Raw genomic sequence first — 51,061 nt, 5'->3', positions numbered from 1 at the left:
ATCGATCGACGGGCTGCAAGCGGACGACGTGAGCATCGTCTGCATTCTTTATCTGCAGATCGATGGGATACCGTCGCATCTGCGCTATCTGGTCAGGCGAATTCGCGCGCGGTTGCCGAACGTGTCGGTGGTCGTCGGCTTATGGACGCCCGACGATGCGCAGCAATGGAGCTCGGACCTGCAAGGCACGATGGAAGCCGAATGCTATGCGACTTCATTGCAGGAGATGCTGGCCGCGTGCCGGCGCATCGATGCGGCGAAAGCCGCGCTCGACGAACCGGCGCTGACGGGTAGCTGACGGGTAGCTCATAGCCGGGCTAATGCAAGTGTGGGCGGCGCGCCGGCGAGATCGGCAGCTAGTGTGTAGCGCTATCCACAGGTCCGGCCGCCGCGTCCGTATCGCTCTGCCAACCGCCGCCGAGCGCCTTGTATAACGACACCAGATCGGTGCTGACCTGCATCGTGCCTTGCGCGTATTGCTCGCGCGCTTGCGCCAGTTGCCGCTGCGCATCGAGCACGGTGATGAAGCTCGTCAGCCCTTTGATATAGCTATCGCGCGCGAGATCGAACGCCGTCTGCTGCGCGGCGACACTGTCGCGAAGCGCATCGCGCCGCGCCTGATCAGTGCGATAGACGACCAGTGCGTTGTCGACATCTTTGAGCGCGCTCAGCACGGTTTTGCGGTAATCGAGCGCGGCTTCTGCCTGCTGTGCCTTCGACATGCGCAGATTCGCGACCAGCGCGCCCCCCTCGAAAACCGGCAGCGAAATGCTCGGGCCGAACGAGTAGAACAGATGCGACCAGCGCGTCAGCTCGTTGGGACTGGTCGCGCGGGTGCCCACCTGGCCGGTCAGCGACACGTCCGGATAAAACTGCGCGACCGCGACGCCGACATCCGCGGTCGCCGCATGCAGGTTCGCTTCGGCGCGACGGATGTCGGGGCGCCGCCGCGCGAGCGTCGACGGCAAGCCCACCGGCACCGCGGGCGGCACCGGCGGTACCGCGCGCGGCGTGGACAGCTCGGCCTCGAGCGCGCCGGGTGCCTCGCCGACCAGGTACGCGAGCGCGTTCAGCGCCTGCGCGATCTGCTGCTCGTATTGCGGCAACTGGGTGCGCGTTTGCGCGAGCTGCGCAGTCGCGGTTTGCACGTCGACCTCGCTGGCAAGCCCGACCTTCGCCTGGTTCTTCGTCAGATCGACGGTCTGGCGCTGCTGCTCGACGAGGTTCGTGGCGATTTCGTACAACGTCTGCGCGCCGCGCAACTGCATATAGGTCTGCGCGACTTCCGCTTCGAGCGACAGCAACGCATCGTTGCGGCTTTCCATCGCCGCCTCGGTTTGCGCGTTCGCGGCCTCGACGGAACGGCGCACGCGGCCGAACAGATCGAGTTCCCACGACGCGTCGAAGCCTGCCTGCCACAGATTGATCGGCTCACTCAGCTGGTTCAGCAGATTGTTCGCGCCGCTTTGCAACGCGGCGCCGGCGCCCGGTGCAATCGCGTTGGCGGGCGAGTTCGGCGCGCCGAGCTGATCTACCCTGTCATACACGCCGTTCGATTCGAGAAAGCCCTTCACGCCAAGCTGTTCGCGCTGATAGCTGCCGGTCGCGCGCACGTTGGGCAGCCCCTGCGCGGCCGCGCTTTGCACCTGGGTGCGCGCTTCGACGATACGCAGCACCGCCTGCTGCAAGTCGAGGTTGTCGCGCGCGGCGCGGGCGATCAACGCGTCGAGCGTCGGGTCGTTGAAGCTGCGCCACCAGCGCGGGTCGGGATCGGTGTCGAGGGTCGGCACCGACGCGACATGCGTGGCGGCGGGCGCGGACGCGCCGCTGGCCGCGTCGGCCGCGCTGGCGGGGATTGCCGCGCTGCCCGGGGTTGCCGCGCTCGGCGCGCTCGGCGCGCTCGCCGGGTTTGCCGCGCCGGCCGGGTTGGCCCCGCCTGGCGCGGTGCGTGCCAGATCGTGCCATTGCGCGGGCACGTCGGCGTGCGGCGCGTGGAAGTCGGGGCCGACCGTGCAGGCCGCGAGCAGCAGCACGAGCGGACAGGCGATCAGGCTGCGTGGCGCGCGGGGACGCAACCGCGCGAGCTTTACATCGATGTTCACGTCAATGTCCTCCTCCCCCGCCGGACGCCTTCGCTGGTGAAAAGAACAGCGTCACCGGGATGCAGAGCGTGCAGAAAATCGCGAGGATCGCGAACACGTCGACATACGCGAGGATCGTCGACTGCGAGATGTAGGTGGTGTACAGGTGGCCGGTCGCGGTTTGCGTCGCCTGGGCGAACGGCACGCCGGTCATATCGGCGATCGTCTGCGCGCTGCGTTGCACCGCGTCGTGGTAGTTCTGCGATAGCGGCGACATATATCCGGACAGATGCGCCATGCGCGCCTGGGTGCGCTCGCGCACCAGCGCGGTCGACAACGAAATGCCAATCGAGCCCGCCACGTTGCGGAACATCGTAAACAGCGCGGATGCATCGTCGTTCAGCCGTGGCGGCACGGTCAGATACGCGAGCGTCGTGATCGGCACGAACAGAAAGCCGATCGCGAGCGACTGCGCGCTGCGCATCTTCACGAGCGTCAGGTAGTCGATATCGGGCACGAGCAGGTGCGAATACGCGAGCGCGCACGCGAGCAGCGCGAAGCCGGTGGCAACGAGAAACCGCGTCTGCACGTACGGCATCATCTTGCTGATGAGCGGAATCTCCATCGTGATCAGCACCGCGCCTGGCGACAGCACGAGCCCGGCGAGCGTCGCGGTATAGCCGAGCTGCTGTTGCGCGAGTTGCGGCACGAGCACCGCGCTGCCGTACAGGATCGTCGCGAACGTGCTGATCGTCACGCAGCCGAGCGCGAAGTTGCGGTCCTTCAGGCAGCGCAGATCGACCACCGGCTTCTTCGCGTGCAGCAGCCAGACGATCGCGCCGGCGATCCCGGCCGCCGCGAGCGCGGCGAATATGCGGATGAAGGTCGACGAAAACCAGTCCTCGTCCTCGCCGCGATCGAGCATCACCTGCAGGCACCCGAGCCCGATCGCGATCAGCGCGATGCCGATGTAATCGACCGACACGCGCCGGTCGCCGGTGCGTTTCCATGGCGGATCTTCCACCAGTTGCAGCACCGCGAGCGAAGTGAGAATGCCGACCGGCACGTTCAGCAAAAACACCCAGCGCCACGAGAAGTTGTCGGTGATCCAGCCGCCGAGCGTTGGCCCCAGCACCGGCGCGACGACGATCGCGACCGCCGAGATCGAAAATGCGCGGCCGCGCTGTTGCGGTGGGAAAGTGTCGAGAATGATCGACTGCTGGTTCGGCTGCAATCCGCCGCCAAAAAAGCCCTGCAAACAGCGAAAGATGATCAGTTGCCACAGATTGGTCGAGAGTCCGCACAGCAACGAGCACACGGTGAACGCGACGATGCACACGAGGAAGTAGCGCTTGCGTCCGAGCAGACGGCCCAGGAAGCCGGAGATCGGCAACACGATGCCGTTGGCGACCAGATACGACGTGAGGGTCCATGTCGCCTCGTCGTAGCTCGCCGACATCGTGCCCGCGATATGCGGCAGCGCGACGTTGACGATGGTCGTGTCGAGCACTTCCATGAATGCCGCGAGCGTGACGACGATCGCGATCAACCACGGGTTCGCGGCGGGTTTCCAAGCGGGCGCATTGCCGCCGGACGAAGCGCCGTTGGACGAGCCGCCGTTCGCGGCGTCGGCGGCGCTCATGGCCACTCCGTTCGCGCACGAGGCCGTCGCGTGCGATGCATCGTCGCCGCCGTCATTTCAGATAGACCTTCGGCGTGACCGAGAGTCCGAGCGCTAACGGCCGGTCGTGCGGCAAGCCCTGGTCGATGATGATCTTGACCGGCACGCGCTGGACGATCTTCACGAAGTTGCCGGTCGCGTTCTCGGTCGGAAACGCAGAGAAGCGTGAGCCGCTTCCGAGCTGCACGCTATCCACATGGCCGCGCAGGTCGAGCTGCGGATACGCGTCGACGCCGACCTTGACCTTGTCGCCGGCGCGCATCCGTTCGAGTTGCGACTCCTTGAAGTTCGCGGTGACCCACACTTGCGGCGTGACGATCGAGAATAGCGACGCGCCCGCTTGCAGGAAGCTGCCGAGTTGCACGTTGCGCCGCGTGATCCAGCCGTCCGATGGCGCGCGCACGTCGCAATACGACAGATTCAGCTGCGCCTGTCCGAGTTGCGCTTCGGCCTCACGCACCTGCTGGCGGCGCTCGTCGACAGTGGCCTCGGCCGCGCGCAACTGCTGCGGCACGAGGCTCGCGGTCTGCTGTTGCGCGCGCGCCTGCTGGACGCTCGCGCTCGCCGACTGACGCTGCGCATCGGCGGTGTCCACGTTCTGCTGCGAGGTCGCGCGCGGATCGACCGAGTGCTGGCGCAGGTACGCGGCCTGCGCCTCGCGCAGATTCGCTTCGGCCGACGAGGTCTGCGCCTTTGCCTGGCGGTACTGCGCCGGGTATTGCACGCGCGCGATATCGAGCTGCACCTGCGCGGCGTTCAACTGGGCACGCGCGAGCCCGAGCTGCGCTTGCGCCTGATCGACCTGCGCCTGGTAGTCGCGCTTGTCGATCACCAGCAGTAGGTCGCCCTTGTGCACGAATTCGTTGTCGTCGACCGCAAGTGTCACCACATAGCCGGAGACTTTCGGCGCCATCGTGATCGCGTTGCCGTCCGTGTACGCGTCGTCGGTCGATGCTTCGTTGCGGGTCGCGAACCACCAGACGAACGCGACGATGCCGAGCAGCACGATGACGGCACCGAGAATGATCAATGGCTTCTTACCAGATTTCTTTTTCTGGTTTTTATTGTCGTCGTTGTCTTTGCCATTGCCATTGTCGTTACCTTGCTGGCTGCTTTCACTGCCGCCGTCATTTTTGTTGCCGGCGTCGCGTTTGCCGTTGCCGCCTTCACCTGAATTCGCAGGGTTGCCCTTTTCCGCCGCATCGCGTTCGGGTGCTTCCTGCTCGTCGCTAGCGGAGCGGGTCTCGTCTGACATGGTGATTCGTTTCCTTCGTTGCGCTGGCGCGCGAATGCACGAACAGCGAAAAGCCGCCCGCGGGCATCGCAGCGGACGCCCGCGGGCGACGGACGGCGCGGCGCGCTCGCGATGCGCGCCGCGTGGTTAGCGCTGTGCCGGTTTGTCGTGGCCACGCTGGTGGCCGCCGCTCGCGTCGTCCTTGTCGTTGCCGTTGTCGGTGACGATCTTCGTGGTGCCTCCGGTGGACGGCGGATCGCTCGCCGGAAAGCTGTCTTCGACCTGCTTGTCGATCTGCTTTTCGCTCTTTTCAGAGTGCGGATGTTTTTCCTTGTTGGTCGTCATGGTGGCGATTCCTCCAGGTTGACAGTGAAGCAACGCGCCCGCGCGGCGGGAAGCCGCGCGGATTGCCTGCGCGGCGCGGGGTGTGGCCCGTGTTCAGGATCCCGGGCTGGCTGGCTCGGGGGCGATGCGCGCGGCGCTGCCGATGATCTGCAATGCGTGCGTGCGCGACAGCCCGTCGCGCATCGCGTCGATCAGGCGTGCTGTCACCGCTTCACGTTCGCAGGCGAGCACCGCGTCGACGTTGCCATCGCGCACGTACAGCGCGATGAACTGCTGCTCGTCGAGATTGCCGTCGACGACGATCTCGTCCCACTCGCTCGCATAGCCGAGGTATTCGAATTTCTTGCCGAAGTGATAGGTCCAGAAAAACGGCACACCCGTGTAGCGATTACGCGCGCCGCACATGTTTTGCGCGGCGATGCGCGCATGCTGCTGCGCGACGCGCCAATGCTCGATGCGCACCGGCTCCTGGTTCTCGCGCAACGAGAACACCGCGATGTCGCCCGCCGCATACAGACCGCACGCGGCGTGCATGCCCGCATTGACGACGATACCGCCGTCCTTCTGCAACGGCAGGCCTTCGACAAACCCAGTAGCAGGTGCAACCCCCGTGCCCAGTAGCACCACGTCGGCCGCGATGTGCTCGCCGCTTTCGAGCATCACCGCATGCACGCTGCCTTCGTCGCCTTCGAGCGATGCGACCTTCGACTCCAAATAGAACTTCACGCCGTTGCTTTCGTGCAGCGCACGGAACATCTGGCCCGCGCGCTCGCCGAACTGCTTCACGAACGGCACCTTGGCCGGTGAAATCACGGTGACCGGCACGCCGTGCTTGCGCAACGCCGAGGCGACTTCGAGACCGATAAAGCTGCTGCCGAGAATCGCGACCCGGGTTTGCGATGGGTCGTCGCCGAGTGCGTCGACGAGCGCGGCGGCGTCGTCGAGGTGGCGCAGCACGTGCACGCCGCCGAGCTCGCGGCCGGGGATGTCGGGCACTTTCGGCACGCTGCCCGTGGCGAGCAGCGCGGTGTCGTATTTCAGCGCGTCCATACCTCGCTCGTTGCGCGGAGCGCTGCCTGCGGCACCGGCCTCGAAATGAATCGTCCGCGCCGGCACGTCGAGCCGCGCCACTTTCGCGACGATGCGCTCGATGCGGTGCGTGCGCATCCAGTCGGCGTCGACTAGCGATGGCACGTCGGCGGGCGGCATGTCGAACGACGGCACGAATTTGCTGAGCGCGGTGCGGTCGTACGGCGCGTGCGCTTCGTCGCCGACCAGTGTGATACGGCCATCGAAGCCCGCTTCGCGTAATGCGACGCAGGCGGCGCCGCCCGCCGCGCCCGCGCCGATTACCACATAGTGCGGTGGGGGCGCAGCAGCGACAGCGGCGTCAGCGGGCTCGGCGCGGGTCTCGGGCTCGCGCGGCGGCATCTTCTGCGGTGTGACCAGCACGTCGTCGCCGTCGATCGTGACCGGGTAACGATCGAGCGGCATCAGCGGCGGCGGTTCGAGCACGCAGCCGGTCGCGGCGTCGAAGGTGCCCTTGTGCCATGGACAGATGATGCGGCCGCGACACAGCGCGCCCTGTTCGAGCGGGCCGCCCGCGTGCGGACAATCGGCGGAGTACGCGTGGACCGTGTCGCCGTCGCGCACCAGCAGGATCGGCGTGTCGTCCACGCTCACGCGCACCGCGCGGTCCGCGTGCAATTGCGATAGCCGGGCGACGCGGTGGGCAGTCGTGGACATGGGGATTCCTCGCGAAAGGATCGGTTCTGCCGATGGACGGCACGGGGCAGGACACGGGTCAGGAGCCGCGACGGAAGTCGCAAGCGCAACGCGGCGCCTGCGCTGTCGGCGCTGAAGCAGAAAAGTGGCGAGCAATGAGTGTGCCCGCCGGCTTTAGGATCGACCGTGCTATTGGCGCTGTTGGGAACATGGCAGAAGTGGGGTAAATTTCTAACATAAGGGCTTGGCACGCGAACCACCGCGCTGCGTTCACCTGCGCACGTGCGCGGGCGTGCAATGCGTTTCCGGATCCAATGCAAATTTCATGGAGTGTGCGGACCGTGCATCGTGCGGAACGTGTGGCCGTCGACTTGCCGATGCCGTCTCGCAATTTCGCGGCGACGCGGCGCATGTTGCGGATCGTGCTCGTCGTGTCGATCCTGTTTCCGCTGGCTTGCCTCGCCGGCTACGGCTATTTCGACTATCAGCGCCGCATCGCCGATGTCGACGACATGAATGACCGGCTTGCGCGCGTCGCGGACGAGCAGGCCGTGAAGGTGCTCGATCTGAACCGGCAGATGGCCTCGCGCATCATCGAGTTGCTCGGCGATTCGGACGATGCGCAGATCCGTGCGCGCCAGGCCGAGCTGTATCAGCGGCTGCGCGAGATCGACAGCGATTTCCCGCAGGTGTCATCGATCGCGCTGATCGGCGCGAACGGCGACCTGCTGGTATCGACTCTCGCGTATCCGGCACCCGCGATGTCGCTCGCGGAGCGCGAGGACTTTCGCGAGGCGAAAGTAATGCGCCCGCAAGCCTATTTCTCGGTGCCGATGGTGGGCACGCTATCGAAGACCGATGTGTTTACGACCGCGATAGGGCGCTCGGGCGACGAGGGTCAGTTTCTCGGCGTCGTCACCGTCGCGCTGCGCACCGACTACTTTTCGCGCTTCTATCGCGAGCTGACAAGCGGCGACCCGGCCGTCGCGCTCGCGCTGTATCGCCAGGACGGCGTGATGCTGGTGCGCTATCCGCCGTGGCCCGACGGCAAGCGGCCGATGACGCACAGTGCGTTCGGCGCGGCGTTGCGCGACAAGCAACTGTTCGGCCACGTGCGCCAGCGTTCGGTCATCGACGGTGCCGAGCGGCTGCTCGCGTTTCGCCGGGTCGGCGACTATCCGCTGTATGTGATGAGCGGATACGAGACGTCGTCGATCATGGCCGCGTGGCGCAGCCATTTTCTGATGATCACGCTGCTCACCGCAGTGCCGTGCGTGGCGATCTGGCTGCTGGTGTTCTATTCGCTGCGGCGGCTCGAGGCCGAGCGGCGCGCGTGGGAGCGCTGGCAAGGCGAGGTGGCGATGCGGCTGTCGGCCGAGGCGTCGAGCCGGCAATTGCAACGCATGGGCGCGCTCGGCAATCTGGTCGCGAACGTCGCGCACGATTTCAACAACCTGCTGATGGTCGTCTCGGCCAACGTCGAACTCGCGCGGCTCAAGCGCTGCGACGGACTCGAGAAGGAACTGCTCGCGGTCGAGCGCGCAACGGCCAGCGCCGAGGCGTTGACGCGGCGTCTGCTGAGCGTCGCGCGCAAGCAGCCGCTCAAGCAGGAGCCGATCGATCTGGTGCGCTGGCTGCCCGACGCCGCGCCGCTGATCGACGCGGGGCTCGGCGACACGGTGGAGCTGTCGCTGAACGTGCCCGACGACCTGTGGGAAGTGCTCGCCGATCCGACCGACCTCGAATTCGCGATCATGAACCTCGCGATGAACGCTCGCGATGCGATGCCGCACGGCGGCCGCTTCGTGATCCGTTGCCAGAACAATCGGCTGATCGGCAGCGAGACGCTGTTGCCGGACGGCGAATACGTGCTGATCGCCTGTTCGGACGATGGCGAGGGGATGCCCGACGCGGTCGCGCGGCGCGCGTTCGAGCCGCTATTCACGACCAAGCTGCGCGGCTCGGGCACCGGGCTCGGACTCGCGCAGGTGCTGTCGATGTGCGAGCAGGCCGGCGGGACCGCGAAAATCGACAGCGTGCCCGGCAGCGGCACGACGGTGCGCCTCTATCTGCCGCGCTATCGCGCGCGCGGCGAGCAGCCGCAGACTACCGATGCATCGCCGGTCGCCCGAATGCAGGCCGGCGCCGTGCTGCTCGTCGAGGATAACGAGGACGTCGCGGCGGGCGTGGCCGCGGTGCTCGAAACCTTCGGCTGCGAGGTGCGGCACGAGCCCACCGCCGACCAGGCGCTCGACGTGCTCACCGGTGGTGCACGCTTCGAGCTCGTGCTGTCGGACATCCAGATGCCGGGCAAGCTGAATGGCATCGACCTTGCGGAAAAAATCCGCACTGTGTGGCCGTCGCAGAGAATCGCGCTGATGACCGGCTATGCCGACGAACTCGAACGCGCGCGCCGTCTCGGCATTGCGATTCTTGCAAAGCCGTTCAATATCGATGAGTTGCACGCGCTGGTGGCGCCGTGAAGATTTCCAACGGACGCGGCCCGACTCGAGCTTCAGGATCTCCTGCGGCATAGCCCTTGCTGAAGGGAGCGTGAGGTATGCGCATGCGGCCGCGACCGCACGCGTTGGCTTCCTTTCGTTACTTTCGACAGGTTCGACACACAGGAGAATCACCATGAAGATCAGACACGCAGTGCTCGTCTCCACGTTGCTTGCGGCTTCGTCGCTTGCGATGGCCCAAGGTGCCGGTGGTGGCGGCGGTGGCGGCCCGGCCGGCAACGATCCGACGACGGGCACGGGCACCAGCGCTTCGACGCGCGAGGGCGGCGACATGGGCGCGTCCGGCGCGATGGCGCATTCGAAGAAGCACCATATGAAGAAGCATACGAAGGCGACGAAACCCGTGACCGACACCACCAATATGCCCGGTGCCGACGCAAGCAGCGATACGAAGGGGCAGTAACGAAGGCGCTGTAAGCAAAGCGGTGCACGCCAGGCGCTACGAAAGAAGGTGCTACAAAGAAGGTGCTACAAAGAAGGTGCAGTAAGCGCGGCGCGTCGATCATCCCGATCGCGCGCCGTGCGGCCGCCTTTTCAGATCAGTCTTTCTCCATCCCCGCTTCATACTTGCCCAACGCCGCCGCCCCATTGAGCCGCGCGCGCTTGAGCAGTGCCTGTTGCGCATCCTTGACGTTGCCCGCCTGACCCCGCCAGGCCTGCAAGGGCGGCTCCTGCAATGCGCGCCCGTAAGAGAAGCTCAGATTCCAGGGCAGCGCGCCAAGCCGGTTCATCGCGTCGAGATTCGCGGTGGCTTCCTCGGGCGACTGTCCACCCGACAGAAACACGATTCCCGGCACCGCCGCGGGTACGGTCCGCTTCAGCACCCGCACGGTCGCGGCGGCAATCTCCTGGGTGGTCGACTGCTGCTCATGGTCTGAGCCGGCGAGCACCATGCTCGGCTTCAGCAGCATATGTTCGAGCACCACGTGATGCCGATGCAGTGCATCGAACACTTCGTGCAACACGGCCTCGGTGACTTCCGCGCAGCGCCCGATCGTATGATCGCCGTCCATCAGCACCTCGGGTTCGACGATCGGCACGATGCCGGCTTCCTGGCAGATCGCCGCATAGCGCGCGAGCGACTCCGCGTTCGCTTCGATCGCGGCCCGGCCCGGCAAACTCGCCGTGATGTTGTACACCGCGCGCCATTTCGCGAAGCGCGCGCCCAACCGCTTGTAATCGACGAAGCGCTTGGCGAGACCGTCGAGACCTTCGGTGATTTCGTCGCCGGGCGAGAGCGCGAGCGGCACCTTGCCGAGGTCCACCTTGATGCCCGGCACCACGCCGTTTGCAGCGGCAAGTTGCGGAAACGGGGTGCCGTCGTCCGCTTTCTGGCCGAGCGTCTCTTCGTAGAGGATCACGCCGCTCACGAATTCGCCCAGACCAGGCGTCGACAGCAGCAGATTGCGATAGGCGCGGCGGTTTTCCTCGGTCGATTCGAGGCCGATCGTCTTGAAGCGTTTGGCGATGGTCGGGCCGCTCTCGTCGGCGGCGAGAAGGCCCTTGCCGGGTTGAACCATCGCGTTGATGGTGGCTTGCAGCTCGCTACGGGTGTCCATGAGATGTGCTCCCTTCGGTTGCTCCGTGGTTGGCTTCCTGCGATCCGGTGTGCGGAGAAGAGTGGTGACAGATTCCTTACGTGACGTGGTTACGTGGTGGCGCGTTGATGTGTCGACGTGTTCGCGTAGGGCGGAAACGGGGCGCTTCGTTGTTGCTATTGCCGCGGCGCCAATTGCGCGCCGCGATCCGGTGATTGTGAAATTGTGCGTCGGAACGGGACCGTGCGCACGCGATCATTCGCCGAGCAAATGCAGCACGATATCGCGAGGCTGCGTATGCCGGCGATGCTCGAACAGATACAGCCCCTGCCAGGTGCCGAGCACCAGCTGCCCATGTTCGACCGGCACCGACAACTGCACTTGCGTGAGCGCGGTGCGCAGATGCGCGGGCATGTCGTCCGGCCCCTCAGTGTCGTGCTCATAGCGCCCAGCGTGTTCGGGCGCGACGCTCGCGAAGTAGCGCTCCAGGTCGCGGCGCACCGATGGATCGGCGTTCTCCTGAATCAGCAACGACGCCGACGTATGACGGCAAAACAGCGTCAGCAGCCCGGTACGGATGCCCTGATCGGCGATGAAGCGGCGAACTTCGCCGGTAAATTCAACCAGCCCGCGATGGCTAGCCTGGACGCTTAGATGATGGATCGTCTGGCGCATGACAGATGGACCGTGCAGAGGAAGCGGAGGGGGCGGCGTGGAGTGGATTGTAGGGGTGATCGTAAAGGCCCGGCGTGAACGCTGAGCGTGCGGCTCGATCGCGCGATGAAGGCCCGCGCGACGTCACATGAAGGCGCATCACGCACGACGCGAATCAGAGCGACGCGAACGCATCCTCGATATCTTCGGCGCTTCGCGGCCGGACCACGCGCGCGACTTCGACGCCGTCGCGCATCAGCACGAGCGTCGGCCATAGCTTGACCTTGAACGACCGGCCGAGCGGGCGGCCGGGGCCATCTTCGATCTTCAGATGGCGGAGTCCGACGTGCGGCGCGAGCGCTTTCGCAATCGATGCCTGCGCGCCTTGGCAATAGCCGCACCAGTCGGTGCCGAACTCGACCACGGTGGCGCCGGGCAGCGCGTCGAGTTCGGCGCGCGACGGGGCTTGCGGGGAATAGGCGGTGGGGGAGGCCATGCGTGCTCCGGTGCTATACGTGCGGTACCCGCGCCGCGTTTGCTTGCACGGTGTTTCTCGCGCGGGGATTTGGCAAGAGTAGCAGCTATGCTGCGGATCGTCATGGAGGCCGGCCTGTCGCGGCCGGCGTGAGGTTTGTTGTCGCGTGGGCGTGGTACAAAGCGGTTCGCGTGTTGCGGGTGGGTTTTCGCTTGGGCAATGTCTGTCTGGCTCGAAAGGATTGGGTAATGAAAATGGGTGGACATATCTATTTGCGGCGTCCCGGGGATGAGCAAGCCGTGGCGGTTGCAACGGGTTTTAGTTGGGGTGCGTGCTTGCTGGGGTTTATCTGGGCTTTTTCCAGGCGGATGTGGTTTGCCGCGTTCGTGATGCTCGGGGTTAATCTGATTCTGTTCGGTATGGGGCTGTGGGGGGAGACCGCCGATCTGATCGGATTCGTGCTGACTATTGTGTTTGGGATTGCCTGCGGCGCTTATGGGAATCGGTGGCATCGGTGGACGCTGGAGAGGCGGGGGTATCGGGTGATTTGAAAAGCGGCTCCTGGCGGAGCGGTTTTTTTGTCGTTGTTCTTTTGGTGGTGGCATTTTCTTTTTGTTGTCGGTTTATTAGCGTTGCCCCTGTGCGGGGCGGCACCTACTTTCTTTGCGGCTGCAAAGAAAGTAGGCAAAGAAAGCAGCTTCACACCGTAAGCTCTTAAGTGGGCTCCTCTGTTCGCCACCGGTAGTGGTGCATCTGGAATCCGTGCCCCCGCACATTCGGCGGTAGTGACAACGCAGTCATTCTTCCGGCGGCGCTGCGCGCGCCGTAGCCCCGTTTCATAACCATCGGTTGGTTTGGCGCGTCGGTGACGCGAAGGCGATTGCGCAGCTGCGTAATGGCATCGGTTGCCATAAACTGATCATTCCTTCCGCATTGCATTGCCAGATTTGACGTTTTCCGTATTGCGCGAAGGACGGATTTGCCAAATGATCCAACGAGTTGATTGGGCGACAGATAGGGGCGTCGCTGTGGATCAGGAGTCGAAACTTGAGTGCAGTCCTCGCGTCGTCCGTCAACACCCCGATACCGGGAGTCGATACACACCAGTATTACGGTCTGGATGCGCCGTAGGTTAAAAGCGCGGCATTTGCAGACATCTTCTCGTTCGTCGGCACGCGCGGCATGTGCGAGCCGACGAGATACGTGATCCAGTGCACGCATCCCCGGCTCGACCTTTCGCGCAGCGAGTATCTGAACCACATCGCAGCGTTTGTTGCGCAGCCGCCAGCAGCGACGCATTGAGGCTCGCCGGAAACGCCGCGCCGCATACCGGGCGTGATTACTGGCTTTTGCCAACCTGTCCGGCAGTCGCGACGAGGGGACCTACGAGATTGTGCTGGAGTCGCGTCTTGCGCTGCTCAGGAACAACCCCCGCTGCCGCCACTTCCTCGACATGACAATTCCCGAGATCATCGCGCAGATTCTTCGGGAAAACGACTTCAACCAGGTTTTTGCGGACTTCCAGTTCAACGTCGACCGCATCTACCGCAAGCGGAAGTTCGCCATGCAATGGGCTGAAGACGACCTGACGTTCATCAGTATCGACGCTTGATGAATGGTTCGGAGTCGGTCGCTGACTTTCTGCTGCGTGCCGGGGCATGCAAACGCACAACCGGGTCGGACAGAAAACGAGCAAAGACCAAAAACGAAACAGCACCACAAAAATCCCTGACACCCGCTCCGCGGGTTTACGCACCCCACATTCGCAGTCGATAATGCCCCGATCGTTTCGGCCGCGACCCGCCAGCGCACATCGCGCCAGCGACAGCAAACCGGAAACCGTCTTCGCGCACCTGAAAGCGCCCACCTTACCCGCCGCCCCGTGTTGAAAACGTCACGTTTTTTCAGCTTGCTTCACATTCCTGGCTTCAAGCCGCTGGCCGCCGCCACCCTGATGCTCGGTGTGGCGATGTCATTTACCGCTCCCTATCTGTCTCTGTTCGGCATCGAACGCGCCGGCATGACGCCGCTGCGGCTTGGCTTGTTCATGACGTTGATCGCCACCAGCGGGGTGCTCGCGAGCACGCTCGCCGGCCGCTGGAGCGACGCGAGCGGTCGGCATCGTCCGTTGCTGCTCGCGGCGCTCGTCGCAGCGGCGCTCGGCTATCTGTGTTTATGCGTGGTGCGTGATTATCGGCTGTTGCTGGTGGTCGGCATCGTGTTCATCGGCGCGGGCGGCTCGGCGATCTCGATGGTGTTCTCGTTCAGCCGCGCGGCGCTGCCGGCGTCCGACCCGGCCGAGCGTGTATTCGCCAGCGCGACGCTGCGCACGATTCTGTCGGCGGCGTGGGTGTTCGGGCCGTCGGTCGGCGCGCTCGTGCTCGCCGCCACCAGTTTCTATGGGCTGTTCCTGTTCGCTGCCGGGAGTTTCGCGATCTGCGGTTTTATCGTTTGGCGCATGCGCGAGCCGCAGGGCCATCTCGGCGATCACACAGTCGAAGATACGGCCGCCGAGCCGTCCGCGTCGATCACCGTGCCGCCGCTCACCGCGCCCGGCGAGGACGCGCATGAGACGCTGCCGGGCGTCGCGTCGGCCAACGACATCATGCGCGCGGTAGCCGCGCTCACGCTGCTCGGGCTCGCCGCGAACGCGACGATGATCGTGTTGCCGCTGTACATCGTGCACGGGCTGAACGGCTCGCATCTGGACGTCTCGGTGATGCTCGGCCTCGGCGCATTGACCGAAATTCCGATGATGCTCGCGCTCGGCGCGAAGTCGTCGTCGCTGCACAAACCGAACTGGCTCGCCGCGTGCGCGGCCGTGCATGCGGTGTATTTCGTCGCGATGTCGCTGGCGGGCAATGTCAGCGTGCTGATTCCGATGCAGATGCTCAATGCATTTGTCGTCGCGGTCACCTCGTGTCTCGGCATGACCTACGTGCAGGATCTGATGCCGCATTCGCCCGGACGCGCGACCGCGCTGTTCTTCAACGCGGCGCGGGTGGGCTCGATTCTGTCGGGCGTGCTGTCGGGGCTGCTCGTGCAGGCATTCAGCTATCGCGGCACGTTTCTGTTCTGCGGGCTGCTCGCGCTGTGCGCGCTGGTGCTGTTCGCGGTGCCGGGGCATCGCTATCCGCTGATGTGGGCGGCGCTCAAGCGTTTCGCGGCTGCGCAATACGCGAAGCTGCTGGCAACGCGCGGCGCGCGCCTGCCCGAGCGCGGCGAGTGAGACGAGGCTGCGGCGTTCAGGCATCGAATCAGCACGCGGTGCATGACTGCGGTGTAAGACCGGGCCGAGAGAGCAGCAGGTACCGCGATAGCCAGCGCGAGCCGTGTTGCGCCGACATTACGTCGCGCGATCGACCCGACATGCCCACTCGCGCGGAACTTCATGGCCCGCCGCGCCTCTGCAAAAAAGGTGCGGCGTTTTTTGGCGCAGGCGGTGAACACCGCTTCGCAGCGCCTATGCTTAAGGGCAGTTTTGCCGTCGCGGGTCTCGGGGCTGGGTGCGTCGACGCGGCGGCCGTGGCCGGCATCGCTACCGCGCACACCGGCCCCAGCTGTTAGCCACACGAGCGGCCAGCCACACCAGCAACGCAACATCGGCGAGCAACGCGACATCGCGCGCCGCGGCAACGTCGCCGCAACGTCACCGCAACACCACCATTTGAACATCGGGTAGCGCAACGCAGGATCTTTCCGGGAGCGAGTTATGCAGCTAGGCATGATTGGATTGGGACGGATGGGCGCCGACATGGTGCGGCGCCTGACGCGTGGCGGTCAGGAATGCGTCGTGTACGACGTCCAGGCGGCCGCCGTCGACCGGCTCAAGCAGGAAGGCGTGGCGGGCGCCACGTCGCTCGAGGACTTCGTCGCGCAACTCGCCAAACCGCGCGCCGTGTGGCTGATGGTGCCCGCCGCGGTGGTCGACGCGACGCTCGACAAACTCGTGCCGCTGCTCGAACCCGGCGATATCGTGATCGACGGCGGCAACTCCTACTATCACGACGACATCCGCCGCGGCCAGCAACTCGGCGAGCGCCAGATGCACTATGTGGACGTCGGCACGAGTGGCGGCGTCGCGGGCCGCGAGCGCGGCTACTGCCTGATGATCGGCGGCGAGGCCGACGTCGTGAAGCGGCTCGAACCGGTCTTCTCGACGCTCGCGCCGGGCGCCGGCGCGGCACTGCCGACGCCCGGACGTGCCGCCGGCGCAAGCACCGCCGAGCAGGGTTTCCTGCATTGCGGTCCGCAAGGCGCCGGGCACTTCGTGAAGATGGTCCACAACGGCATCGAATACGGCTTGATGGCCGCTTACGCGGAGGGCCTGAACGTGCTGCGCCACGCGGACGCCGGACGGCATGCGCGCGAAGCGGATGCGGAGACGTCGCCGCTACGCCGTCCGGAGCTATACCAATACGATCTGAATCTTGCCGACGTCGCCGAAGTCTGGCGTCGCGGCAGTGTGATCGGCTCGTGGCTGCTCGACCTGATCGCCGGTTCGCTCGCGAGCGATGCGCAACTGGCGAACTACACAGGTCGCGTCTCGGATTCGGGCGAAGGGCGTTGGACCGTCGCCGCCGCGATCGACGAAGGGGTGCCGACGCCGGTGCTGAGCGCGGCGCTATTCGCGCGCTTCAGTTCGCGCGGCGATGCCGATTTCGCGAATCGCGTGCTGTCGGCGATGCGGTACGACTTCGGTGGTCATGCCGAGAAGCCGGCCGCGTCGGATGGCGGTCACAAGGGCTAGGCGGGGCGATACGCACGCGATGCCGCGATCGCGCGGGCGCAACAGGTCGACGCGCCAGCACGATAGCGGCATCGCGCCGCCTGGACCAGCCAGCCACATGCATTCACGACAAGTCACAAGGAGCCACGATGCCAGCCACCCCCGCCACGCCGCACGACGTCGTGTTTCTATTCGATTGCGACAACACGCTGCTGGACAACGATCATGTGTTGCAGGATTTGCGTAAGCATATGACGCACGCGTTTGGCGAACAGAACAGCACGCGCTACTGGGAAATCTTCGAGAATCTGCGCGCCGAACTCGGTTACGCCGACTACCTGGGCGCGCTGCAGCGCTACCGGATCGAGCATCCACGCGACACGGGCTTGCTGCTGATGTCGTCGTTCCTGATCGAGTATCCGTTTGCGAACCGGCTCTATCCGGGCGCGCTCGATGCGTTGCGACACCTGGCCACGCGCGGGCCGACGGTGATCCTCTCCGATGGGGACGTCGTGTTCCAGCCGCGCAAGCTCGCGCGCTCGGGGCTATGGGATGAAGTCGACGGACGCGTGTTGATCTACATCCACAAGGAACTGATGCTCGATCAGGTGATGGACTGCTATCCGGCGCGCCATTACGTGATGGTCGACGACAAGCTGCGGATTCTCAGCGCGATGAAAAAAGCGTGGGGCGGGAACCTGACAACCGTGTTTCCGCGCCAGGGCCACTATGCGTTCGATCCGAAGGAGATCGCAAGCAATCCGCCTGCCGATGTGACGGTCGAGCGAATCGGCGAGCTGGCGGATATCGACATCGATACGCTCGTGCGCGGCGCCAACGGGCAGCAGGCGCTGACCTGAGGTTTGCACACGCGGTTTGCATGCGCGGGCCCGGCAACGGCGCCGCGGCTTTCGTTCAGCATACGCAGTTTGCGCAGCCGGCGCGGGAGGCCACCGCTGTGCGCCCCATCTGCCGCCCCGTTAGCCGTGGCCGAACAGCTTGACCAGCAGCCCGAACACGCCCACCAGCACGGCGACCGCCGCGCAAGGCAAGACGAACGCAAGAATCAGGATCATGAGTGTTTTGAGCGGACTGCGAGATGTCGACATGGCGGCCGTTGACCTGAGGCGAGGAAACAGAAAAAAGGAATACCGGGCGCGGCCGCGAGCAAGGGCCCCGCATGATCAGCAGCGACGCACCCCAGGCTCGACCGACTGATGCACACCCAGCATGAGCAGCTTAATACATTCACGATATGCGTCGCATGGTTCGCACGATTGCACCGAACCATGCGACGCCGCGCCTGTCACACCCGCTGACACGCGTGGGCGTCGAGCGGCGAATTGGCGCGCGCGCTGCCCGAGCCGTCGCCGTCGCCGTCGCGGCTTCAGCGCATGCACGCGTGGGCCGCGTGCGAGTAGGGCGTCGGACAACACCGTCATCCACGCATCCGCGTTACCGCATTACCGAACAGCGCGACCTCGCGCCCGGTTCCGCACCGGTTGCGCCGCGATCATCGACCGCAACGACTGCGGCACGAATCGCCACATCCCCCGCCAACCCGCCTGACAGTCTTTTCGAGGAGTGACGCCATGGCCGAATCAAGCTCGCATCCCGCCCCGCCGCAAATTCTGGACCCCGACACGCTGCGCAACATGGACCGCTACTGGCGCGCTTGCAACTACCTGTCCGTCGGCATGATCTATCTGCGCGACAACCCGCTGTTGCGTGAACCGTTGAAGCCCGAGCACATCAAGAACCGGCTGCTCGGCCACTGGGGATCCGATCCGGGGCAAAGCTTTCTGCTCGTGCATCTGAACCGGCTGATCCGTCAGCTCGATCTCGACATGATCTATGTGGCCGGCCCCGGTCATGGCGCGCCCGCGACTCTCGCGCATTGCTATCTGGAAGGGCATTACTCGGAGATCTATCCGGATCGCAGCCAGGATGAGGCCGGCATGCAGCGCTTTTTTCGGCAATTTTCATTCCCCGGCGGCATCGGCTCGCATTGCACGCCGGAAACGCCGGGCTCGATTCACGAAGGCGGCGAACTCGGCTATAGCCTGTCGCATGGCTACGGCGCCGCGTTCGACAATCCCGATCTGATCGTCACGGTGATGATCGGCGACGGCGAAGCGGAAACCGGTCCGCTCGCCACTTCGTGGCACTCGAACAAATTCCTCAATCCGATCCGCGACGGCGCGGTTCTGCCGGTGCTGCATCTGAACGGCTACAAAATCGCCAATCCGACGCTGCTCGCGCGCATTCCGCGCGAAGAACTCGAAGCGCTGATGGTCGGCTATGGGCACAAGCCGTATTTCGTCGAAGGCGACGATCCTGACACGATGCATCAGCAGATGGCCGCGACGCTCGATCAGTGCATCCACGAAATCCGCGCGATCCAGCAACACGCGCGCCAGAATAACGATACGACGCGCCCGCGCTGGCCGATGATCGTGCTGCGCTCGCCGAAAGGCTGGACCGGGCCGAAGGAGGTCGACGGTCACAAGGTGGAGGGCTCGTGGCGCGCGCATCAGGTGCCGGTGCTAGACCCGGCGACCCATCGCAAGAGCCTGCAGATCGTCGAGGACTGGCTGCGCAGCTACGGGCCCGAGACATTGTTCGACGCGAACGGCCGGCTCGCCGGCGAACTGCGCGCGCTCGCGCCCGAAGGCGCGCGCCGTATCAGCGCGAATCCGCATGCGAACGGCGGGCTGCTGTGCAAGGCGCTCGACATGCCGCCGTTTCGCGACTATGCGGTCGCGGTAAAGAAGCCGGCGTCGTCCTACACGTCGCCGACCGGGGTGCTCGGTACCTTTCTGCGCGACGTGATGCGCAGGAACATGTCGAACTTCCGCCTGTTCGGCCCGGACGAAACCGCGAGCAACAAGCTGCAGGCGGTCTATGAGGCGTCGCCGAAAACCTGGCTCGCGCAGACCGAACCGACCGATGCCGACGGCGGTGATCTGTCGCCCGATGGCCGTGTGATGGAAATGCTCAGCGAACACACGCTCGAAGGCTGGTTCGAAGGCTACGTGCTGACCGGGCGGCACGGTCTGTTCGCGACTTACGAGGCGTTCGTCCACGTGATCGACTCGATGTTCAACCAGCACGCGAAGTGGCTCGAAAAATCCAAGCGCGAACTTGGCTGGCGGCAACCGGTGCCGTCGCTGAATCTGCTGATTTCGTCGCTGGTGTGGCGCCAGGATCACAACGGCTTCACGCATCAGGACCCCGGTTTTCTCGACGTCGTCACCAACAAGAGCCCGGACGTCGTACGCATTTATCTGCCGCCCGACGGCAATTGCCTGCTGAGCGTCGCCGACCACTGCCTGCGCTCGCGCGACTACGTGAACGTGATCGTCTCCGACAAGCAGCCGCACCTGACGTATCTCGACATGGACGCGGCCGTCACGCATTGCACGAAAGGCATCGGCATCTGGGACTGGGCGTCGACCGACCAGGGCGTCGAGCCGGACGTGGTGATCGCATGCGCGGGCGATATCGCGACGATGGAGGCGCTGGCCGCCGTGGAGATCCTGAAGGAGCGCTGCGCAGGCTTGAAGATCCGCTTCGTCAACGTGGTCGATCTGTTCCGGCTGATGCCCGAGCACGCGCATCCGCATGGCTTGTCCGATCGCGATTTCGATTCGCTGTTTACCACCAGCAAACCGGTGATCTTCAACTTCCACTCGTATGCGTCGCTCGTGCACAAGCTCACGTACAACCGCAAGAATCACGAGAACATGCATGTGCATGGCTATCACGAGAAGGGCAACATCAATACGCCGCTCGAACTCGCGATCATCAACGGGGTCGACCGCTTTACGCTGGCGATCGACGTGATCGACCGTGTGCCGGCACTGCGCGGTGTCGGCGACCATACCAAGGAATGGCTGCGAGACCAGATCATCGAGCACCTCGCGTATGCGCACGCGGAAGGGATCGACAAGGAGGAAATCCGCAATTGGACGTGGAAAGGCTAAGCGAGGACGACATGCATACCGACGCTCAGGAGCAGACGATTCTGGTGCTCAACAGCGGCTCGTCATCGCTGAAGTTCGGACTGTTCGCGCAGCGGGGCGATGAAGGAAACGACGACGCCAGCAACGACGCCAGCAACGACGCCAGCAACGACGAGGTGCTGCTGCTCGCCGGCGCGGCCGAGGGGATCGGCCGCGGCGACGGCAGCCTGCGCATCAGAACGCCAGACGGCCGCGTGTTGCTGGAGCAGGCGCACGCGCTCGAATCGCAGACCGATGCGCTGCAAAAGCTCGCGCAGGTCCTCGCGCAGCAACATCGAGCGCGGCCCGCCGCAGTGGGGCATCGCGTCGTACACGGCGGTCCGCATCTGCGCACGCATCAGCGCATCACCGATGAGGTGCGGCGCCAGCTGCATGACGCGCTGCACTTCGCGCCGCTACACATTCCACCCGCACTCGCGCTGATCGACGAAGCCACGCAGATCTTCGGCGACGCCCCGCATTTCGCGTGCTTCGACACCGCGTTTCACGCGACGCTGCCGCCGCGCGCCGCGCAGTTCGCGTTGCCGCACCGGTACGCGCAGGCCGGCGTGATTCGCTATGGTTTTCACGGGCTCTCGTATGAATCGCTCGTCAGGCAACTGGGCGCGGGTTTGCCGCCGCGCGCGGTGTTTGCGCACCTGGGCAACGGCTCGAGTGTGTGCGCGCTGCGCGACGGCCGGTCGGTCGATACGTCGATGGGGCTGACGCCGACCGGCGGCATTCCGATGGGCACGCGCTGCGGCGACCTCGATCCGGGCGTGCTGCTGTATCTGATGCGTGCGGAAGGGCTCGACGCCGATGCGCTCGAAACGCTGCTCAATCGCCATAGCGGCCTGGCCGGGTATACCGATGGCGAAAGCGATATGCAGGCGCTCGAACAACGCGCGGCGGCCGGCGACGCGCAGGCATCGCTCGCGCTTGATGCGTTCGCGACCGCGGTGCGCAAGACCATCGGCGGCTATGCGGCGTTGCTCGGCGGGATCGATCTGTTGGTGTTGACCGGCGGGATTGGTGAACACAGCGAGCGGATACGGCGGCTCGTGTGCGATGGACTCGGGTTTCTCGGACTTCCGGCGCGCAAAGTCAGAGTGCTGCATACCGAGGAGGAAAAGCAGATCGCGCGGCATTGCCGGGCGTTGATGCGAACGGGCGCCGCATGACGCACGCCGGCGTCAGGCCGTTGAGATGACGGTGCGGTCCACGATGCCGGTGACGCCGAACAGCCGCGCGACGTCTTCGAGCATTGCGATGCGTTGCTGCTCGCGCTGCAGTTCCCCCGATAGCGTGATGCGGCCGCGCGCGACTTGCACGTTCACCGCGTGAGGGGGGACGCTGGCATCCCACGCGAGCCGGCGAAGCGCTTCGGCGGCGATATGCGCGTCGCTCAGGCGGGCGGCCGGCCGGGGGGCGGGCGCGCGGCGCGGGGGGTCGAAGCGCATGAATCCTCCAGATAAGCAGACGCTGATGCAGCAAACACTAGCAGATGTGGCGGATTTTGCGCGCCGGCCGCCCAATGCACGATGCGGGTGCCGCGCGTGTCGAGCGGGTGTGATTGGTCGCGGGTCTGCCGCTGGGCGCCGGCGATCGCGGGTATGCTCACGTGTCATTCAGAACAGCCAGGGCCTGAACCATGTCCGACCTTCCCATCGACTACCCGTTTCTCGAATCGCTCGGCGTGCGTCTCACGCAATGGCGCGATGGCTATGCGGAACTGCTGATGCCGATCGACGCGAGCAAACTCAATCGCCAAGGGGTGCTGCAAGGCGGCGCGATCGCGACCTTGCTCGACGCGGCCGCCGGCTACGCAGGTCTGTATGCGTCAGCCGGACAGCCGGCGCGGCACGGCTTTACGTTGTCATTGACCACCAACTATCTCGACAAGGGCCTCGGTGGCTCAGTCACCGCGAAGGGTTTTCTCGAACGCTCGGGCCGCTCGATTTTCTTCTCGCGCGCCGAGGCGTGGGTGGATGGCAAGCTATTGATCGCAAGCGCGCAGGGCACATTCAAGTATGCGAAGAGTGCGTAACACCGGTAATGCGCGGGAAGAGGGCGGCGAGGGCGGCGAGGGCGGTAGGTGGGTTCGACGCATCGATTGACGCACTGCAACGACCCGGGCCGCTTATCATAGTGCCCAGCCAACCACAGCACGCGCCGTCCCACCCGCCGTCCCACCCGCCGTCCCACCCGCCGTCCCACCATTAACGGCGAACGGCGCGCATCATCCACGAGACCTCGCAATCACCGTCCATGAACACCATCTCCGACGCTTCCTCCCGCCCCTCGATCCGCGAGCTGACGCCGCTCGAAGGGCGCGTGCTCGGCGTGCTCGTCGAAAAGCAGCACACCGTGCCGGACAGCTATCCGCTGTCGCTCAATGCGCTGACGCTCGGCTGTAATCAGAAGACCGGCCGCGCGCCGGTGATCAACGCGACCGAGGCCGAAGTGCTGACCGCCATCGATGGATTGAAGCGCCTGAGCCTCGTGATGGAAGGCAGCAGCAGCCGCGTCCCGCGTTTCGAACACAACATGAACCGGGTGCTCGGGCTGCCGGCGCAGTCGGTCGCGCTGCTGACCACGCTGTTGTTGCGCGGCCCGCAGACCGCGGCCGAATTGCGCCTGAATAGCGCGCGTTTGCATGGCTTTGCCGATATCTCGTCAGTCGAGGCGTTTCTCGATGAATTGGCCGCGAACGATCCGCCGCGCGTCGTCAGGCTGCCGCGCATGGCCGGCGAGCGCGAGCATCGCTGGATGCATCTGCTATGCGGCGAGGTGAGCGTCAATGAAACCGCGCAGCCCGCGGCCGCCGACGACGACAGCGTGCCGCTTTCCGCGTTCGAGGCGCTGAAGGCCGAGCAGAAACGTCTTGCCGACGAGGTGAGCCGCTTGCAGACCGTAGTGCGGCGCATGGCGGCGGAGCTGGGTATCAGCGCGGACGATCTGTGATGCGAGTGTCGTGAGCGGGACAGCGACTCGCGCGCCCTCGGCGGTCGAGTAAAAAACCGCCTTCCATCCGCCGCAGCTCACGTTGTCACGCATCGCGCCGACGCGGCTTGTCCGCGAACAACATGCGCTGCGTGCGATAGAAAACGCGCGGCGGCACGTTCGGCGAATCTTCGGCGAGCCGGTCGAGTTCGGTGCGGATCGTGCTCAGGTAGTGCCCGTCGCGGGCGTCCGCGTCGCCGGCAAACACCGCTTCGAGCCGACGGCGTACCGCGCCATAGCGTGCGCCGGCGGCCCGGTGTTTCTCGGCGCGCTCCGCGTAGCGCAGAAATACGTGCAGTGCGGCGGAGAGAGTCGCCGCCACACTGACGAGCCCGACAAAAATGCGCATCTCGATCGATGCCGGCGGCAGGCTCAGCGACGCGAACACCGCGGTGCCGACGAACGCGGTCAACACGGTTGCGAGCCAGCCCATCCGACGCTCGCGCGCCGACAGCAGATCCGCCATGTCGTAATGACTCATCTGCGATTCGCGCGCGCGGCGAAGCCATTTCAGCAGCAGTTCGTTTTCGTCGACAGGGGGCTCATAGGCAGGCAAGGTCGTCATAGCGCTTGCGCGGGCTGTCCGCGTTTGGGTGCATTGGGTCCGTTCGGGTTGCGGGGTGGTTCAGTGCAGCGGCCGCGCGCGGTATGCCGGGCGCGAATCAGTCGTACGAAAACGCGCCGCCGAATTTCTCGATCCGCTCGAGTGCCATGCCCGAGCCGCGCACCACGCAGGTAAGCGGTGCGTCGGCGACGAACACCGGCAGCCCGGTCTCTTCGGCGAGCAGGCGGTCCAGATCGCGCAGCAGCGCGCCACCGCCCGCCAGCATGATGCCGCGCTCCGCGATATCGGCGCCGAGTTCCGGCGGCGTCTGTTCGAGCGCGATCTTCACCGACGACACGATCTGGTTCAGCGGATCGGTCAGCGCCTCGAGCATCTCATTGCTCGACACCGTGAAGCTGCGCGGAATGCCCTCGGACATGTTGCGGCCTTTCACCTCCATCTCCAGTACTTCGGAGCCAGGAAACGCGGAGCCGATTCCCTTCTTGATCGCCTCGGCCGTCTGCTCGCCGATCAGCATCCCGTAGTTGCGGCGGATGTAGTTGACGATCGCGTCGTCGAACTTGTCGCCGCCGACGCGCACCGAGCCTTTATAGACGATGCCGCCAAGCGAGATCACGCCGACCTCGGTCGTGCCGCCGCCGATATCCACCACCATCGAACCGGTCGCTTCCGACACGGGCAATCCCGCGCCGGTCGCGGCGGCCATCGGTTCTTCGATCAGATAGACCTGTGAGGCGCCCGCGCTATGCGCGGCTTCCTTGATCGCGCGGCGCTCAACCTGGGTCGAGCCGCACGGCACGCAGATGATGATGCGCGGCGACGGCGAAAACATCCTCGACTCGTGCGCCATCTGGATAAAGCGCTTGATCATCTGCTGGGTGATGTTGAAGTCGGCGATCACGCCGTCTTTCATCGGGCGGATCGCCTCGATATTGCCCGGCACCTTGCCGAGCATCTGCTTGGCCTCATGGCCGACGGCCAGGATGACCCGTTTGCCGTTCGGGCCGCCTTCCTGGCGGATCGACACGACCGACGGTTCGTCGAGCACGATGCCCTTGCCGCGCATGTAGATCAGCGTGTTCGACGTGCCGAGGTCGATCGCGAGGTCGTTGGAGAAGTAGCCGCGCAAAAAACCGAACATGCGTATTCCTGGGTTGGGGAAGTCGGGCGCGCGAGCGCCGCGGATGCTGTCGCGGTCTGCCGCATGCTCGCGGCGGGCGGGCGGCCGGAGCGGCCGCGCGACAGGAAGAATAGCAGCTTCGGTCCTGTATGTGAGCGGGGATTGGGTAAGGCGACTGGCGCAGGCGCCGTAGCGGATGAACCACCGATAAGCTGCGTGCGATTACCGCGCGCTGCCCGGCCCGAGTCGCGCCGCAATGGTCTTGCATGCGGCGAGCAGCGGCTCGATGTAGCAGACGCGCGCGTCGTCGCGACGGCGAAACGTCGGCATGCTGATGCTCACGCAGCCGACTGCGCGGCCGTCCGGAGCGCGAATCGCCGCGCCGTAGCAACAGATCGACGCTTCGTTTTCTTCGCGGTCTTCCGCGTAGCCGCGTTGCGCGGTCGCGTCGAACTCCTGGCGAACCGCATCGAGATCGGTCAGCGTGTGCTCGGTGAAACGTTCGAGCGGCGCGTTCTTCAGCAGCGCTTCGCGTTCCACCGCCCCGAGCGTCGCCATATACGCCTTGCCGACCGAACTCGACGTCAGCGACACCCGGGTGCCGATGCGCGACGCCATGCGCACCGCGTGCGGACTTTCGAGCTTCTCGATGTACACCATCTCGCCCTGGCTCGGCACCGCGAGATGGATCGTCTCTGATGTGATGTCGCGCAGTGCCATTAATGCATCGCTGGCCGCGACACGCAGATCGGAGCGCTCCCAGCTATGGCTGGCGAGATTGATCAGACGCGGGCCGAGGCCGAAGGTGTTGCCGCTGCCGGTCGCGATGACCAGACCTTCGGCCTGCAACGCGGCCACGATGCGGTGCACGGTCGGGCGCGGATAACCGCTCGCCGCGCTCAGTTTCGCGACGTTGGGCGGGCTCTGCGCATCGGCGATCAGTTGTAGTACCGCGATGAATTTCGAGAATGCGGCAGCGCCGGCGACCGCGCCGGTATCGGGCTTGCTGCCGGTGTGAAGGTGCTTTTTCGCGGCGGGGTCGGCCGCAGCGGGTGCGGTTTCGGCAGCGGTATCGCTGGCCGCGCGCACGCGCAGGCCGGCCGTGGTCGCGGCGTTCGAGGGTGCCTTTGAAACGGACGCGGGAGCGGATTTTGAAGCGGGCATCGAGGCGGACTTTGAAACGGACTCTAAAGCAGGTTGGGAAGCGGAATTGCGCATCGCATACGGACAGCGCATCGGTAGGCGATTATGCGTTCCTCCGCGGCGCGCAATGGCTGCCACACCGCTTCACGCGGTGATGGCCTCACGCGACCAGATAACCGCCATCGACCGGGACGATCGCACCGGTCATGAACGACGCGGCCGGCGTGCATAGAAACACCGCGACCTGCGCGACTTCGTCCGGCATGCCCCAGCGCCGCAGCGGCGTGCGCTCGAGGATCGCCTGCGAACGGTCATCGTCGCTCTGCAATGCCTGCGTGAGCGGCGTGGCGATCCAGCCGGGCGCAATCGCGTTGACACGAATTCCGTCGGCCGCATACGCGAGCGCGAGCGACTTCGTCAGTTGCGCGACCGCGCCCTTGCTCGCGCTGTACGCGGGCACCAGCGCGCCGCCGAAAAAGCTCAGCATCGATGCGGTATTGACGATGCAGCCCGCCGACGCCGAGAGCAATCCGCGCGCGGCGGCGCACACCCGCATCGTGCCATTCAGGTTGATGTCCATCACGCGTTCGAACACGTCCAGCCGATGTTCTTCGCCGCGGCTGATCACGCCCGCGCAGTTGACCACGATGTCCAGACGCTCGAAAGCGTTCACCGCGGCGCTGACGTCGTCGCCCGAACGCACGTCAAGCGTGACGCGGCGGACTTGGGGATTCAGCGTATCCGGCGCGCCTTCGGGCAGCGGCAAACCGGCGGCGACGGTATGCGCGCCCAGTTGCGCGAGCGCATTCGCTATCGCCGCGCCGATGCCTGAAAAACCGCCGGTCACGAGTGCGTTCTTGCCTTCGAGTAGCTGGTTCTGGAATGTCATGTGAGCCGCCGCATCAGGTGGGTTGCGTCAGGATTGCATCAGGGGTTGCGTTCAGGTGGGTTGCGCCTCGGCCGGGCGCGCGAGTGGCGCGGGCGCGACTTCCTTGACGACGAACAGATAAACGAGCGCCGCGGCGAACGCGACCGCTGCGCTGATCAGCAGCGCATCGACGAACGAATGCGTGTGATCGACGACGATGCCGGTGATCACCGGTGCGAACGAGCCGCCCAGATAGCCGCCGAAGTTCTGCATGCTGCCGAGCGATGCCACCAGATGCCGCGGTGCGGCGACACTGACGAGCGCCCACGCGCTGCCGCTCGACAGATTGACGAACAGCATCGCGACCGATACGTACGTGATGGCAAGCGCCGTGCTCGGCGTGTAGGCGGCCGGGACGGTGAACGCGGCGGCGCCGACGAGCCCGACGCAAAGCGGCCACTTGCGGCTACGAATCGGCGCCATTCCGCGCTTGAGCAGATAGTCGGCGATAACGCCACTGCTCAGCATGCCGATCGTGCCGAACACATACGGAATCGCGACGAGCCAGCCGGTGTGCGCGATGCTCAGGTGCCGTTCCCTTTCCAGGTAGCCGGGCAGCCACGTGAGGTACAGCCACACCATGTAGATCACGCCCATGAAACCGAAGATCATGCCCCATGTGTTGCGCAGCTTGAAGAGCGCGCCCCATTCGGCCCAGCTCAGGCCCTGCGGGTTTTCCTGAACGGTCGCACCTTCGTTCAGATGCGCGGTCTCCTGTTCCGTCAGCGCGATGTCGTTGCGATTGCGATAGACCATGTACCACGCGAGCGCGACGATGACCCCGAGCACGCCCATGATGACGAACATCGTGCGCCAGCCGAAAGCGAGCATCAGCACGGTAAGCAGCGGCGGCGCGATCATCGGCGCGATGGTCGACGACGAAATGAACGTGCCGATCGGCGCGCCGCGTTCGCGCACCGCGAACCATTCGTTGACGACTTTCGCGCCGGCCGGGAAGAGCGGCGCTTCGGCCACGCCGAGCACGACCCGCGCGGTCAGAAATTGATTGAGCGTCTGGATGAAGCCGCCCGCGACCTGGGCGACGGACCACACCAGCATGCCGAGCCCGAGCATCACGCGCGAGCCGAACCGATCGAGCAGCGCGCCGACCGGAAGCTGCGCGAACGCATACGACAACGAAAACGCGGACAGCAGCAACCCCATCTGCGACGCCGACAGATGCAACTCTTCGCTGACCAGATGATTTGCGATCGACAGCGTGCTGCGATCGAGATAGTTGACGATGCCCGCGACCGTCAGGAAAGCAACCGCGACCACCTGTATACGTTTTAGACGCTGTGACTTCTGGAGCATTTTTGTCTCCTGCGCAATGTGTGGTGCTGGTATGGGAGTCGTGCTGCCGTGTTGTGCCGTGTGGGCGGCGTAGTGCTGGTTAGTGCCGCCGGCCGCGCCCGTGATGACGAGCGCGACGTGTGCGGGAAATCGTATCCGCCGACTGGCGCGCTTACCGGATGAACTGGTCCACGTAGTCTTCACCGAGACCGACCGACGCATAGTGCTTGCGGCACATGTCGATCTTCGTGAATACGTCCTCATAGCCGGTGTAGTTGCCGTACGGATCGCAATAGAACATCACGCCGTTGACCTGGAAGTACGTGATCATTTCCTCGACGTCTTCGGGCACGTACAGCGTATGCGTTTCTCCCGGCGGCTCATACACGTAGCTGCCTTCGGTGGCGACCCAGTCGTGCTCGAGATACCGCCAGCGGCCCTTGAGCACCATCCCGTGCACGCTCTGCGGATGACGATGACGGCTCAGCACGCCCGCTTTGCGCACTCGCAGCAGATTCATCCAGTAACCCTGCGACGCATTCAGACACAACGGGCGGAACGACACGTTTTCCGCCTGCGGAACCCACACGCGTTCGTCGTCCGGAATCGCGAAAGGCACGACGATTTCCTTTTGCGCCTCCTTCGGGAATGGCAACTGATACGGCGTCAGGTCGGATTGCTTGGCCTCGGGCATGGATAGTCCTCGCGAGATGTCCGGAAATCTGTTTGTCCACATTGTGAATGATGAGTCCACCATATGGCTATTATCGGAACTGCTTCCGGCGCGGTCAATCCTGGGGAAATCACGGGTCAGCCAACGTATCGCGCGCGTCAGTGAACGCTTTTGGCCGGATCTGCCGAACGCGATGCTCGCGCCGCGGATCGCTTGCGATCGTCGTTGAAGCGAGAAAGCGATGTCCGTGCGAAGGTCCCCAAAAAGACGCGCGAGATGCGGAAAACCCCTGCAAATAAGGGCTCGCGCGAGCTTTCTGATCGCACACCTTCTTTAAGCGTGCTTTAAGTGGTGGCCTCTACATTACGCGTCCACCACGTAACCCTTCCCAAAAATTCCCGACTATGACCACCCAAAAATATTGGCGCGGCAGCGCTGCCGTTTGCGTACTTCTCGCAATCGGTGGCGCTTACGCGCTCAGCCATCGCAATGCCGATGCGTCCGTGAGTGAATCGCAGGGTCCCGTGTCCGCGCTGCGCGCGGCAGCCGATATCGTCGGCACGCGTTCGTCGGCGCCGGACTTCTCCGGCATCGTGTCGCGCTATGGCCCGGCGGTCGTGCATATCGGCGTGAAAGAAGCGGCCTCCGTCGATGAAAACGGTCAGCGCAAGAGCGGCGGTGAAGCGCTCGGCTCGGGTTTCATCATCAGCCAGGACGGATACATTCTGACCAACAATCACGTCGTCGATGGCGCGAGCAGCCTGAGCGTAAAGCTCACCGACGGCCGCGAATTCCACGCGCGCGTGATCGGCAAGGACAAGACCACCGACGTGGCGGTGATAAAGATCGACGCGTCGAATCTGCCGACCGTGAAGATTGGCAATCCCGACAGCAGTAAAGTGGGTGAATGGGTCGTGGCGATCGGCTCGCCGTATGGCTTCGACAGCACGGTGACCTCAGGCATCATCAGCGCGAAATCGCGCTCCTTCTCCGACGATAGCCCGATCCCATTCATCCAGACGGACGTGCCGGTCAACCCCGGCAATTCCGGCGGCCCGCTGTTCAATCTGAACGGCGAAGTGATCGGCATCAACTCGATGATCTATTCCCGCACCGGCGGCTTTCAGGGTTTGTCGTTCGCGATCCCGATCGATGCCGCGATGCACGTGAAAGACCAACTGGTGCGCACCGGCCATGTGACCCGCGGCCGTATCGGCGTAGGCGTGCAGCCGGTCAGCGCCGACCAGGCGAAGGCGCTCGGTCTCGAGCCGGCGGGCGGGGCGCTGGTCGGCTCGGTCGATCCGAGCGGCCCCGCACAGGCGGCGGGTCTGCGTCGGGGCGACGTGATCATCGGCGTGAACGACAAGCGCATCGGCAGCACCACGGAATTGATCGGGCAGCTCGCGCAACTGTCACCGGGCAGCAACGCGACGATCAGTGTGTGGCGCGATGGCGGCGAGCACAAGCTGTCGGTCACGATCGGTGCGCAGCAATCGAGCGGCGTGGCATCGGTTTCCCCGCGGGAGCAACAGCAGGAACAACCGCAGGAACAACCGCGGCAGCAGAACCGTCCGCGTCTGGGCGTCGCCGTGCGGGCGCTGACTCAGGACGAGCAACAGGACGCATCGCTGCCGGGCGGCGTGCTCGTGCAGCAGGCCACCGGTCCGGCCGCCGAGGCGGGCATCCAGGCCGGCGACATCATCGTTGCGGTCGACGGCAAGGTGATTCACGGCGTCGAGCAACTGCGCCGCATCATCGCTCAGTCCGACGATAGCGTGTCCGTCACCCTGGTGCGCGATGGCGAGGAAGCGTCGGTCAACGTGACGCTGGGCTGATGAGTCGGACCCGCCGGTGCAACGCCGGCGGCGAGCGGGGCGCGCAATCGATGCTGCGCCCCGTTTCAGTTCGCAGGGTGCATCCCGTTTGCCTGCGATGTCGTTTGCGGCGTGTTTCGCGACATCTCGTCAGGGCCATCCGGTCCGCCACCCAGCGCGACGTAAAGCGATACCCCGTTCTGTAATGCCGTCGCACGCAGTTGGATCAACTGCTGCTCGGCGGCGAACAGATTGCGTCGCGCATCCACCACTTCGAGATAGATCGAGATCCCGTTTTCGTAGCGCAGTTCGGCCGTTTCGGCGAGCTGACGCTGCGCTTGCACTGCCTGTTCCTGCGCCGCAATCTGTTCCTTGTAGCGTTGCCGCCCGACCAAGCCATCGGACACTTCACGAAACGCGTTCTGCACCGTGCTCTGGTAACTGGCCACCAGTTCGTCGCGCCGCGCGCGCGCCTGTGAAAGCTGCGCCTGGCGCTGCCCGCCATCGAAAATCGGCATGCCGACCAGCGCGCCGACCGACCACGCCTGCTTGCCCGGCACGAACAGATCGCCCAGTTCCGGCGAGATATAACCGAAGCTGCCCGTCAGCGCGATGCGCGGGAAGAAGTCCGCGCGCGCGGCGCCGATGTCGGCATCGGCCGCGCGTAGCTGCTGCTCGGCCTGCTGGATGTCCGGCCGATGGACCAGCAGCGCGGACGGCAAGCCAGGGTCCAGCGCGCCGAACTGCGCGGCGTCGGCGATCGGCGGCGCCTGAGGTAGCGAGTCCCGCAGCGTGTCGCCGAGCGGTCCGCCGATCAGCACCTCCAGCAGATTGCGCTGCTGCGCGGTAGTCCGTTGCAATTCGGCAAGCTGGGTCTGCGCCTGCGTGACGAGAATCGCGGCCTGTTCGTAATCGACCATCGACGTGACGCCCGCATCGAGCCGCAGCTTCGCGATGTCGAGCGCATAGCGGCGGCTTTCCAGCGTGCGCTGCGCCAGTTCGATCCCTTCGTCGCCCGAGCGGATCGCGTAGTAGTTCGACGCGACATTGCCGATCAGCGATAAACGGAACGCACGTTGCCCGTCGACGCTCGCGAGATAGCGGCGCCGCGCGGCTTCACTCGTATTGCGCACGCGCCCCCAGAAATCCAGTTCGAACGACGTCACCGCGGCCTGCACGTTGTACTGGTTGAACTGGAGCGAGATGTCGGTGTTGTCGAACTCCGGGTCGATCGAACCGAGCGGCGCTTTGGTGCGCGTCGCGCCTGCGTTCGCGTTGACCTGCGGCAAACGCGCGGCGTTCTGGATGCGATAGAACGCGTGCGCCTGTTCGATGCGCGCGATCGACGCGGCGAGATCGCGGTTATGCGCGAGCGCGGTCTCGATCAGCAGCTTCAGTTGCGGATCGGCGAAGAAGGTCTGCCAGTCGATTTCGCTCGCGAGTTGCGCGTCCGCCGGGTTGCCGTTCTCCGTCGTGTCGAAGTGATCGGCGATCGGCAGTTCGGGCTGGTGATACGGCGGCGCGAAATTGCACGCGGCAAGCGAGCAGCAAACCAGCGGCATCAACAGGTGCTTACGCATCGTGCCGTCCTCCGCCGGTTTCGCCGGCCTCGGGTGCGAGCGGCGGCAGATCGTCGACATCGATGCTGCGTTTCTTGCGGCTCAGCCAGCGGCGCGCGGCCACATAGAACAGCGGCGTAAAGAAGATCCCGAACAATGTCGCGGTCAACATGCTGCCCATCACGCCGGTGCCGACCGCGCGCCGGCTCGCCGCGCCCGCACCGGTTGCGAGCACCAGCGGCAGCATACCGAGCACGAACGTCACGCTCGTCATCAGAATAGGGCGCAGGCGCTGCTGCGCGCCGTTCTTCGCGGCGGTGATTGCGTCCTTGCCCTCAGACTCTTCCTTGATCGCAAACTCGACGATCAGGATTGCGTTCTTCGCCGCCAGCCCGATGATCGTCACGAGGCCGATGTTGAAATAGACGTCGGCGGACAAGCCACGCATCATCGTCAGCAGCACTGCGCCGATCACGCCGAACGGAATGATCATCAACACCGCGACCGGAATCGCCCAGCTCTCATACAGCGCCGCGAGCAGCAGGAACACGACCACCAGCGACAAACCGAGCAGCATGCCGATCTGCCCGCTCGCCTGTTTTTCCTCGAATGCGGTGCCAGTCCATTCGTACGTGAGATTGCCGGTCAGCACATGCGACGCGATGCGCTCCATCTCCGCGATCGCCGCGCCGCTCGAACGGCCGGGTGCGGCCTGGCCCGACAATGTCGCGGACGGAAAGCCGTTATAGCGTTCGAGCTGCTGCGGACCAGAAATCCAGCGCACTCGCGTGAACGCCGAGAATGGCACCATCTCGCCGCGATTGTTACGCAGGCGCAGCGAGCTCACGTCTTCGGCGCGCATCCGCTGCTCGGCGTCGGCTTGCAACAGCACGCGCAACACATTGCCCTCGAACACGAAATCGTTCACGTAGTTCGAGCCGAACGTCAGCGCGAGCGCCTGATTGACCTGGCCGATCTGCAAGCCCAACGCGCGCGCTTTTACGCGGTCGATCTCGACATACAGTTGTGGCGCCTCCGGCATGCCCTCGGTGCGCACGCCCGTGAGCATGCTGCTTTGCGATGCCTCGATCATCATGCGCCGCGCGGCCTGTTGCAGCGCTTCGCCACCGACGCCGCTGCGATCCTGAATCTTCATCGTAAAGCCGGTCGCGTTACCGAGCGACGGGATCGCGGGCGGATCGAGCGCGAAAATAAACGCTTCGGGAATCTGCCGGAACGCGGCATTCGCGCGACGCACCAGCGCGCTCGCCGAGTTTGCTTCGCCGGGCCGTTCGTTCCACGGCTTCAGATCGACGAACGACAGCGCCGCCGATTGCCCCTGCCCGAAGAAGCTGAAACCGGTGACCGAAGCCACGTTGCGCACCTGTGGCTGCTGCCGCAAAAACGCCTCGACCTGATCGATCGCATGCTGCGTGCGTTGCTCGGTCGAACCCGGCGCGCCGGTATACGTGATGAAAATATGCCCTTGGTCTTCTGTCGGCAGAAAGCCGCTCGGCAGACGCATAAAGAAAAACACCGTGATCGCGCAGGCCGCGACGAACGCGAGCAACCAGCGCAGCGGTGAGCGCAGCATCGCACCGACTCCGCCGATGTAGCGCGCGGTGCCCGCGTTGAGCCCGTTATTGAAGCCGTCGAACGCGCGGTGCATCAGCCGCGAAGCCGCGTTTGCCGGCCGCTTGCGCCCGGCGCTTTCGCTTTTGAGCAGCGCCGCGCACAAGGCCGCGCCGAGCGTCAGCGCCAGCAGCGTCGACAGCAGGATCGACACGGCCAGCGTGACCGAGAACTGCCGGTAGATGCCGCCCGTCGAGCCCGGGAAAAACGCCATCGGAATGAACACCGCGACCAGCACGAGCGTGCTCGCGATCGCCGCGCCGGCAATCTGGCCGACCGCCTTGACGGTCGCGCGCGGCGCGCTGAGGCCTTCCTCGCGCATGATCCGCGCGACGTTTTCGACCACGACGATCGCATCGTCGTTGAGGATACCGATTGCGACCACCATGCCGAACAGCGACAGGATGTTGATCGACAGTCCGAACAGATAGAGCCCCGCGCAGGTGCCGATCAGCGCGACCGGCACGACGATCGTGGGGATCACCGTCGCGCGCCAGTCCTGCAGGAACAGAAACACGACGACCGTGACGAGCAGCAAGGCCTCGATCATCGTCTGGATCACGCCGTGTACCGACGTGGTGATGAACGGCGTCGTGTCGAACGGCACGGCCCAGCTGACGCCGCGCGGGAAGGTCGGCTGCAATTCGGTCATGCGCTGGCGCACCGCGTTGGCGACTGCGAGCGCGTTCGCGCCGCTCGCGAGCTGGATCGCGATACCGGCCGACGCCTTGCCGTTGACGGTTAGGCGGTTGCCGTAGCTGTCGTTGCCGAGTTCGACGCGAGCGACGTCGCCGAGGCGCACGGTCGAGCCATCCGGGTTCGCGCGCACGATGATTTCGCGGAACTGCTCGGGCGTCGAAAAGCGGCTTTGCGTGACGATCTGCGCGGTGAATTCGGAACCCGGCGCGATCGGCTGATCGCCGAGGCCGCCGCCCGCGGTCTGACTGTTCTGCTCCTGGACCGCCTGCAACACCTCGCTTGCCGACAGCCCGAAGCCCGTCAGCTTGTGCGGATCGAGCCAGATCCGCATCGCGTATGACGAGCCGAACAGTTGCACGTCGCCGACGCCATCGATGCGGCGCAACTCGTTGACGATATTGTTCGACGCGAAATTGCCCATCGCGACCGCGTTGGTGCTGCCGTCGGTCGCCTGCAGCGCGAGCAGCATCAGAAAGCCGGAGGACGCTTTCGTCACGCGCACGCCGATTTGCCGCACTTCGAGCGGCAGGCGCGGCTCGACGCGGCTGAGCCGGTCCTGCACCTGGGTGCGCGCGATGTCGAGATTGGTGCCGGGCTTGAGCACGACGGTGATCTGCATCGTGCCGTTCGATCGGCTCACCGACGACATGTACAGAAAGTTCTCGATGCCGTTCATCTCGTCTTCGATGATCGACGTGACGGTGCGCTCGAGCGTGCGCGCGTCGGCGCCGCTGAAGGCGGCGGTGATGCTCAGCGAGGGCGGCGCCACATCGGGATACTGCTCGACCGGCAGCAGCGCGACCGCGATCGCGCCGAACAACACGATGAAAAGGGCGATGACCCACGCAAAGACCGGACGGGCGACGAAGAAGCGGTTCATCGGCGAGCCCGTCAACGCGCGGCGGAAGCTGGCGCCGCGGCCGACTGCGACGGCATGGCTGGCGTCGCCAACGCCCCGGTTGACGCCCCCGCGGACGCGCCTTCGGGCACGGGCCGCGCGTCGACCCGCTGGCCGGGCTGGACCTTCTGCCAGCCGTCGACGATCACGCGCTCGCCGGGCTTGAGCCCATCGCGCACGGTCCAGCGTCCTTCGCCTTGTTCGCCCAGATCGATGTTGCGGTGGACCACGGTGCCATCGTCGGCGACCAGCGCGACGCTCGCCACACCGTTATCGAGCTGCACCGCGCGCTCCGGGATACGGATGCCTTGCAGATTGCCGGCCGCGATGATGCGCCCCCGCACGAACTGCCCAGGCAGCAGCGTGCGGTCCGGATTCGCGAACTGCGCGCGCACCGTTTGCGTGCCGGTGGACGGATCGACGACGAGGTCCGCGAAGTCCAGAAAGCCGCGCTCGTTATAGACCTGGCCGTTGGCGAGAACCAATTGGACCTCGATGTGCTTCATGCTGGCCGGCTTGCGCGTGCCCGACTGGATCTGCTGTTCGATGTCGAGCATCGCCGTGTTCGACTGCGTGAACACCGCGTTGATCGGCGTGAGTTGATTGACCTGCGTGAGCAGGGTGGCCGCGCCGGCGCTGACCAACGCGCCTTCGGTGACGAGCGCGCGACCGGCGCGTCCCGCGATCGGCGTGCGCACGATGCAGCGATCGAGCCGCAACTGCGCGAGCGAGACGGCGGCATGCGCATCGGCGACATTGGCCTGGGCCTGCTGCATGGTCGCGAGCGCAGCGTCGTATTCCTGCGCGCTGACCGCGTGGCGGCCGACCAGCGGCCTGAAGCGCTCGACGACGGAAGCGGCGTTGTCGCGCACGGCGCTCGCGCGTGCGAGCGCCGCCTGCGCCTGCTGCAACTGCGCGCGATAGTCGCTTGCGTCGATCTGGAATAGCGGGGCGTTGGCGGGCAGGTCGGTGCCTTCCCGATACAGCGTACGCTCGACGATGCCGTCGACACGTGCGCGAATCTCGGCGCTGCGTACGGCCTCGATGCGGCCCGGCAACTCGACGACGTCGGGCACCGCGGAGGTGGCGACTGTTTCGACCAGGACGGGAACCGGCGGCATCGACGCCGCGGTGGGTGTGGCCTGCTGGTCGTGGCAGGCGGCGAGCAGGATTGGCAAACCAGTGATCAGCAGCAATGCGGCACGACTACGCAGGCGGGATGCGGAGCAGAGCAAGAGAAACTCCTTGGTCAAGGCACTCTTAATTGCGTGTGAGATCGGCTATTGAATGGTTTGCGGCCCGAACGAAGATTGAATGGACGGCGTGATATAGCCAGAAAGCCAGAAATGATTTCCGTTGATCGTACCGTGTCTGCGAGGCTTGTCAATTTGTTCTTGGCCGTTGTGGCGGAAACACGCGCATGCCGGGCAACGGTCGCGGTATCGCGAAAAATATGCGTTTAGATTGGCTTTTGTGAAGTTTTTCTCACCCGAAGGTGGCGCAGCCCCCGAGCACCAGCGCACAGAAGGGCGCCAACCATCAGCGCGGACAGTGTCCAGTAGAAAAGCAAGGCAAGTACTTCCATATCATCGGGATTCACCAGATCGTCATTTCCTGTTGCTGACAAACAGAGACGGATAAACATCTCGACCGGCTCCGGCATATTGAAAGGCAACAAATCGATTACGTACGTCAGTTGCCATCCGACGATCACTGATGTCGCAACGAGCATTACGGCAATTAGAATCCGTATGGCGACTTTTTTCATATTGTTTTACCAATTGGGAACACGCATGTCAGTCGATCGCACAGCGGATCATCGCGCGATACCGGCGACAGCCAGCTTTTCAGCAGCCGGCAGATCGAAGCGGAACGCGGCGCCGGTTTCCGTGCGTTCGAGCAGAGATATCTGACTGTGATGCAGTTGCAGCATGCGCTGCACGATCACCAGACCGAGCCCGCCGCTGTGAGCGCGCCCCGCACTGAACGGACGTTCGAACAGCCCCTCGCGCTGCGCCGCGGGAATGCCGGGGCCCGTATCGCTGACGGTGACCGACACCTTGCCGTCCTGATGCGCGAGATCGACAGCGATCTCGCCGTGTGCCGGCGTATGGCGAACCGCGTTGTCGAGCAGGTTCGTCAGCACGCGCTCGATCATGCCGAGATCGGCGCAGACGTTCGGAAGCCGGGCCGGAATGCTGGCGCGCAGCCGGATATGCCGTGCCTCGGCCGGCAACTCGAATTTCTGGAATACATCCTGCACCAGGTCGGCCAGCGAGAACTGTTCGAGCGCGAGTTGCACGTTGCCGTGTTCGAGCCGCGCCAGTTCGAATAAAGCCTGCGCGAGTCGCCCGACCTTCACGCTTTGGGCGAGCGCGATCGCCAAGTAGCGTTTGCGTTCGGATTCGCTCAGCGTGTCGGCTTTGAGCGACAGCATCTCCAGATAGCCGTGCAGCGAAGTAAGCGGTGTACGCAGGTCGTGCGAGATATTGGCGATCAGTTCGCGCCGTTGCTGATCCTGTCTCGTCAGTGCGCGCCATTGCTCGCCGATGCGGGTCGCCATCTGCGCGAAGGTGGTTTCGAGTACGGCAATGTCGTCGCGTCGCCCGGCCGATGCCGAACGCGGCACGGCCGGCTGCGTGTCGGGCTCGCCGTCGGCGTCGAAACGGCGCATCGCTTCGGTGAGGCGGCGCAGCGGCCGCGTGATCAGGTCGAACGCGAACAGGCCCGCGAGCAAACCGAGCAGCGCGACCAGGCCCATCGACCACAACGTGGTGCGCAGCACCGAACTGGCCGCCACACGCGCGGCCAGCGCATCGTGCTCTTCGCCGAGCAGCACGACATAGATATAGCCGGAGGGCTGCGCGCCGTTCGATCGTAACGGTGCGGCGCTGAACACTTTTTTCCCGGCGACGCTGCGCGGATCGTCGCCGAGAATCGGTAACGCGTGGCCGGCGATGAATTGCCGGATCGGCGCGAGATCGACGTTGTCGCGCTTGACGTGGCCGGCAGGCGCGTCGTCGCCCTGAATATGCCCCTGACTGTCGAGCAAATACACTTCGACGCTCGGATTGACCATCATCAACTGGCTGAATAGCTGACGCACCGCGTCAGGGCGCAGACCATTCGCGTCCATCAGCGTGGTGTGGTGAGCAATGTGATCGGCGAGGTCGCGCGACAGGCTTTGCACGACTTCCATCTGGTGCAGATCGCTCGAACGGATCTGCAGCCAGGCGGACGCGCCGCAGCATGCGAGCAGCAAAGCGGAAAACGCGAGCGATAGCCGCTGCGTCAGGGTCAGGTTCACGGCGCGTCCTTGTGTGCGTCGGCGGCGGCTGGCGGGTCGCCTGGCGCGGCCAGTTTGTAGCCGCGCCCCCATACGGTCAGGATGCGCTCGGGCTGTGCGGGATCGATTTCGATCTTCGCGCGCAACCGGTTGATATGCGTATTGACCGTATGTTCGTAGCCCTCGTGCTGATAGCCCCATACCGCGTCGAGCAGGTCGATCCGCGAAAACACTTTGCCGGGGTGCCGCGCGAAGAAATACAGCAGATCGAATTCACGCGGCGTCAGTTCGATCGGCTTGCCGTTCACCGCCGCTTCGCGTGTCAGTGGATCGATGGTGATACCCGCGATCGACAGACTGCCCGCGTCGATCCGGGAATCCCTGGCCAGCGCTTCGACGCGTCGCAGCAACGCCTTCACGCGTGCGACCAGTTCGAGGACCGAGAACGGCTTGGCGAGGTAGTCGTCGGCGCCCAGTTCGAGGCCGAGAATCCGGTGCACTTCGCTCGAACGCGCACTGGTGATGATGATCGGCGTGTAGCGGGTCATCGCGCGGGCACGCCGGCAGATTTCGAGACCGTCGACACCAGGCAGCATCAGGTCGAGGATCAACGCGTCCCAGCCGCCTTGCTCAAGCAGTCGAAGTCCTTCGTTGCCGTCGGCGCTGTGCACGACCTGATAGTGCTCGTCGCGCAGATGAATGCTCAGCACGTTGGCGATGTCGACGTCGTCTTCGACGATCAGGATGCGTTTCGGATGTTCCATGTGGGCTTCGGACGCGCGCTCGGACTGGGTTCATGCGATTGCACAAGCCGCATGCCGGCAGGAAGCCGGCCGTTGCGTCATTGTGCGCAATTTCTGGGCGGCGAGTTATCACATTTAATTTAAGTTTTCGTGAGGACTTCGATACCGCTTGCGCCGTAGCATGTCCGTACTTGCCGCGGATTCAGACCAAGGAGCGCACATCATGCAAGGCAGAAGGCGATTTCTGTTCAGCGGCGCGGCCGCCGTGGCGGCGCTGACGGCCGCAAGCCGTTGGCGTCTGGGAAAAGCCGCGCCGGTGGCGTCCCGCGACGCGGACGAGCACTTCGAAGTCGTCCGCACCGACGAACAATGGCGCGCGTTGCTGAGCCCGTCGCAGTATGCGGTACTGCGCCGCGAGAGCACCGAGCGTCCTTACAGTAGTCCGTTGAACGACGAGCATCGGGCCGGCGTATTCGGCTGCGCCGGGTGCCAGCGTGCGCTCTTCGCGTCGCGGACGAAGTTTGACAGCCACACCGGCTGGCCGAGCTTCTGGGCGCCGCTCGACGATGCGGTGGCGACGCGCGAAGACCGTTCGTTCGGCGTATCGCGCACCGAGGTTCACTGCGGGCGCTGCGGCGGTCATCTCGGTCACGTGTTCGACGATGGACCGCGGCCAACCGGCCTGCGCTATTGCATGAATGGCGTCGCATTGAGCTTCACACCGGCCGCCGCCTGAGCCCAGGCTACCACGACGAACCGCTTACAACAGCGGCGCCGTCAATCAATCACTTTCAGAAGGAATCGCATCATGCACTCGAGTTCTGTCGGTCGGACTACCCGCAGCAGGCGTTCGATCCTCGTGAAGTTCGCCGGCTGCGTCGCCGTCGCGGCCAGTGTGTTTGCCGTGCAGCGCTTCGCGAATTCAGCGGAAGCAGCGGTCAAGGTCCCCGCGGCTGTCCAGGACGAAAAGATCGGCGCGACCCATAGCGAGACCGCCGTATTCGCGGGCGGCTGCTTCTGGGGCGTGCAAGGTGTTTTCCAGCACGTGCGCGGCGTCGAACAGGTCGCCGCCGGCTATACGGGCGGCGCGGCCGGCACCGCGCAATACGAGACCGTCAGCGACGGCGATACCGGACACGCGGAATCTGTGCAGATCACTTACGACCCGACGCAGATCACTTACGGCCAGCTGTTGCAGATTTTCTTCTCGGTCGTGCAGGATCCGACCGAGTTGAACTACCAGGGACCCGATCACGGCACGCAGTACCGCTCGGCGATTTTTCCGGCCAATCCGCAGCAGCGCGCCATCGCGCAGGCCTACATCACGCAGCTGGACAACGCGCACGTATTTTCAGCGCCGATCGTCACGCGCGTGGAAGCGTTCAAAGGCTTTTACCCCGCGGAGGGTTATCACCAGAATTTCCTCGCGCTGCATCCGGACTACCCATACATTGTCGTCAACGATCTGCCGAAGGTGAAGGCACTCCAGCGCATGTATCCGAACCGGTATCTGACCGATCCCGTGCTGCTCAAGACGGGGACCTAGCGGGGGGCTTCGTGCGCTGCCGCCCGTCATCCATTCACGTGCGCCGGCGCTCCGGATGACGCAGCACCGAATGGTGGCGCCCGTACGTGAGATAAATCACCATGCCGATCACCAGCCAAACCAGCAGCCGCAGCCAGGTGACGAGCGGCAGGCCCACCATCAGCAGCAGGCAGAACAGGATGCCGAGTATCGGCACGACCGGCACGCCGGGCACGCGAAACGGCCTCATGACTTGCGAGTCGCTGCGCCGCAGATACATCACCGCGCCGCATACGAGCACGAACGCGAACAGCGTGCCGATGCTGACCATCTCGCCGAGCACGCCGATCGGCGTCAACGCGGCCACGATGGCGACGACCGCGCCGATCAGCATCTGGCTCAGATAAGGCGTATGCAGGCGGTCATGCACGCGCGCGAAAAACGGCGGCAGCAAGCCGTCCTGCGACATCGTGAAAAAGATGCGGCTTTGTCCATACAGCAGCACGAGGATCACCGTGGTCAGCCCGGTTAGCGCTCCGATCTTGATCAGGATCGAGAACCAGTTCATGCCGATCGCATCGACGCCCCGCGCGATTGGGTCGGGCACGTTCAGTTCGGTGTACGGCACGAGCCCGGTGAGCACGCCCGCGACGAGGATATAGAGCACCGTGCAGATGATCAGCGAGCCGAGAATGCCGATCGGCATGTCGCGTTGCGGCTTTCGTGCTTCCTGCGCGGCGGTGGACACCGCATCGAAGCCGATGAACGCGAAAAACACCACCGCCGAGCCGCGCAGAATCCCGCTCATCCCATAGCTGCCGAAGTGCCCGGTGTTGGCCGGGATAAACGGATACCAGTTGGCCGGCTTGATAAAGAAGAAGCCGATCGCGATAAAGGCGGCGACCACGACCAGCTTGATCGCGACCATCACGTTGTTGATCCGCGCGGATTCCTTCGTGCCGAGCACGAGCATCGCGGTCAGCAACGCGACGATGACGATTGCCGGCAGATTGACGAGCCCGGTGACCGTGGTGCCGTCGGCGAGCTTGACGATGGTGCCGGGCGCGGCGGAGAGGGTAGGGGGAATATCGATGCCGACGTTGTGCAACAGGCTGACGATATAGCCGGACCAGCCGACCGCGACGGTCGCCGCGCCCATCGCGTATTCGAGGATCAGGTCCCAGCCGATGATCCACGCGAAGATCTCGCCGAGCGTCGCATACGTGTACGTGTAGCTGCTGCCGCACACCGGCAGCATCGCCGCGAGTTCCGAATAGCACAGACCGACGAACGCGCACGCGATACCGCCCAGCACGAACGACAGCGTGATGCTCGGCCCCGCGAACTGCGCGGCGGCCGTGCCGGTCAGCACGAAGATGCCGGCGCCGATAATCGCGCCGATGCCCATCGCGGTGATGCTGGCCGCGCCGAGGGTTTTCGACAGCTTGTGACCTTCGTCCACATCGGCGCTGCCGACGATATCGGCAACGGTCTTGCGTGCCGTGTAACTCGTATCAGCCATGATGAGTCGTCCCGTTCGAATGTTGATTGGGCGCGAACCGGCTCGCGTTGTGTCGGCTCGCGAAGCGCGACAGACAGCACCCGTTGCCGCAGCGGCGCAACGGTAAAGCGCAAAGGTTTTGGCGGACGAAAGTCTGAATCCAGTCTAGGCCGGATCAATAGGAAAGTGAATAACAGGCTGACTGACCGGTGCCGCCCCGCGGCTTGCTCGCAAAGGGTTTTCCCCGATCGAATCGGGGTGACGGGTGGTCAGGCAGCCAGGCCGCGCCGAAACCGCAGTCCAGCCTGCTGTGAAACGCGGACTCAGCTGTCGATCGCTCAGGTATCGCTCAGGTATCGCTCAGGTATCGCCCAGGTATCGCCCAGGTATCACCGGGGTATCACTCAGGCATCGATCACGCAGCGAGCGAACTGCTCCAGATAGTCCATCAGCAGCCCCGCATGCCGAGCCGCCTCGGCTTCGTTGCCGCTCGCGATCGCCTCGGCCATCTGCTGATGCGCGCGCGCGGCCATCGCGGTGTCGCCCTCGTGCTGGTACGCATACCAGAAGCGCCGGCATTGCACGACCAGCGGCACCACCGCCTTGACCGCCGAGCGGTTGCGGCAGGCGTTGTGCACGACGTGATCCAGTGCCTGGTCGGCTTCCATGTAATCGTCCAGATTGTCGCGCGACGCCGCTTCGACCATCCGCTGCGAGCAGGCCAGCATGGTCTTGCGCTGTTCGGCGGTGGCCCGGCGCGCGGCGTTCGCGGCGATCAGCTGTTCGAGCACGCGGCGGGTCTGGATCACGTCCAGATGGTCGGCCACGTTGATCGCCGAGACCATCAGGCCGCGCCGCGGCTGCTGCACGATCAGCCCGATCGAGACCATCCGCATCAGCGATTCGCGCACCGGCGTGCGGCCGAGTCCGGTCAGTACCGCCAGTTCCGCTTCGACGATCGGACTGCCGGGTTCGATCACGAGCTTGGAAATCAGCGTTTCGATCTTGTCATACGCGATGTCGGCTGCACGGCGCTTCGACGGTGCGGTCCGGGACAGGCCGATGGCTTGTTGGTTCGTGATGACAGTCCTCATCAAACGGTTCAAGAGGTTCAAACATCCGGACGCGGCAAGCGCACGTGGCCGGACGTCGGATCGAATCGATTAGCGGGCGAGCGCGTAGCTCTGCATATGCCGCGGCGTGGCCGCTGCCCGCAACATGCTTTCGCTGCGCTGTACCGCGCAGACCCGGCCCAATGACCAGTCCTCCATCACGCTCACCTTGTGACCTCGCTCGCGCAGGCGCTCGATCACGCTCGGGTCGAAGCGGCCCTCGATCAGCAGGCGACCCGGCTCATAGTCGCGCGGGTAGAACGAAGTCGGGCAATGGCGGTTGTGGAACATCGGCGCGTCGATCGAGCGCTGCAGCCCGTAACCGTGCCACAGATGGCGCAGGAACACGGACAACGGCCACTGGTCCTGCTGGTCGCCGCCGGGGGTGCCGATCGCGAGCCAAGGGGCGCCGTCGCGCGTCATCAGTGTTGGCGTGAGGGTAGTGCGAGGGCGCGTGCGCGGACGCAGGCTGGACGGCAGTCCTTCGTCGAGCCAGAACATCTGTCCGCGCGTGGTGACCGGAAAGCCCAGTTCGGGGATGACCGGCGAACTTTGCAGCCAGCCACCGCTCGGAGTGGCCGATACCACGTTGCCGAAGCGGTCGGCCACATCCAGGTGCACCGTATCGCCTTCGACCGCCGGGATCGGCGCGAACGTGACTTCGCCGCCGCCCGCACCTTGCGGCGTTTCGGAACCGGCGCGGCGGCAGATCGTAGCGAGCCGCTCGCTCGCGCCGGCCAGGTGGCTGGCGGTCACCGTCATCGATGCGCGCGCGTCGATCAGCTTGACCCGGTGCGCGTTGTACTCGGCCGACAGCAGCAGTTCCAGCGGTATCTCCGACGTAGCGGGGTCGCCATAGAACGCCTCGCGGTCCGCGATGGCGAGTTTCGCGCACTCGGTGACGGTATGCACGAACTCGTCGCCCAACGGATCCATCGCGGCGAGGTCGAAGTGCCTCAGCAACGCCAGCTGCTGGAGCATGACCGGGCCTTGCCCCCAAGGGCCGGTCTTGTGTACGCGCACGCCGCCATATTCGAGCGACACGGTAGGCTCGTAGGTCGCTTGCCAGCTCGCCATATCGTCGCCGCGCAGCAGGCCGGCGTGCGCGTGGCCCGACGTATCGACGAGAGACTGCGTACGGTAAAAGCGGTCGATCGCGTCGGCGACAAAGCCCTGATAGAAGACCTTGCGGGCCGCCTCGATCTGTTCCGCGCGGTCGCGGCTCGCTGCTTTCGCTTCTTCGACGATGCGCTTGTAGGTCGCGGCAACGCCCGGATTGCGGAACAGCGCGCCAGGCTTCGGCAGGTTGCCGCCGGGCAGCCAGACGGCGGCCGAAGTCGGCCAGTCCTCGCGAAACATCTGCTCGACCGGCACGATCGACGCGACCGCGCGGCTCAGCAACGGATAGCCGTTTTCCGCGTAGCCGATCGCATAGCCGAGGATGTCCTCCAGCGGCATCGTGCCGTGGTCGCGCAGCATCAGCATCCATGCATCGAATGCGCCGGGCACCACCGCGGGCAGCAGCCCGGTGCCGGGCACCATCTCCAGACCCTGCGCGCGGAACGCGTCGATGGTTGCCAACGCGGGGCTCACACCCTGCCCGCAGATCACGGTCGGTTCGGCGGCACCGGCGCGGTGGAAGATGATCGGAACTTCGCCGCCTGGGCCGTTCAGATGAGGCTCGACGATCTGCAGCGCGAAGCCGCAGGCCGCCGCCGCGTCGAACGCATTGCCGCCGCGTTCGAGCACCGCCATGCCGACGGCAGTGGCGATCCAGTGCGTGCTGCTGATCGCGCCGAAAGTGCCACGCAACTCGGGCCGGGTAGTGAAGCTCATGTTGTGTGCCTCTGCCTTTGAAAGTGTGTGACGGATTCAGCCCTGGTCAGCGCGAACCATGTTCCTGGCACCCAATGCCTGCTGCGCGATCAGCAGGAACAGCACGACCACGCCGACCTGCAACGCCGAGGCCGCGGCCACCACCAGTTGATCGCCCTGGAACTGCAGGTAGCTGAAGATTTCCAGCGGCAGCGTCGTGACGCCGGGGCCGGACAGGAACAGCACGACGTTGGCCTCGCCGAACGACACGATGAACGCGAACATCCACCCGACCATGATGCTTGGCCAGATGATCGGTACGACGACCAGCGTGAACACGCGCCACGGGTTCGCGCCGAGGCTCAGCGCCGCTTCGTCGAGCGACCAGTCGAACGATTGCAGTGCCGCGTAGATCGAGCGCAGCGCATAGGGGAAGCACACCACCACGTGCGCTATCGCGAGACCCGCCACCAGCGGCATCCCGAACGTGCGGTAGAGCAGCAGCAACGCGAGGCCCAGGATGATCGCCGGAAATACCAGCGGCGCGATGAACAGCGTCTCCAGCAGCGTGGCGAGGCGGCCGCGCTGACGCGCGAGGTAAGTCGCACCGAGCAACGCCAGCGCGGTCGATACGGTGGCCGCCAGCAGCGCGAGCCAGAAGCTCATCATGAACGCGCCTCGCATTTCGTCGGAATCCAGAAAAGCCCGGAACCAGCGCAGCGACAGCGACTGCGGTGGAAAGGCGATCGTGTCGCCGCCATTGAAGGACAGCAGGAGCACGACCAGGATTGGCGCGAAGATCAGCAGCAGCGCGACTAACGCGGTGCCGCCGAGCAGCCATTTGCTTGCACGCATGATTCACGCCCTCCCTTGGACGCGCTGCGGGCGCAGCAGAAGCTGGATGATCCTGGCCATCAGCAGCGCCACCGCCAGCAGCACGAACGACAGTGCCGCCGCCTTCGGCCATTGCGCGGTCGACGCCGCATCGAACACCATGCTGACCAGCAGCTTGTAGCGCGCGCCGCCGAGCAGCGAGATCGATACATACGCGCTCAGCGCGAGGAAGGTCACCAGCAACAGACCGGAGGTCACGCCCGGCGTCGACAGCGGGAAGGTGACTTCGCGAAACACGCGCAGAGGGCTCGCGCCCAACGACTCCGCTGCTTCGTAGTAGCGGCGGTCGATCGCCGCCAGCGAATTGGTGATCGAGATGATCATGAACGGCAGCAGAATCGTCATCAGGCCGACCGTGAGCGCGCCGACCGAATACAGATACTGCTTCGGATAGTCGAGCAGCCCGACGTGCTGCAGCGTGCTGCTCAGCACGCCGTTGCGGCTGAGGATGCTGACCCAGCCATACGCGCGCACGACGTTACTGACCATCATCGGGAACATCAGCACCAGCATCGCCATTACCCGGCGCTTGACCGGCATTCTGACCAGGTAGAGCGCGACCGGATAGCCGAGCAGCAAACACAGTGCAAGCACCAGCACGGTGATCAGCAGCGTGCGTTCGATGATGCCCAGGTAGAACGGATCGGCGAGCACCGCGGTGTAGTTGGCGATCGTCATCGGCCATGCGTACAGATCGGTGCCCGAATTGCTCATCACGCTGATGAACAGCAGGTACGCGAGCGGCAGCGCGAAGAAGGCGAGCAGCAACGCGACCGGCGGAATCGCCACTGTCCACGCCAGGCTGCGGCGGGTCACGCGCAGACGCGCAGCGCCCGCGCGGCTGCCGCGTGAGCGCTGCGACAGCGCGCTCTCCGGCGCGGCTTTCCCGGGCTCCGCCGGCGAGCGGACAGGGGCGGTCATGCTAGCGCTCCGTGCAGTGGCACCAGATGTTTCGGGTCCCAACCGACGTGCACGCGCTGGCCGGGCACGAGGTCGCCGCTCAGCTTCTGGGTCGGCAGATCCATCACGATCGCCTGGCCGGCGATGTCGGTGAAGATCTGCGTCTGCGCGCCCTTGTAGACGACGTTGGTCAGCGTGGCGGGCACGCCCGAAGCCGCGTCGCTCAGGAACAGGTTCTCGGGCCGCAATGCGAGTTTGAGTGTCGCGCCCGCGCTTCTCGCTTCGCCGTTCGACGGCACCGCACAGGTGCAGCCGAACACGTCGACCAGATCCGCGCCGGCTTCGCGCCCTGACAGACGGCCTTCGATCACATTCGCCGCACCGAGAAAATTGGCGACGAACTCGTTGGCCGGCCGTTCATAGACGTCGCGCGGCGCGCCGATCTGTTGAATGCGCCCGGCCTGCATCACGGCGATGGAATCCGACATCGTCATCGCTTCTTCCTGGTCGTGCGTGACGAAGATCGTGGTCATCCCGAGCCGCCGCTGCAGCGTGCGCAGCTCGACCTGCATCTGTTCGCGCAGCACTTTATCCAGCGCCGACAGCGATTCGTCGAGCAACAGCACGTCCGGTTCAAAGACGATCGCGCGGGCGATCGCGACGCGCTGCTGCTGGCCGCCCGACAGCTCGCGCGGATAACGCTTGCCGAAGCCTTGCAGCGACACCAGCTCCAGCGCCGCTTCGACCTTGCGAGCCGCGGCTGCCGCGTCGACCCGGCGCATCTTCAGTCCGAACGCGACGTTCTGCGTGATGGTCAGGTGCGGAAACAGCGCGAAGTTCTGGAACACCATCCCGAAGTTGCGCTGGTACGGCGGCAACGCGGTGACGTCGCGCTGGCGGATCGCAACCGAACCGGCGGTCGGTTGCTCGAAGCCCGCGACGATGCGCAGCGTGGTCGTCTTGCCGCAGCCGCTCGGCCCCAGTAGTGAGAAGAACTCGCCCTCGTGCACTTGCAGATCGAGTCGGTCGATCGCAATCGAATCACCGAAACGTTTGACGATGCCCTTCAGTTCGACGCCGATCTCGCCTGACGCCTGACGGTGTTGCAGTGTGCTCATTTCACGGTCCTTATCGCTCGGTCATGCTCGGCGATGCGTTTGCAGGCCGCTGCGACGCGCAGCGGCAATTCCAGCAACGTCAGTTGCTCGACCGGGCGCTGGCCGCTCTGAGCCCAGCTCGGGATGGCCTCGGTGAGAACGTTCGTCAATTCGGCGGCGATCGCGGGCGTCGCATCGTTGCCAGGACGCGACCACCATTCGTTCAGCGCGTCCCATTCGTCGCGGTGCCTCGCCAGTTCGTTATCGAGCAGATTGGCGAACCCGGGCTCCTCAGTTTCCGCGATGTGTATGGCGATGCGGTCCGCGGCGGTGCGCCATGCGTGGTCGATCTGTTGCCAGCGTGCGAAGTCGATCCCGCCGGCGGCGGATGCCTGTGGCGAGTCGTCGCCCGCCGCGGGGCCAGCATCCCGCGCATGAATGTCGAGGTAGGTCACCGCATTGAGGATCAGCCGGAACGCAAGGCAATCCTCGCGTTCGTAGAAGCGCAGCGTCTGTTCCATCACCTTGTCGCCACGGATCGGCAGGAAATGCCGTACGTAGCTATCGGTCGCCATCCCCTTGCGCACGAACTCGCCCATTTCCGGATGCGGCGAGAACAGCACCACGCGCCGGCCTTGCTCACGCGTCGCGACGATGGCCACCTGGCCTTGCTGCGCTGCGCGGTAGTGTCCGGCATCGATCGCGTTGTCGATGAAGAGCCGGCTCGGCATCACGAGAGCGCCGAAAAAGGCCGGGGTGTCGCAGCCATCGGGGCTCGCCGAGGAAAAAATCGGCCCGTGGTAATAGGGCAGCTCGATCCGGTCGGGCAGTCCGGCGCACAGCGGGTGGCCTGCGGCGAGATCCACATTGACGAGACCCACGCCGGGCTGCAGGTACTCGTGCGAATACAGCGGCTTGCGCGGAATCACGCCGAGCCAGCCGGGGCGACCGCTCGCCAGATAGAACGCGCCGCCGCATGAACCGATATACGCACCGCCCGCGTCGATGAAGCGGGCTATCGCCGCGTCGACGCCCACCTGACTTTCCGCGCGGTCGAGTCCCCACGTCGCGAAGCCGCCGGGCATGATCAGCAGGTCGGTGTGGTCCAGCGCGCCATCGACGATTTCCGCCGCGGTGACGCGGCGATGCTCGATGCCGAGCGACCACAGCGCGTGCGCGTAGTACGCGTGATACGGATAACCGACGGCGGCATCCGCATATATCAGCACGCGCGGATGCCGCAGACGCTGGCCGCGCGCGGCGCCCGGTTGCGCCGTCAGGCCCAGTTGCGGCAGCGCGTTGGCGAGCCGGCTATCGAGCGTGACAGCGTCCGGGGCGAGGTATGCGGCAAGCCCATGCGCGGCAGCGCGGTGCGCGAGGACCACCGGTGCCAACCGGTGCGGCTGCCGTTGCAGATCGATCTCGAGTGGCATGGTCGCGTCAGCCCGAGACGATGCGGTTCCACTGATCGGTCCAGCGCGATCGGTTCGCGGCAATCGACTTCTGGTCCAGATCGATGATCCGTTTGGCCTGCTCGGGTGTGAACTCCACCCGTGCGCGCAGCTCGGGCGGCAGCAGCGCCAATGCGGCGGGATTGGTCGGCGCGTAGTTGAATACCTTCGCGACCCACACCTGATACTGCGGGTTCAGCGTCATGTTCACGTACTGCTCGGCGATCGCCTTGTGCTTCGTGTTCTTGCCGATGCCGGTGCCGGACGTATAGGTGATCGCGCCTTCGGCCGGCAACACCCATTGCACCTTCGCGCCCTTGTCCATGATCGTGTAGGTCTGCGAGCGGTACAGCAGGCCGACCAGCGCTTCGCCGGTTTGCAGCGTGCTCATCATCGTATCGGTGTCCTTGGCCCAGATCGGG

43 protein-coding genes and 1 pseudogene are annotated in these 51,061 nt (G+C 64.9%); 15 read left to right on the top strand and 29 right to left on the bottom strand.

Going from position 1 to position 51,061, the window contains the following annotated elements; translation table 11 throughout:
• Nucleotides 1–298, top strand: a pseudogene (locus tag VGH68_RS06695) (AI-2E family transporter); the annotation flags it as partial.
• A 58-nt stretch (nucleotides 299–356) separates the two neighbouring features.
• Here the strand turns inward: VGH68_RS06695 and VGH68_RS06690 are convergent.
• The 5 genes from VGH68_RS06690 to VGH68_RS06670 form a co-directional block, all read right to left on the bottom strand.
• Nucleotides 357–2,075, bottom strand: coding sequence for an efflux transporter outer membrane subunit (locus VGH68_RS06690; RefSeq protein WP_331602759.1), 1,719 nt, complete (start codon nucleotides 2,073–2,075; stop codon nucleotides 357–359).
• Between the two features lie 28 nt (nucleotides 2,076–2,103).
• Nucleotides 2,104–3,723, bottom strand: a complete 1,620-nt coding sequence (locus VGH68_RS06685) for a DHA2 family efflux MFS transporter permease subunit (RefSeq protein WP_331602758.1) — start codon at nucleotides 3,721–3,723, stop codon at nucleotides 2,104–2,106.
• Nucleotides 3,724–3,775: 52 nt separating this feature from the next.
• A complete protein-coding gene (locus VGH68_RS06680; RefSeq protein ID WP_331602757.1) occupies nucleotides 3,776–5,017 on the bottom strand; it encodes an HlyD family secretion protein in 1,242 nt (413 codons plus the stop codon).
• Nucleotides 5,018–5,143: 126 nt separating this feature from the next.
• Nucleotides 5,144–5,341, bottom strand: a complete 198-nt coding sequence (locus VGH68_RS06675; RefSeq protein ID WP_331602756.1) for a hypothetical protein — start codon at nucleotides 5,339–5,341, stop codon at nucleotides 5,144–5,146.
• A gap of 93 nt (nucleotides 5,342–5,434) precedes the next feature.
• Nucleotides 5,435–7,087, bottom strand: coding sequence for an FAD-dependent oxidoreductase (locus VGH68_RS06670; RefSeq protein WP_331602755.1), 1,653 nt, complete (start codon nucleotides 7,085–7,087; stop codon nucleotides 5,435–5,437).
• 320 nt (nucleotides 7,088–7,407) lie between these two features.
• On the opposite strand from VGH68_RS06670, the gene VGH68_RS06665 reads away from it, so the two are divergent.
• Together VGH68_RS06665 and VGH68_RS06660 are read left to right on the top strand one after the other, a co-directional pair.
• Nucleotides 7,408–9,549: a hybrid sensor histidine kinase/response regulator gene (locus VGH68_RS06665; RefSeq protein ID WP_331602754.1), complete on the top strand. Its 2,142-nt coding sequence runs from the start codon at nucleotides 7,408–7,410 to the stop codon at nucleotides 9,547–9,549.
• Between the two features lie 154 nt (nucleotides 9,550–9,703).
• Complete coding sequence (locus VGH68_RS06660; protein WP_331602753.1) at nucleotides 9,704–9,991, top strand: hypothetical protein; 288 nt, start codon at nucleotides 9,704–9,706, stop codon at nucleotides 9,989–9,991.
• 136 nt (nucleotides 9,992–10,127) lie between these two features.
• Here VGH68_RS06660 and VGH68_RS06655 read toward each other — a convergent pair whose 3' ends face one another.
• The 3 genes from VGH68_RS06655 to VGH68_RS06645 form a co-directional block, all read right to left on the bottom strand.
• Nucleotides 10,128–11,147, bottom strand: coding sequence for a class I fructose-bisphosphate aldolase (locus VGH68_RS06655; protein ID WP_331602752.1), 1,020 nt, complete (start codon nucleotides 11,145–11,147; stop codon nucleotides 10,128–10,130).
• A 234-nt stretch (nucleotides 11,148–11,381) separates the two neighbouring features.
• Nucleotides 11,382–11,801 carry a secondary thiamine-phosphate synthase enzyme YjbQ gene (locus VGH68_RS06650; RefSeq protein WP_331602751.1) on the bottom strand — a complete coding sequence of 140 codons (420 nt, stop codon included), beginning with the start codon at nucleotides 11,799–11,801 and terminating at the stop codon, nucleotides 11,382–11,384.
• A gap of 154 nt (nucleotides 11,802–11,955) precedes the next feature.
• The gene (locus VGH68_RS06645; protein WP_331602750.1) at nucleotides 11,956–12,276 is read right to left on the bottom strand and encodes a thioredoxin family protein; all 321 of its coding nucleotides are present in this window, start codon (nucleotides 12,274–12,276) and stop codon (nucleotides 11,956–11,958) included.
• Nucleotides 12,277–12,503: 227 nt separating this feature from the next.
• Here VGH68_RS06645 and VGH68_RS06640 point away from each other — a divergent pair, with 227 nt between their 5' ends.
• The 7 genes from VGH68_RS06640 to VGH68_RS06610 all read left to right on the top strand — a co-directional run bounded on the left by VGH68_RS06640 (nucleotide 12,504) and on the right by VGH68_RS06610 (nucleotide 22,169).
• Nucleotides 12,504–12,806: a DUF2628 domain-containing protein gene (locus tag VGH68_RS06640; RefSeq protein WP_331602749.1), complete on the top strand. Its 303-nt coding sequence runs from the start codon at nucleotides 12,504–12,506 to the stop codon at nucleotides 12,804–12,806.
• 842 nt (nucleotides 12,807–13,648) lie between these two features.
• Nucleotides 13,649–13,867, top strand: coding sequence for a contractile injection system protein, VgrG/Pvc8 family (locus tag VGH68_RS06635; RefSeq protein ID WP_331602748.1), 219 nt, complete (start codon nucleotides 13,649–13,651; stop codon nucleotides 13,865–13,867).
• 270 nt (nucleotides 13,868–14,137) lie between these two features.
• On the top strand, nucleotides 14,138–15,484 hold the full coding sequence (locus VGH68_RS06630; RefSeq protein WP_331602747.1) for a sugar efflux transporter: 1,347 nt from the start codon (nucleotides 14,138–14,140) through the stop codon (nucleotides 15,482–15,484).
• 483 nt (nucleotides 15,485–15,967) lie between these two features.
• On the top strand, nucleotides 15,968–17,005 hold the full coding sequence (gnd, locus tag VGH68_RS06625; protein WP_331602746.1) for a phosphogluconate dehydrogenase (NAD(+)-dependent, decarboxylating): 1,038 nt from the start codon (nucleotides 15,968–15,970) through the stop codon (nucleotides 17,003–17,005).
• A gap of 128 nt (nucleotides 17,006–17,133) precedes the next feature.
• On the top strand, nucleotides 17,134–17,844 hold the full coding sequence (locus tag VGH68_RS06620; RefSeq protein ID WP_331602745.1) for an HAD family hydrolase: 711 nt from the start codon (nucleotides 17,134–17,136) through the stop codon (nucleotides 17,842–17,844).
• Nucleotides 17,845–18,576: 732 nt separating this feature from the next.
• A complete protein-coding gene (locus tag VGH68_RS06615; protein ID WP_331602744.1) occupies nucleotides 18,577–20,970 on the top strand; it encodes a phosphoketolase family protein in 2,394 nt (797 codons plus the stop codon).
• A gap of 11 nt (nucleotides 20,971–20,981) precedes the next feature.
• A complete protein-coding gene (locus VGH68_RS06610) occupies nucleotides 20,982–22,169 on the top strand; it encodes an acetate/propionate family kinase (RefSeq protein WP_331602743.1) in 1,188 nt (395 codons plus the stop codon).
• Between the two features lie 12 nt (nucleotides 22,170–22,181).
• Here VGH68_RS06610 and VGH68_RS06605 read toward each other — a convergent pair whose 3' ends face one another.
• Complete coding sequence (locus tag VGH68_RS06605; protein WP_331602742.1) at nucleotides 22,182–22,448, bottom strand: BON domain-containing protein; 267 nt, start codon at nucleotides 22,446–22,448, stop codon at nucleotides 22,182–22,184.
• 191 nt (nucleotides 22,449–22,639) lie between these two features.
• On the opposite strand from VGH68_RS06605, the gene VGH68_RS06600 reads away from it, so the two are divergent.
• Both VGH68_RS06600 and VGH68_RS06595 read left to right on the top strand, forming a co-directional pair.
• A complete protein-coding gene (locus tag VGH68_RS06600) occupies nucleotides 22,640–23,035 on the top strand; it encodes a PaaI family thioesterase (protein ID WP_331602740.1) in 396 nt (131 codons plus the stop codon).
• Between the two features lie 221 nt (nucleotides 23,036–23,256).
• Nucleotides 23,257–23,952: a YceH family protein gene (locus VGH68_RS06595; RefSeq protein WP_331602739.1), complete on the top strand. Its 696-nt coding sequence runs from the start codon at nucleotides 23,257–23,259 to the stop codon at nucleotides 23,950–23,952.
• Nucleotides 23,953–24,037: 85 nt separating this feature from the next.
• Here the strand turns inward: VGH68_RS06595 and VGH68_RS06590 are convergent, their stop codons facing one another.
• The 6 genes from VGH68_RS06590 to VGH68_RS06565 form a co-directional block, all read right to left on the bottom strand.
• Entirely contained in the window at nucleotides 24,038–24,556 is a 519-nt protein-coding gene (locus tag VGH68_RS06590; protein WP_331602738.1) for an SLATT domain-containing protein, read from the bottom strand.
• Nucleotides 24,557–24,653: 97 nt separating this feature from the next.
• On the bottom strand, nucleotides 24,654–25,697 hold the full coding sequence (locus VGH68_RS06585; protein ID WP_331602737.1) for a rod shape-determining protein: 1,044 nt from the start codon (nucleotides 25,695–25,697) through the stop codon (nucleotides 24,654–24,656).
• A 201-nt stretch (nucleotides 25,698–25,898) separates the two neighbouring features.
• Nucleotides 25,899–26,840, bottom strand: coding sequence for an IclR family transcriptional regulator (locus VGH68_RS06580; protein WP_331602736.1), 942 nt, complete (start codon nucleotides 26,838–26,840; stop codon nucleotides 25,899–25,901).
• Between the two features lie 139 nt (nucleotides 26,841–26,979).
• Nucleotides 26,980–27,708, bottom strand: coding sequence for an SDR family NAD(P)-dependent oxidoreductase (locus tag VGH68_RS06575; protein WP_331602734.1), 729 nt, complete (start codon nucleotides 27,706–27,708; stop codon nucleotides 26,980–26,982).
• A gap of 51 nt (nucleotides 27,709–27,759) precedes the next feature.
• On the bottom strand, nucleotides 27,760–29,061 hold the full coding sequence (locus VGH68_RS06570; RefSeq protein ID WP_331602733.1) for an MFS transporter: 1,302 nt from the start codon (nucleotides 29,059–29,061) through the stop codon (nucleotides 27,760–27,762).
• Between the two features lie 151 nt (nucleotides 29,062–29,212).
• Nucleotides 29,213–29,734 (bottom strand): 2,4'-dihydroxyacetophenone dioxygenase family protein, encoded by a 522-nt coding sequence (locus VGH68_RS06565; protein WP_331602732.1) that lies wholly within the window; start codon nucleotides 29,732–29,734, stop codon nucleotides 29,213–29,215.
• A gap of 383 nt (nucleotides 29,735–30,117) precedes the next feature.
• Here VGH68_RS06565 and VGH68_RS06560 point away from each other — a divergent pair, with 383 nt between their 5' ends.
• On the top strand, nucleotides 30,118–31,548 hold the full coding sequence (locus VGH68_RS06560; protein WP_331602731.1) for a trypsin-like peptidase domain-containing protein: 1,431 nt from the start codon (nucleotides 30,118–30,120) through the stop codon (nucleotides 31,546–31,548).
• A 65-nt stretch (nucleotides 31,549–31,613) separates the two neighbouring features.
• Here VGH68_RS06560 and VGH68_RS06555 read toward each other — a convergent pair whose 3' ends face one another.
• The 6 genes from VGH68_RS06555 to VGH68_RS06530 form a co-directional block, all read right to left on the bottom strand.
• On the bottom strand, nucleotides 31,614–33,107 hold the full coding sequence (locus VGH68_RS06555; RefSeq protein ID WP_331602730.1) for an efflux transporter outer membrane subunit: 1,494 nt from the start codon (nucleotides 33,105–33,107) through the stop codon (nucleotides 31,614–31,616).
• Entirely contained in the window at nucleotides 33,100–36,297 is a 3,198-nt protein-coding gene (locus VGH68_RS06550; protein WP_331602728.1) for a multidrug efflux RND transporter permease subunit, read from the bottom strand. Before VGH68_RS06550 ends, VGH68_RS06555 begins: the two co-directional genes overlap by 8 nt.
• Before the next feature lie 11 nt (nucleotides 36,298–36,308).
• Nucleotides 36,309–37,550, bottom strand: coding sequence for an efflux RND transporter periplasmic adaptor subunit (locus tag VGH68_RS06545; protein ID WP_331602727.1), 1,242 nt, complete (start codon nucleotides 37,548–37,550; stop codon nucleotides 36,309–36,311).
• Between the two features lie 224 nt (nucleotides 37,551–37,774).
• Nucleotides 37,775–38,083 carry a hypothetical protein gene (locus tag VGH68_RS06540; protein WP_331602726.1) on the bottom strand — a complete coding sequence of 103 codons (309 nt, stop codon included), beginning with the start codon at nucleotides 38,081–38,083 and terminating at the stop codon, nucleotides 37,775–37,777.
• Between the two features lie 48 nt (nucleotides 38,084–38,131).
• Nucleotides 38,132–39,622: a HAMP domain-containing sensor histidine kinase gene (locus VGH68_RS06535; protein WP_331602724.1), complete on the bottom strand. Its 1,491-nt coding sequence runs from the start codon at nucleotides 39,620–39,622 to the stop codon at nucleotides 38,132–38,134.
• Nucleotides 39,619–40,365: a response regulator transcription factor gene (locus VGH68_RS06530; RefSeq protein WP_331602723.1), complete on the bottom strand. Its 747-nt coding sequence runs from the start codon at nucleotides 40,363–40,365 to the stop codon at nucleotides 39,619–39,621. Before VGH68_RS06530 ends, VGH68_RS06535 begins: the two co-directional genes overlap by 4 nt.
• A 202-nt stretch (nucleotides 40,366–40,567) precedes the next feature.
• Here VGH68_RS06530 and msrB point away from each other — a divergent pair, with 202 nt between their 5' ends.
• Together msrB and msrA are read left to right on the top strand one after the other, a co-directional pair.
• Nucleotides 40,568–41,080, top strand: a complete 513-nt coding sequence (gene msrB / locus VGH68_RS06525) for a peptide-methionine (R)-S-oxide reductase MsrB (RefSeq protein ID WP_331602722.1) — start codon at nucleotides 40,568–40,570, stop codon at nucleotides 41,078–41,080.
• Between the two features lie 72 nt (nucleotides 41,081–41,152).
• Entirely contained in the window at nucleotides 41,153–41,890 is a 738-nt protein-coding gene (gene msrA / locus VGH68_RS06520; protein WP_331602721.1) for a peptide-methionine (S)-S-oxide reductase MsrA, read from the top strand.
• 34 nt (nucleotides 41,891–41,924) lie between these two features.
• On the opposite strand, the gene VGH68_RS06515 is transcribed toward msrA, so the two are convergent.
• From VGH68_RS06515 to VGH68_RS06480, 8 genes are all read right to left on the bottom strand, one after another.
• Entirely contained in the window at nucleotides 41,925–43,391 is a 1,467-nt protein-coding gene (locus VGH68_RS06515) for an amino acid permease (RefSeq protein ID WP_331602720.1), read from the bottom strand.
• 383 nt (nucleotides 43,392–43,774) lie between these two features.
• Nucleotides 43,775–44,464 (bottom strand): GntR family transcriptional regulator, encoded by a 690-nt coding sequence (locus VGH68_RS06510; RefSeq protein ID WP_331602719.1) that lies wholly within the window; start codon nucleotides 44,462–44,464, stop codon nucleotides 43,775–43,777.
• A 69-nt stretch (nucleotides 44,465–44,533) separates the two neighbouring features.
• Nucleotides 44,534–46,318, bottom strand: coding sequence for a gamma-glutamyltransferase family protein (locus tag VGH68_RS06505; protein WP_331602718.1), 1,785 nt, complete (start codon nucleotides 46,316–46,318; stop codon nucleotides 44,534–44,536).
• Between the two features lie 36 nt (nucleotides 46,319–46,354).
• Nucleotides 46,355–47,152 carry an ABC transporter permease gene (locus tag VGH68_RS06500; protein WP_331602717.1) on the bottom strand — a complete coding sequence of 266 codons (798 nt, stop codon included), beginning with the start codon at nucleotides 47,150–47,152 and terminating at the stop codon, nucleotides 46,355–46,357.
• Nucleotides 47,153–47,155: 3 nt separating this feature from the next.
• A complete protein-coding gene (locus tag VGH68_RS06495; protein WP_331602716.1) occupies nucleotides 47,156–48,112 on the bottom strand; it encodes an ABC transporter permease in 957 nt (318 codons plus the stop codon).
• Nucleotides 48,109–49,209, bottom strand: coding sequence for an ABC transporter ATP-binding protein (locus VGH68_RS06490; RefSeq protein ID WP_331602715.1), 1,101 nt, complete (start codon nucleotides 49,207–49,209; stop codon nucleotides 48,109–48,111). Before VGH68_RS06490 ends, VGH68_RS06495 begins: the two co-directional genes overlap by 4 nt.
• Nucleotides 49,206–50,621 carry a hypothetical protein gene (locus VGH68_RS06485; protein ID WP_331602714.1) on the bottom strand — a complete coding sequence of 472 codons (1,416 nt, stop codon included), beginning with the start codon at nucleotides 50,619–50,621 and terminating at the stop codon, nucleotides 49,206–49,208. Before VGH68_RS06485 ends, VGH68_RS06490 begins: the two co-directional genes overlap by 4 nt.
• Nucleotides 50,622–50,628: 7 nt before the next feature.
• Nucleotides 50,629–51,061: extracellular solute-binding protein (locus VGH68_RS06480; RefSeq protein WP_331602713.1), on the bottom strand; the 433-nt coding region annotated here is incomplete at its 5' end.

The sequence above is a fragment of the Paraburkholderia sp. genome, assembly GCF_036488505.1.
Classification (GTDB): domain Bacteria; phylum Pseudomonadota; class Gammaproteobacteria; order Burkholderiales; family Burkholderiaceae; genus Paraburkholderia.
This window is presented reverse-complemented; position numbering and strand designations above follow the sequence as displayed.

What these genes read in the sequence shown, in the direction of transcription:
- VGH68_RS06655 (WP_331602752.1), bottom strand. Translation starts at nt 11,147, where the DNA reads ATGGACACCCGTAGCGAGCTGCAAGCCACCATCAACGCGATGGTTCAA.
- VGH68_RS06495 (WP_331602716.1), bottom strand. Translation starts at nt 48,112, where the DNA reads ATGACCGCCCCTGTCCGCTCGCCGGCGGAGCCCGGGAAAGCCGCGCCG.
- VGH68_RS06580 (WP_331602736.1), bottom strand. Translation starts at nt 26,840, where the DNA reads ATGCCCGCTTCAAAATCCGCTCCCGCGTCCGTTTCAAAGGCACCCTCG.
- VGH68_RS06605 (WP_331602742.1), bottom strand. Translation starts at nt 22,448, where the DNA reads ATGCGCTTCGACCCCCCGCGCCGCGCGCCCGCCCCCCGGCCGGCCGCC.
- VGH68_RS06595 (WP_331602739.1), top strand. Translation starts at nt 23,257, where the DNA reads ATGAACACCATCTCCGACGCTTCCTCCCGCCCCTCGATCCGCGAGCTG.
- VGH68_RS06660 (WP_331602753.1), top strand. Translation starts at nt 9,704, where the DNA reads ATGAAGATCAGACACGCAGTGCTCGTCTCCACGTTGCTTGCGGCTTCG.
- VGH68_RS06685 (WP_331602758.1), bottom strand. Translation starts at nt 3,723, where the DNA reads ATGAGCGCCGCCGACGCCGCGAACGGCGGCTCGTCCAACGGCGCTTCG.
- msrB (WP_331602722.1), top strand. Translation starts at nt 40,568, where the DNA reads ATGCAAGGCAGAAGGCGATTTCTGTTCAGCGGCGCGGCCGCCGTGGCG.
- VGH68_RS06560 (WP_331602731.1), top strand. Translation starts at nt 30,118, where the DNA reads ATGACCACCCAAAAATATTGGCGCGGCAGCGCTGCCGTTTGCGTACTT.
- VGH68_RS06585 (WP_331602737.1), bottom strand. Translation starts at nt 25,697, where the DNA reads ATGTTCGGTTTTTTGCGCGGCTACTTCTCCAACGACCTCGCGATCGAC.
- VGH68_RS06515 (WP_331602720.1), bottom strand. Translation starts at nt 43,391, where the DNA reads ATGGCTGATACGAGTTACACGGCACGCAAGACCGTTGCCGATATCGTC.
- VGH68_RS06505 (WP_331602718.1), bottom strand. Translation starts at nt 46,318, where the DNA reads ATGAGCTTCACTACCCGGCCCGAGTTGCGTGGCACTTTCGGCGCGATC.
- VGH68_RS06510 (WP_331602719.1), bottom strand. Translation starts at nt 44,464, where the DNA reads ATGAGGACTGTCATCACGAACCAACAAGCCATCGGCCTGTCCCGGACC.
- VGH68_RS06530 (WP_331602723.1), bottom strand. Translation starts at nt 40,365, where the DNA reads ATGGAACATCCGAAACGCATCCTGATCGTCGAAGACGACGTCGACATC.
- VGH68_RS06640 (WP_331602749.1), top strand. Translation starts at nt 12,504, where the DNA reads ATGAAAATGGGTGGACATATCTATTTGCGGCGTCCCGGGGATGAGCAA.
- VGH68_RS06555 (WP_331602730.1), bottom strand. Translation starts at nt 33,107, where the DNA reads ATGCGTAAGCACCTGTTGATGCCGCTGGTTTGCTGCTCGCTTGCCGCG.
- VGH68_RS06570 (WP_331602733.1), bottom strand. Translation starts at nt 29,061, where the DNA reads ATGCTCCAGAAGTCACAGCGTCTAAAACGTATACAGGTGGTCGCGGTT.
- VGH68_RS06615 (WP_331602744.1), top strand. Translation starts at nt 18,577, where the DNA reads ATGGCCGAATCAAGCTCGCATCCCGCCCCGCCGCAAATTCTGGACCCC.
- gnd (WP_331602746.1), top strand. Translation starts at nt 15,968, where the DNA reads ATGCAGCTAGGCATGATTGGATTGGGACGGATGGGCGCCGACATGGTG.
- VGH68_RS06565 (WP_331602732.1), bottom strand. Translation starts at nt 29,734, where the DNA reads ATGCCCGAGGCCAAGCAATCCGACCTGACGCCGTATCAGTTGCCATTC.
- VGH68_RS06500 (WP_331602717.1), bottom strand. Translation starts at nt 47,152, where the DNA reads ATGCGTGCAAGCAAATGGCTGCTCGGCGGCACCGCGTTAGTCGCGCTG.
- VGH68_RS06645 (WP_331602750.1), bottom strand. Translation starts at nt 12,276, where the DNA reads ATGGCCTCCCCCACCGCCTATTCCCCGCAAGCCCCGTCGCGCGCCGAA.
- VGH68_RS06575 (WP_331602734.1), bottom strand. Translation starts at nt 27,708, where the DNA reads ATGACATTCCAGAACCAGCTACTCGAAGGCAAGAACGCACTCGTGACC.
- VGH68_RS06610 (WP_331602743.1), top strand. Translation starts at nt 20,982, where the DNA reads ATGCATACCGACGCTCAGGAGCAGACGATTCTGGTGCTCAACAGCGGC.
- VGH68_RS06490 (WP_331602715.1), bottom strand. Translation starts at nt 49,209, where the DNA reads ATGAGCACACTGCAACACCGTCAGGCGTCAGGCGAGATCGGCGTCGAA.
- VGH68_RS06620 (WP_331602745.1), top strand. Translation starts at nt 17,134, where the DNA reads ATGCCAGCCACCCCCGCCACGCCGCACGACGTCGTGTTTCTATTCGAT.
- VGH68_RS06590 (WP_331602738.1), bottom strand. Translation starts at nt 24,556, where the DNA reads ATGACGACCTTGCCTGCCTATGAGCCCCCTGTCGACGAAAACGAACTG.
- msrA (WP_331602721.1), top strand. Translation starts at nt 41,153, where the DNA reads ATGCACTCGAGTTCTGTCGGTCGGACTACCCGCAGCAGGCGTTCGATC.
- VGH68_RS06680 (WP_331602757.1), bottom strand. Translation starts at nt 5,017, where the DNA reads ATGTCAGACGAGACCCGCTCCGCTAGCGACGAGCAGGAAGCACCCGAA.
- VGH68_RS06675 (WP_331602756.1), bottom strand. Translation starts at nt 5,341, where the DNA reads ATGACGACCAACAAGGAAAAACATCCGCACTCTGAAAAGAGCGAAAAG.
- VGH68_RS06485 (WP_331602714.1), bottom strand. Translation starts at nt 50,621, where the DNA reads ATGCCACTCGAGATCGATCTGCAACGGCAGCCGCACCGGTTGGCACCG.
- VGH68_RS06600 (WP_331602740.1), top strand. Translation starts at nt 22,640, where the DNA reads ATGTCCGACCTTCCCATCGACTACCCGTTTCTCGAATCGCTCGGCGTG.
- VGH68_RS06650 (WP_331602751.1), bottom strand. Translation starts at nt 11,801, where the DNA reads ATGCGCCAGACGATCCATCATCTAAGCGTCCAGGCTAGCCATCGCGGG.
- VGH68_RS06540 (WP_331602726.1), bottom strand. Translation starts at nt 38,083, where the DNA reads ATGAAAAAAGTCGCCATACGGATTCTAATTGCCGTAATGCTCGTTGCG.
- VGH68_RS06550 (WP_331602728.1), bottom strand. Translation starts at nt 36,297, where the DNA reads ATGAACCGCTTCTTCGTCGCCCGTCCGGTCTTTGCGTGGGTCATCGCC.
- VGH68_RS06670 (WP_331602755.1), bottom strand. Translation starts at nt 7,087, where the DNA reads ATGTCCACGACTGCCCACCGCGTCGCCCGGCTATCGCAATTGCACGCG.